The organism is Pseudomonas frigoris (assembly GCF_047758635.1).
GTDB lineage: Bacteria > Pseudomonadota > Gammaproteobacteria > Pseudomonadales > Pseudomonadaceae > Aquipseudomonas > Aquipseudomonas frigoris.
The window spans coordinates 6,360,001-6,416,926 of sequence record NZ_CP180479.1 but is presented as its reverse complement, the minus strand read 5'-3'; the positions used below and the strand labels follow the sequence as shown (position 1 = coordinate 6,416,926).

General features: G+C 59.0%; 52 protein-coding genes (1 of these 52 cut by a window edge). 24 read left to right on the top strand and 28 right to left on the bottom strand.

The features are described from left to right. The 4 genes from ACMXYH_RS29660 to rpsU all read right to left on the bottom strand — a co-directional run. Positions 1-1,390: the beginning of an EAL domain-containing protein gene (locus ACMXYH_RS29660; protein WP_415765742.1), read on the bottom strand. It extends 2,357 nt beyond the left edge of the window; the window shows 1,390 of its 3,747 coding nt (coding positions 1-1,390); the start codon lies at positions 1,388-1,390; its stop codon lies off the left edge, out of view. 121 nt (positions 1,391-1,511) lie between these two features. Further along, entirely contained in the window at positions 1,512-3,362 is a 1,851-nt protein-coding gene (gene rpoD, locus ACMXYH_RS29655) for an RNA polymerase sigma factor RpoD (RefSeq protein ID WP_129440687.1), read from the bottom strand. 67 nt (positions 3,363-3,429) lie between these two features. Then, positions 3,430-5,397, bottom strand: a complete 1,968-nt coding sequence (dnaG, locus tag ACMXYH_RS29650) for a DNA primase (protein ID WP_415765741.1) — start codon at positions 5,395-5,397, stop codon at positions 3,430-3,432. 482 nt (positions 5,398-5,879) lie between these two features. Beyond that, positions 5,880-6,095 carry a 30S ribosomal protein S21 gene (gene rpsU, locus ACMXYH_RS29645; RefSeq protein WP_002551877.1) on the bottom strand — a complete coding sequence of 72 codons (216 nt, stop codon included), beginning with the start codon at positions 6,093-6,095 and terminating at the stop codon, positions 5,880-5,882. Positions 6,096-6,294: 199 nt separating this feature from the next. On the opposite strand from rpsU, the gene tsaD reads away from it, so the two are divergent. After that, a complete protein-coding gene (gene tsaD / locus ACMXYH_RS29640; RefSeq protein ID WP_046045367.1) occupies positions 6,295-7,320 on the top strand; it encodes a tRNA (adenosine(37)-N6)-threonylcarbamoyltransferase complex transferase subunit TsaD in 1,026 nt (341 codons plus the stop codon). 35 nt (positions 7,321-7,355) lie between these two features. Here tsaD and plsY read toward each other — a convergent pair whose 3' ends face one another. Beyond that, a complete protein-coding gene (gene plsY / locus ACMXYH_RS29635; RefSeq protein ID WP_129440691.1) occupies positions 7,356-7,925 on the bottom strand; it encodes a glycerol-3-phosphate 1-O-acyltransferase PlsY in 570 nt (189 codons plus the stop codon). A gap of 74 nt (positions 7,926-7,999) precedes the next feature. Here plsY and folB point away from each other — a divergent pair, with 74 nt between their 5' ends. Together folB and folK are read left to right on the top strand one after the other, a co-directional pair. After that, the gene (folB, locus tag ACMXYH_RS29630; RefSeq protein ID WP_008008297.1) at positions 8,000-8,356 is read left to right on the top strand and encodes a dihydroneopterin aldolase; all 357 of its coding nucleotides are present in this window, start codon (positions 8,000-8,002) and stop codon (positions 8,354-8,356) included. Beyond that, on the top strand, positions 8,347-8,865 hold the full coding sequence (gene folK / locus ACMXYH_RS29625; RefSeq protein ID WP_415765740.1) for a 2-amino-4-hydroxy-6-hydroxymethyldihydropteridine diphosphokinase: 519 nt from the start codon (positions 8,347-8,349) through the stop codon (positions 8,863-8,865). Before folB ends, folK begins: the two co-directional genes overlap by 10 nt. Before the next feature lie 87 nt (positions 8,866-8,952). Here the strand turns inward: folK and ACMXYH_RS29620 are convergent, their stop codons facing one another. From ACMXYH_RS29620 to ACMXYH_RS29570, 11 genes are all read right to left on the bottom strand, one after another. Beyond that, a complete protein-coding gene (locus ACMXYH_RS29620; protein ID WP_415765739.1) occupies positions 8,953-10,176 on the bottom strand; it encodes a multifunctional CCA addition/repair protein in 1,224 nt (407 codons plus the stop codon). 63 nt (positions 10,177-10,239) lie between these two features. Then, entirely contained in the window at positions 10,240-11,802 is a 1,563-nt protein-coding gene (locus ACMXYH_RS29615; protein ID WP_129440697.1) for a SpoVR family protein, read from the bottom strand. Beyond that, a complete protein-coding gene (locus tag ACMXYH_RS29610) occupies positions 11,799-13,070 on the bottom strand; it encodes a YeaH/YhbH family protein (RefSeq protein WP_033056219.1) in 1,272 nt (423 codons plus the stop codon). The genes ACMXYH_RS29615 and ACMXYH_RS29610 overlap by 4 nt, the downstream gene beginning before the upstream one ends. 203 nt (positions 13,071-13,273) lie before the next feature. Beyond that, the gene (locus ACMXYH_RS29605) at positions 13,274-15,196 is read right to left on the bottom strand and encodes a PrkA family serine protein kinase (RefSeq protein ID WP_033056218.1); all 1,923 of its coding nucleotides are present in this window, start codon (positions 15,194-15,196) and stop codon (positions 13,274-13,276) included. A gap of 295 nt (positions 15,197-15,491) precedes the next feature. Further along, the gene (gene glpE, locus ACMXYH_RS29600; RefSeq protein ID WP_008147200.1) at positions 15,492-15,821 is read right to left on the bottom strand and encodes a thiosulfate sulfurtransferase GlpE; all 330 of its coding nucleotides are present in this window, start codon (positions 15,819-15,821) and stop codon (positions 15,492-15,494) included. A 33-nt stretch (positions 15,822-15,854) separates the two neighbouring features. Then, positions 15,855-16,736, bottom strand: a complete 882-nt coding sequence (locus ACMXYH_RS29595; protein ID WP_129440699.1) for a symmetrical bis(5'-nucleosyl)-tetraphosphatase — start codon at positions 16,734-16,736, stop codon at positions 15,855-15,857. Next, positions 16,736-17,116, bottom strand: coding sequence for a Co2+/Mg2+ efflux protein ApaG (gene apaG, locus ACMXYH_RS29590; protein WP_008147202.1), 381 nt, complete (start codon positions 17,114-17,116; stop codon positions 16,736-16,738). The genes ACMXYH_RS29595 and apaG overlap by 1 nt, the downstream gene beginning before the upstream one ends. A 121-nt stretch (positions 17,117-17,237) precedes the next feature. Next, positions 17,238-18,056: a 16S rRNA (adenine(1518)-N(6)/adenine(1519)-N(6))-dimethyltransferase RsmA gene (gene rsmA / locus ACMXYH_RS29585; protein WP_033056215.1), complete on the bottom strand. Its 819-nt coding sequence runs from the start codon at positions 18,054-18,056 to the stop codon at positions 17,238-17,240. Further along, a complete protein-coding gene (gene pdxA, locus ACMXYH_RS29580; RefSeq protein WP_415765738.1) occupies positions 18,053-19,042 on the bottom strand; it encodes a 4-hydroxythreonine-4-phosphate dehydrogenase PdxA in 990 nt (329 codons plus the stop codon). The genes rsmA and pdxA overlap by 4 nt, the downstream gene beginning before the upstream one ends. Further along, the gene (surA, locus tag ACMXYH_RS29575; RefSeq protein WP_415765737.1) at positions 19,039-20,355 is read right to left on the bottom strand and encodes a peptidylprolyl isomerase SurA; all 1,317 of its coding nucleotides are present in this window, start codon (positions 20,353-20,355) and stop codon (positions 19,039-19,041) included. Before surA ends, pdxA begins: the two co-directional genes overlap by 4 nt. Beyond that, entirely contained in the window at positions 20,336-23,161 is a 2,826-nt protein-coding gene (locus ACMXYH_RS29570; protein WP_415765736.1) for an LPS-assembly protein LptD, read from the bottom strand. Before ACMXYH_RS29570 ends, surA begins: the two co-directional genes overlap by 20 nt. A gap of 130 nt (positions 23,162-23,291) precedes the next feature. Between ACMXYH_RS29570 and ACMXYH_RS29565 the strand changes: the two genes are divergently transcribed. From ACMXYH_RS29565 to ACMXYH_RS29555, 3 genes are read left to right on the top strand one after another with little or no spacing between them, the layout of a single operon-like run. Then, entirely contained in the window at positions 23,292-24,311 is a 1,020-nt protein-coding gene (locus ACMXYH_RS29565) for an aminoglycoside phosphotransferase family protein (RefSeq protein WP_415765734.1), read from the top strand. After that, complete coding sequence (murU, locus tag ACMXYH_RS29560; RefSeq protein WP_046045378.1) at positions 24,308-24,979, top strand: N-acetylmuramate alpha-1-phosphate uridylyltransferase MurU; 672 nt, start codon at positions 24,308-24,310, stop codon at positions 24,977-24,979. The genes ACMXYH_RS29565 and murU overlap by 4 nt, the downstream gene beginning before the upstream one ends. A gap of 1 nt (position 24,980) precedes the next feature. Beyond that, positions 24,981-25,748, top strand: a complete 768-nt coding sequence (locus tag ACMXYH_RS29555; protein WP_134420438.1) for a TerB family tellurite resistance protein — start codon at positions 24,981-24,983, stop codon at positions 25,746-25,748. A gap of 97 nt (positions 25,749-25,845) precedes the next feature. Here the strand turns inward: ACMXYH_RS29555 and ACMXYH_RS29550 are convergent, their stop codons facing one another. Then, the gene (locus ACMXYH_RS29550) at positions 25,846-26,835 is read right to left on the bottom strand and encodes an alpha/beta hydrolase family protein (RefSeq protein ID WP_415765733.1); all 990 of its coding nucleotides are present in this window, start codon (positions 26,833-26,835) and stop codon (positions 25,846-25,848) included. A gap of 73 nt (positions 26,836-26,908) precedes the next feature. Here ACMXYH_RS29550 and ACMXYH_RS29545 point away from each other — a divergent pair, with 73 nt between their 5' ends. The 10 genes from ACMXYH_RS29545 (at position 26,909) to trpE (ending at position 39,626) form a co-directional block, all read left to right on the top strand. After that, a complete protein-coding gene (locus tag ACMXYH_RS29545) occupies positions 26,909-29,305 on the top strand; it encodes a PAS domain-containing sensor histidine kinase (RefSeq protein ID WP_415765732.1) in 2,397 nt (798 codons plus the stop codon). A gap of 92 nt (positions 29,306-29,397) precedes the next feature. Then, positions 29,398-30,051 carry a response regulator gene (locus ACMXYH_RS29540; protein ID WP_178082239.1) on the top strand — a complete coding sequence of 218 codons (654 nt, stop codon included), beginning with the start codon at positions 29,398-29,400 and terminating at the stop codon, positions 30,049-30,051. 344 nt (positions 30,052-30,395) lie between these two features. After that, complete coding sequence (locus ACMXYH_RS29535) at positions 30,396-31,520, top strand: ABC transporter ATP-binding protein (RefSeq protein ID WP_129440716.1); 1,125 nt, start codon at positions 30,396-30,398, stop codon at positions 31,518-31,520. Between the two features lie 50 nt (positions 31,521-31,570). Continuing rightward, complete coding sequence (locus ACMXYH_RS29530; RefSeq protein WP_056741315.1) at positions 31,571-32,614, top strand: ABC transporter substrate-binding protein; 1,044 nt, start codon at positions 31,571-31,573, stop codon at positions 32,612-32,614. 169 nt (positions 32,615-32,783) lie between these two features. Then, positions 32,784-34,031 carry an ABC transporter permease gene (locus ACMXYH_RS29525; protein ID WP_129440718.1) on the top strand — a complete coding sequence of 416 codons (1,248 nt, stop codon included), beginning with the start codon at positions 32,784-32,786 and terminating at the stop codon, positions 34,029-34,031. A gap of 12 nt (positions 34,032-34,043) precedes the next feature. Next, the gene (locus ACMXYH_RS29520) at positions 34,044-34,868 is read left to right on the top strand and encodes an ABC transporter permease (RefSeq protein ID WP_415765731.1); all 825 of its coding nucleotides are present in this window, start codon (positions 34,044-34,046) and stop codon (positions 34,866-34,868) included. 219 nt (positions 34,869-35,087) lie between these two features. Next, positions 35,088-36,236 carry an iron-containing alcohol dehydrogenase gene (locus ACMXYH_RS29515; RefSeq protein WP_415765730.1) on the top strand — a complete coding sequence of 383 codons (1,149 nt, stop codon included), beginning with the start codon at positions 35,088-35,090 and terminating at the stop codon, positions 36,234-36,236. Between the two features lie 347 nt (positions 36,237-36,583). Beyond that, on the top strand, positions 36,584-37,258 hold the full coding sequence (rpe, locus tag ACMXYH_RS29510) for a ribulose-phosphate 3-epimerase (protein WP_008027088.1): 675 nt from the start codon (positions 36,584-36,586) through the stop codon (positions 37,256-37,258). Then, a complete protein-coding gene (locus ACMXYH_RS29505) occupies positions 37,255-38,073 on the top strand; it encodes a phosphoglycolate phosphatase (RefSeq protein ID WP_415765729.1) in 819 nt (272 codons plus the stop codon). Before rpe ends, ACMXYH_RS29505 begins: the two co-directional genes overlap by 4 nt. A gap of 71 nt (positions 38,074-38,144) precedes the next feature. Further along, on the top strand, positions 38,145-39,626 hold the full coding sequence (trpE, locus tag ACMXYH_RS29500; RefSeq protein ID WP_415765728.1) for an anthranilate synthase component I: 1,482 nt from the start codon (positions 38,145-38,147) through the stop codon (positions 39,624-39,626). Between the two features lie 118 nt (positions 39,627-39,744). Here trpE and estP read toward each other — a convergent pair whose 3' ends face one another. Together estP and ACMXYH_RS29490 are read right to left on the bottom strand one after the other, a co-directional pair. Continuing rightward, a complete protein-coding gene (estP, locus tag ACMXYH_RS29495) occupies positions 39,745-41,652 on the bottom strand; it encodes an esterase EstP (protein WP_415765727.1) in 1,908 nt (635 codons plus the stop codon). Next, positions 41,649-41,945 carry a hypothetical protein gene (locus ACMXYH_RS29490; RefSeq protein WP_165353211.1) on the bottom strand — a complete coding sequence of 99 codons (297 nt, stop codon included), beginning with the start codon at positions 41,943-41,945 and terminating at the stop codon, positions 41,649-41,651. The genes estP and ACMXYH_RS29490 overlap by 4 nt, the downstream gene beginning before the upstream one ends. 113 nt (positions 41,946-42,058) lie before the next feature. Here ACMXYH_RS29490 and ACMXYH_RS29485 point away from each other — a divergent pair, with 113 nt between their 5' ends. From ACMXYH_RS29485 to ACMXYH_RS29470, 4 genes are all read left to right on the top strand, one after another. Further along, entirely contained in the window at positions 42,059-42,652 is a 594-nt protein-coding gene (locus ACMXYH_RS29485) for an aminodeoxychorismate/anthranilate synthase component II (RefSeq protein WP_033056198.1), read from the top strand. Positions 42,653-42,661: 9 nt separating this feature from the next. Beyond that, on the top strand, positions 42,662-43,711 hold the full coding sequence (trpD, locus tag ACMXYH_RS29480) for an anthranilate phosphoribosyltransferase (protein ID WP_415765726.1): 1,050 nt from the start codon (positions 42,662-42,664) through the stop codon (positions 43,709-43,711). Continuing rightward, positions 43,708-44,544, top strand: a complete 837-nt coding sequence (gene trpC, locus ACMXYH_RS29475) for an indole-3-glycerol phosphate synthase TrpC (protein WP_134104586.1) — start codon at positions 43,708-43,710, stop codon at positions 44,542-44,544. The genes trpD and trpC overlap by 4 nt, the downstream gene beginning before the upstream one ends. Before the next feature lie 156 nt (positions 44,545-44,700). Then, positions 44,701-45,402, top strand: coding sequence for a lipoate--protein ligase family protein (locus ACMXYH_RS29470; protein WP_415765724.1), 702 nt, complete (start codon positions 44,701-44,703; stop codon positions 45,400-45,402). Here the strand turns inward: ACMXYH_RS29470 and crp are convergent. Further along, positions 45,399-46,043, bottom strand: a complete 645-nt coding sequence (gene crp / locus ACMXYH_RS29465) for a cAMP-activated global transcriptional regulator CRP (protein WP_008147233.1) — start codon at positions 46,041-46,043, stop codon at positions 45,399-45,401. The genes ACMXYH_RS29470 and crp overlap by 4 nt on opposite strands. Before the next feature lie 231 nt (positions 46,044-46,274). Between crp and ACMXYH_RS29460 the strand changes: the two genes are divergently transcribed. Both ACMXYH_RS29460 and speD read left to right on the top strand, forming a co-directional pair. Next, positions 46,275-46,697, top strand: a complete 423-nt coding sequence (locus ACMXYH_RS29460; RefSeq protein ID WP_030130026.1) for an OsmC family protein — start codon at positions 46,275-46,277, stop codon at positions 46,695-46,697. Positions 46,698-46,884: 187 nt separating this feature from the next. Next, positions 46,885-47,679: an adenosylmethionine decarboxylase gene (gene speD, locus ACMXYH_RS29455; RefSeq protein WP_129440736.1), complete on the top strand. Its 795-nt coding sequence runs from the start codon at positions 46,885-46,887 to the stop codon at positions 47,677-47,679. 145 nt (positions 47,680-47,824) lie between these two features. Here the strand turns inward: speD and coq7 are convergent, their stop codons facing one another. The 6 genes from coq7 to hemJ form a co-directional block, all read right to left on the bottom strand. Further along, the gene (gene coq7 / locus ACMXYH_RS29450; RefSeq protein ID WP_129440738.1) at positions 47,825-48,472 is read right to left on the bottom strand and encodes a 2-polyprenyl-3-methyl-6-methoxy-1,4-benzoquinone monooxygenase; all 648 of its coding nucleotides are present in this window, start codon (positions 48,470-48,472) and stop codon (positions 47,825-47,827) included. Positions 48,473-48,649: 177 nt separating this feature from the next. Further along, entirely contained in the window at positions 48,650-48,988 is a 339-nt protein-coding gene (locus ACMXYH_RS29445; protein WP_129440740.1) for a histidine triad nucleotide-binding protein, read from the bottom strand. Positions 48,989-49,070: 82 nt separating this feature from the next. Then, positions 49,071-49,859, bottom strand: coding sequence for an SDR family NAD(P)-dependent oxidoreductase (locus ACMXYH_RS29440; RefSeq protein WP_129440742.1), 789 nt, complete (start codon positions 49,857-49,859; stop codon positions 49,071-49,073). Positions 49,860-49,921: 62 nt separating this feature from the next. Further along, positions 49,922-50,887, bottom strand: a complete 966-nt coding sequence (locus tag ACMXYH_RS29435; protein ID WP_415765723.1) for a DUF805 domain-containing protein — start codon at positions 50,885-50,887, stop codon at positions 49,922-49,924. An 86-nt stretch (positions 50,888-50,973) separates the two neighbouring features. Further along, on the bottom strand, positions 50,974-51,942 hold the full coding sequence (locus tag ACMXYH_RS29430) for an NAD(P)H-dependent flavin oxidoreductase (protein WP_129440746.1): 969 nt from the start codon (positions 51,940-51,942) through the stop codon (positions 50,974-50,976). A 33-nt stretch (positions 51,943-51,975) separates the two neighbouring features. Further along, a complete protein-coding gene (hemJ, locus tag ACMXYH_RS29425; RefSeq protein ID WP_046052338.1) occupies positions 51,976-52,404 on the bottom strand; it encodes a protoporphyrinogen oxidase HemJ in 429 nt (142 codons plus the stop codon). 296 nt (positions 52,405-52,700) lie between these two features. On the opposite strand from hemJ, the gene argC reads away from it, so the two are divergent. Together argC and erpA are read left to right on the top strand one after the other, a co-directional pair. Next, positions 52,701-53,735, top strand: coding sequence for an N-acetyl-gamma-glutamyl-phosphate reductase (argC, locus tag ACMXYH_RS29420; protein ID WP_415758939.1), 1,035 nt, complete (start codon positions 52,701-52,703; stop codon positions 53,733-53,735). 168 nt (positions 53,736-53,903) lie between these two features. Beyond that, complete coding sequence (gene erpA / locus ACMXYH_RS29415) at positions 53,904-54,254, top strand: iron-sulfur cluster insertion protein ErpA (protein WP_007947969.1); 351 nt, start codon at positions 53,904-53,906, stop codon at positions 54,252-54,254. A gap of 80 nt (positions 54,255-54,334) precedes the next feature. Here the strand turns inward: erpA and ACMXYH_RS29410 are convergent, their stop codons facing one another. Together ACMXYH_RS29410 and ACMXYH_RS29405 are read right to left on the bottom strand one after the other, a co-directional pair. After that, positions 54,335-55,426, bottom strand: a complete 1,092-nt coding sequence (locus ACMXYH_RS29410; RefSeq protein ID WP_415765722.1) for an anhydro-N-acetylmuramic acid kinase — start codon at positions 55,424-55,426, stop codon at positions 54,335-54,337. Between the two features lie 3 nt (positions 55,427-55,429). Beyond that, complete coding sequence (locus ACMXYH_RS29405; protein WP_415765721.1) at positions 55,430-56,854, bottom strand: peptidoglycan DD-metalloendopeptidase family protein; 1,425 nt, start codon at positions 56,852-56,854, stop codon at positions 55,430-55,432. Positions 56,855-56,926: the final 72 nt, after the last annotated feature.

Below are 56,926 nucleotides of genomic sequence, written 5' to 3'. Positions count from 1 at the left end.
CCTCCAGCAGGCAGCCGTCGGAGAGTCGTGCGATGACCAGAATGTCCGGGCATTGCTGGAACACCGAGGCGAACTTCTGTTCCGATAGGCGCAACGCCTCTTCGGTGCGCTTGGCTTCGCTGATGTCGATCATCAGCCCGCGCATCAGCGGTTCATGGCCGTGCTCGATCAGGCTGACGATATCGCGCACCCAAATGCAGCGGCCATCGGCGGTGATGACCCGGTAATCGAGGCTGTGATCGCGCCCGGCCAATACTTCGTGATCGCAGAAGGTCTGGGCGCGGGTCAGGTCGGCCGGGTGGATAATGTTGCGCCAGAAGCCCGGAATCAGCCAATGAGACAAGGGGTAGCCGAGCAGATCCTCGGCATGGGGCGACACATAGCTATAGGTGAAATCGCTGATCCGCGCTTCCCAGGCGATGGCCGAAAGGCTCTCCACCAGCCCGCGGTAATGGTATTCGCTGCTGCGCAGTTCTTGCTCCAGGTCGACCCGGCGGGAAATTTCTGAACTCAGCCGGCGGTTGATCCGGATAACCATCGCCAGCACGATGATCAGCAGCAGCAACCCCGGCAGACCGTACATCAGCAGATCGTTCCAGAATGTTCGATGATCGAGGACGTTGCCGACCCAGTGCTCCTGAATCTCATTGATTTCGTCCGGGGTCATGTCCGCCAGGACTTTATCCAGAATGCCGACCAGTATCTTGTTGTCCCGGGGCACGCCCATCGCCAATTGATAGCGATAGGGGGTTTCACCGCTGACGTAGAGCCCGTCGAGCTTGAGCTGACGCAGGCTCCAGACGCTGGAGGCGAGATCACCGACCACCGCATCCACTTCATCGGTAGCCAGCGCCTGCAGCGCTGAGCTGACGTTAGGCATCGCCACCAGATTGAGGTCGGGATTGTGGGTGCGCAACAGCTCATGGGGGGCGTAGTTTTCCACCACGGCGACTTTCAGCCCGTACAGGTCTTCGAGTTTGCGTGGCTGGGGACCTCCGGCATGGGCAAGGATGACAATCGGAAAGTCCAGATAGGGGCGGGTGAATGACAGGTAAGTCTGGCGCTCCGGGGTCGACATGATGCCGGGCAACAGGTCCAGCTTGGCTTGTTTGGCCTGCTCCAGGACGACGGTCCAGCTGACGGGCTCGATGGGCGTGAGCTTGATGGCCAGGCGTTGACGGATCCGGTCGATATAGTCCGCCGCAAGGCCCTGATAGCGGCCCTGATCGTCGCGAAACTCGAAGGGTGGCCATGACGCATCGACTCCCAGGCGCAAGTTCGGGTGAGTCGCCAGCCAGCTACGTTCTTCGTCGCTCAGAGTCAGCGCGCCAGCCGTTGCGGTCCAGGTCAATAGCGACAGCAAAAAAAGCACGGTCGGCAGTCTGGGCATAACGGTCTCGTTATGGCTCGGGGAATGTTTCGAGTGTAGACGGGCAATTCGGAGGGAGGGAGGCGCGGGGGATTTAATCTGCAAAATGCAAAACCCCCGGCCTGGGCCGGGGGTTTTGTTGTTACTCGTCGAGGAAGGAGCGCAAATGCTCGCTTCTCGTCGGGTGGCGTAGCTTGCGCAGCGCCTTGGCTTCGATCTGACGAATCCGTTCACGGGTCACGTCGAACTGCTTACCAACCTCCTCGAGGGTGTGGTCGGTATTCATGTCGATACCGAAGCGCATGCGCAGAACCTTGGCTTCACGGGCAGTGAGGCCGGAGAGAACTTCGCGAGTCGCTTCTTTAAGGCTCTCAACGGTAGCGACATCGATTGGCGACTGCATAGTCGAGTCTTCGATGAAGTCACCCAGGTGAGAGTCTTCGTCATCACCGATCGGGGTTTCCATGGAGATCGGCTCTTTAGCGATCTTCAATACCTTGCGGATCTTGTCCTCAGGCATTTCCATGCGTTCGCCCAGCTCTTCCGGGGTCGGTTCGCGACCCATTTCCTGCAACATCTGGCGGGAAATGCGGTTGAGCTTGTTGATCGTCTCGATCATGTGCACCGGAATACGGATGGTGCGGGCCTGGTCCGCGATCGAGCGAGTGATCGCTTGACGGATCCACCAGGTGGCATAAGTCGAGAACTTGTAGCCGCGGCGGTATTCGAATTTGTCTACCGCTTTCATCAAACCGATGTTGCCTTCCTGGATCAGATCGAGGAATTGCAGGCCACGGTTGGTGTACTTCTTGGCGATGGAGATCACCAGACGCAAGTTCGCTTCTACCATCTCTTTCTTCGCGCGGCGGGCCTTGGCCTCACCGATCGACATACGACGGTTGATGTCCTTGATCTCGGCGATCGTCAAACCGGTTTCGGTTTGCAGCGCGGTCAGCTTCTGCTGGCAACGAATGATGTCCGGTTGCAGGCGACCAATGGCTTCAGCGTATTTGCCTTTGCCTTTGGCGAGGCCGTCGGACCAGCTTTCGTCAACTTCGTTGCCCGGGAACTGGCGCAGGAAGTCGGCACGCGGCATGCGGGCATCACGAACGCAAAGTTGCATGATCGCGCGCTCTTGCTGACGCAGGCGATCCAGGGCACTGCGAACACGCTCGACCAGGCCTTCGAATTGCTTCGGAACCAGTTTGATCGGCATGAACAGCTCAGCCAGAAGCACCAGCTCGGCAATTGCCAGCTTGTTGCCACGACCGTGCTTTTTCAGCGCCTTGCGGGTGATTTCCATCTGATCGGAGACAGCGCCAAAGCGCTGAGCTGCGATGACCGGATCCGGACCGCTTTCGGCTTCTTCTTCGTCGTCGGTGCTGGCTTCAGCGTCGTCGTCGTCGGTGTCGTCGTCCGCTTTCACGGCTTTCGGGTCGACAGGCGGCGGCACTTCTGCAGCAGGCGGCGCAATGCCGTCGTCCGGGTCGATATAACCGCTCAGGACGTCGGACAGGCGGCCACCTTCGGTGGTGACGCGAGTGTATTCGGACAGAATGTGGTCAACCGTGCCAGGGAAGTGCGCAATTGCGCCCATCACTTCGCGGATGCCCTCTTCAATACGCTTGGCGATTTCAATTTCGCCTTCACGTGTGAGGAGCTCTACCGTACCCATTTCACGCATGTACATGCGCACTGGGTCGGTGGTGCGACCAATGTCGGTCTCGACCGCTGCCAACGCTGCTGCTGCCTCTTCGGCCGCGGCTTCGTCGGTATCGGCGTCGGCCAGCATAAGGGAATCCTTATCTGGCGCAACCTCGAATACGTTGATCCCCATGTCATTGATCATGCGGATGATGTCTTCCACCTGTTCCGGATCTGAAATATCCTCCGGCAGGTGGTCGTTGACCTCCGCGTAAGTCAGGTAACCCTGCTCACGACCAAGTGTGATCAACTCTTTGATACGAGACTGCTGTTGCGCTTTTCCGGACATAACACCCTATCCACTGAAGGTCTTGGCGGGCAAAAAACAAGCCGAGGATTATACCTGAGCTATGACCTCACGCGCCAGTTGAGGTCGGGCTTGTTGCGGAAACATTGCGACTTAATAGGTCGCGCAGTTGATTTTTCTCTTCGGCACTCAGTTCACTTTGACGTGCTTTCCTGAGAAGTTGTTCCAGGTTTCGCTCGCGTTGGCGGGCTGACAAGCTCGTAATGGTGTCGAAAAACTGTTGTTCAAGGTTATCTCCGTCAATCAGCCATTCCTTTTCCGCCAGCGCCTTGAGCAAACGTCCTTGCTCCGTACCGTGCCAGCGTGCAATCAACTGAAATGAGTTTAGCTTGGGATTCTTCTGTACGGCTTCGAGAAGGGCCACCAGTAATTGCGTGTTGGTGTGATCCTCGGCAGCAAAGTGCCCGGCATCCTCGACTTTCTCGGCCAATTGCGGGTGATGCAATAGTGTGCGCAAGGCGGCCAGGGTCGGCGGCTCTACAGCGGCCGGCACCCGTGGCGCGCGGGGTTGATCGTGATCGCCACCGCGTTTGCCGTTTTTGTCCCACGGTTTTTTGTCCCATTTTTTTCCGCCGGCGCCGGGTTTCTTCGGTGTCCATTCCTGCTGCGGCGCATACATCTCTTGTGCCTGCGGCTGATGGTAGTCGCTGTAATCCGGCATGGCGTCGTAATCGATGCCCGGGTCGTACGCCGGCGGCGCTTCCTGGGGGGCGCTTTGTACCAGTTGGCTCACGGCTTCGCCGCTAAGCCCGGTAATTTCGGTCAGGCGCTGACGCATCAGGATGCGCAGGTTCGCCCCCGGGACTTTGTCGATCAGCGGCGCGGCGAGGGTGGCCATGTGGGCCTTGCCTTCGAGCGAGCGTGGGTCCGATTCCTCGGTCAGCTGTTGAAAAAAATAGTCCGCTAATGGTTGGGCGTGCTGGTTGATCCGTGCGCGGAAGGCGTCAGTGCCTTCGGAGCGGACCAGCGTGTCCGGGTCTTCGCCTTCGGGGAGGAACAGAAAGCGTGCGCGCCGCCCGTCCTGCAGGCTCGGCAGCGCTGCCTCCAATGCCCGCCAGGCGGCATTTCGACCTGCCTGGTCGCCGTCGAAACAGAAGAGAACGTTGGGCACGACGCGAAACAGGCGCTTCAAGTGCTCTTCGCTGGTGGCGGTGCCCAGGGTCGCGACAGCATTGCGCAGGCCTTGCTGGGCGAGGGCGATAACATCCATGTAGCCTTCGACGACGATGATTTCGTCGAGGTTGCGGTTGTTCTTGCGTGCTTCATAAAGGCCGTAGAGTTCCTGGCCCTTATGGAATACCGGGGTTTCCGGTGAATTCAGGTATTTCGGCTTGTCGTCGCCCAATACCCGGCCACCGAAGGCGATGATTCGCCCGCGGCTGTCGCGAATCGGGAACATCACGCGATCGCGGAAGCGGTCATAGCGTTTGCCGGTTTCGGCGTTTTCGATCAGCAGGCCGGCATCGATCATGGCTTTCTGTTGCAGGGTGTCGCTGCTCAAGTGCTTGAACAGATTGTCCCAGCCAGGCGGGGCAAAGCCGAGGCCGAAGTCACGGGCGATTTCGCCGGTCAGTCCGCGACCTTTCAAGTAATCCACCGCTGCTTTTCGCGATGGATGGCTTTTCAGTGCCTGGCGGTAAAAGTCGGCGGCGGCGGTGAGTAGCGGGTAGAGCGGCGAATCGGTCGGCTGTCGCGGTTTGTGCGGCCGTCCGCTTTCTTCGCGGGGGATTTCCATGCCGGCGGCTTTGGCCAGTTCTTCGACCGCCTGGACGAAATCCAGGTTGTCGTGGTCCATCATGAAGCCGAGGGCGTTGCCGCCAGCGCCGCAGCCGAAGCAGTAATAGAACTGTTTGTCGGGGCTGACGCTGAAGGACGGGGTTTTCTCTTTGTGGAACGGGCAGCAGGCAGTGTAGTTCTTGCCGGTCTTTTTCATTTGCAGGCGCGAGCTGACCACATCGACGATGTCGGTGCGGTTCAGAAGGTCGTCAATGAAGCTCTGGGGAATTAGCCCGGCCATGGCGTTCTCGTCATCTGCGCTGCAATGAATCCGAAACGAAGAGCGGCTGAGCGCGGGTCGTTGTTTGAGGCGCGCAAAATGTGCGGCTCGACCAGTGTCGTCTGCGTAATCGCTGTCGGGAAGTGTATCTGCCGAAAATCCACTGACGTTAGTACCAATCAGTATTCGACTATTTGAAAGTGTTGCGCTGAAATCCGCTGCGGCCTGTCGATGGCCTCGGATAGCTCATAAGCTGGCACGCAAGAAGGTGCCTTGGGCTGATCGTCGTGAGAGGAATCAGTGGGTGTGCTCGTCAGTAGCCTTGGAAGGCTCGTCAGAAAAGACGTGCACCGCTGGCAAAAGAGCCAGGTCTGACGCTGTGAAGCAGATTTGTCTCGGTCGCGTGTGCGGCTTTGACGGTGAAGCATCAAGCGTTGTCCGCAAATGCCATTAGCCCGGCTGAGGGCCGGGCTTGGCAGAAGCTTGCTACGAACGTCTGTGTATTAGTACAGACGAACCGCGCGGCGCTGTTCGCGCTGAACTTTCTTGGCGTGACGCTTAACAGCGGCTGCTGCTTTGCGCTTACGCTCAGAAGTAGGCTTCTCGTAGAATTCGCGGCTACGAACTTCAGCCAGTACACCGGCTTTTTCGCAGGAGCGCTTGAAACGACGCAGAGCTACGTCGAAGGGTTCGTTCTCTTTTACTTTGACGGCTGGCATCCAGAGCTACCTTCATTCATTACCGGGGTCAACATCCTCGTGGCAAAAGAGCACTTGAAGACGTCGGTTTTTAAGGGTTGCGGATGTTAACTCCTCATCGACCGGAATGCAAAGCCTCTGATCGAAAACCGCTAGTCGGGGCATCCCATGGCGACTATTATGCGCGCCTTCGAATTCAGCCTAAACAAGGCGCAAACCCATGCTAGTACTGGGATTAGAAACCTCCTGCGACGAAACCGGTGTCGCATTATATGACAGTGAACGCGGCCTGCTGGCCGACGCGCTGTTCAGCCAGATCGACCTGCACCGCGCCTATGGCGGGGTCGTGCCGGAGCTGGCCTCGCGTGACCACGTCAAACGCATGCTGCCCTTGATTCGTCAGGTGTTGGCCGAAGCTGACTGTGTGCCGACCGAGATCGACGCCATCGCTTATACCGCGGGTCCTGGCCTGGTCGGTGCCTTGCTGGTGGGCGCCTCTTGCGCTCAGGCGCTGGCCTTCGCCTGGGGTATTCCGGCGCTGGGTGTGCACCACATGGAAGGTCACCTGCTGGCGCCGATGCTGGAGTCGCAGCCACCGGAATTCCCGTTCGTCGCTTTGTTGGTGTCTGGCGGTCATACGCAGCTGGTTCAGGTCGACGGGATCGGTCAATACACGCTCTTGGGCGAGACCCTCGACGATGCCGCCGGTGAAGCTTTTGACAAGACCGCGAAGATGATGGGGCTCAATTATCCGGGTGGTCCGGAAATCGCTCGGCTGGCAGAGCAAGGGGTTGCAGGACGTTTCACTTTCCCGCGCCCGATGTGCGACCGTCCAGGACTGGCTTTCAGTTTCAGTGGCTTGAAAACCTTCGCCCTGAACACCTGGCAGCAGAGCGTCAGCGCCGGGGACGACAGCGAGCAAGCCCGTTGCGACATCTCGCTGGCGTTCCAGCAGGCCGTGGTGGAGACTTTGACCATCAAGTGCAAGCGTGCCCTGAAACAGGCCGGTATGAAGCGTCTGGTGATCGCTGGCGGCGTCAGCGCCAACAAGGCACTGCGTACCTCACTGGAGAAGATGCTCGGCGACATGAAGGGCGATGTTTTTTATGCTCGTCCGGAGTTCTGCACCGACAACGGCGCGATGATTGCCTTTGCCGGCTGCCAGCGTTTGCAGGCCGGTCAGCATGAAAGCCTGGCAATCAGCGTGCAGGCGCGTTGGCCGATGGAGCAATTGTCGGCGCTGTGATGATGTGCGGGATGAGCCGCGCTCATGCCCGGTATTTAAAAATGCCGTTCGCGCCCGGCAAACAGGTCGCGTAGATTGCCCCGATGACGCCAGACGATCAGTCCCGTGAGTGCGCTCATGGGCAGCAGTGCCGCCGGTTCTTGCCAGGCCAGCAGCGGCAGGGTCAGCGGTGTGGCGATCAAGGCTGCCAGTGAGCTGGTGCGAGTCAGGTAGAACGTCAGCAGCCAGGCACAGACCGCCAGCAGTGCGGCGGGCGGGTAGAGGCCCAGCAGCATGCCGGCAGCGGTGGCGACACCCTTGCCGCCGCGGAAGCGAAAGTACAACGGGAACAGGTGGCCGATGACGGCACAGACGCCGATCCAGGCCTGTTCTTGAAGCGAAAGGCCCGCAACGCCGGCGATCAGTACGGGTAGCAGGCCTTTGAAGAGGTCCCCGATCAAGGTCAGGACGGCGAGTTTTTTGCCGGCCAGGCGCAACATGTTGGTGGCGCCGGCATTGCCCGAGCCACTCATTCGCGGATCGGGGTTACCGGTCAGGCGGCTGAGCAAAATGGCGAAGGACAGAGAGCCGAGCAGGTAGGCGAGGGTCGCCAGTAACCAAAACATGCTAACTATTCCGGGCGAGGACGCCCTGATTCTAACGGCGCATTGCGCCCTTGTCGTGCAGCGGAGAAAAGTGCTTGGACAGAGTGTTTATCGAGGGCCTGGAAGTCGACACCGTGATTGGTGCCTACGACTGGGAGCGAGGCATCCGACAGTGCTTGCGTCTTGATCTGAGCTTCGCCTGGGATAATCGCCCGGCCGCCGCCGGTGATGACCTGACGCTGGCGCTCGATTACGCCAGTGTGTCGTCGCGAATCCAGGCCTTTGCCGAGCAGGCGCAGTTCCAACTGGTCGAGACGTTCGCCGAGCGTCTGGCTGAAGTGCTGATGAGCGAATTCAACATCACCTGGATGCGCCTCAAGCTGACCAAGCCAGGCGCCATCCCGGCTGCCACGGGCGGTGTGGGCGTGGAGATCGAGCGCGGATGTCGCTGACTCAGGTGTTTCTCGGGCTCGGTAGCAATATCGAGCGCGAATCCCATTTGCAGGCTGGCCTGGAAGCCCTGGCAGGTTTCCTGGTGGATATACGCTGCTCGGCGGTGTTCGAAAGCCAGCCGGTGGGGATCAAGAGTGGGCCATTCTTCAATTTTGTGGTGTCGGCTTTTACCGATTTGCCGCTGATTGAGCTGGATCGCCGGTTGAAATTCATCGAGGCGGACAACGGCCGTTATGCGCCGGATCGCAAGGGTTTGCCGCTGGATATCGACGTGCTGCTGTTCGGCGATCTGGTGGGCAACTTCGATGGCTTGATCCTGCCGCGGGCAGAAATTCTGAAAAATGCCTTCGTGCTGTGGCCGTTGTCGCTGATTGCACCGGATCGCGTGCATCCGGGTGTAGGCAAGAGCTTTGCAATGTTGTGGGGCGAGGCACAGATTGATCAGGTGTTGGCGCCGGTGGCGTTTGAATGGCGCGGTGAGCAGCTGACGCCCTCAGATTTGCTGTAAAGCAAAAGATCGCAGCCTTCGGCAGCTCCTACAGGATTGATGTGCGCCCCGTAGGAGCTGCCGAAGGCTGCGATCTTTTGCTCTTGCTTAGGCTTTTTCTTTGTAAGTCTTCAGCACCTTTAGTCGCTCTCGCTTGATCGCCTCACCCAGCTCAGGCCCCTTGAATCCCTTCTCCAGCAAGGGCTGAACCGCTACGGTCCGAGCAGCATTTGCCGCCCCCCGCAAATAATCAGCCTGTGGATAACTTCGCTGCTCCAGCCCTTTACGTCCACGCGCGTCCATCTCGCACGCCGCGATAAACTCCTCGAACCGCTGCGGCCGACGGTAAATGTCAAAACTCTGCAGCAACTCCAGCAACGTCGACGGCTTCAGCTCCAGGGCGCGATGGCCGTGGGTGTGATATTCGCCCACCAGCAGAGCCAGTTCCTGACAGTCCTTCGGTGCCTTGAAGCGTTCGTTGACCGCTTTGATCAGCTTCAAGCCCTTGTGCTCATGAGCAATGTGTCGCGGCCACTCCTCCTCGGGCGTCAGTCCCTTGCCGAGGTCGTGCAGCAGGCAGGCCCAGCGCACGGTGAGTGATTGTTTGTGCTGCGCCGCTTGCTCCAGCACGCTCAAGGTGTGCACGCCCGTGTCGATTTCCGGGTGGTGGGCTTCCGGTTGCGGTACGCCGAACAGGGCATCGACTTCCGGCATCAATACCTTGAGAGCGCCACACTCGCGCAGCACTTCGATGAACACCTGTGGCTGATCTTCCATCAGGGCGCGGGAAATTTCCTTCCAGCTGCGTTCGGCGGTCAAGGCTTCCAGTTCACCTGATTCACTGAGTTGGCGCATCAGTTCCAGTGTCTCTGGCGCAACGGTGAAGCCGAGCCCCGCATAACGAGCAGCGAAGCGGGCAACACGCAAAACCCGGAGCGGATCTTCGGCGAACGCGGGGGAAACGTGACGAAGCAAGCGCGCCTCGAGATCGCGCTGGCCGTGGTAAGGATCGGTCAGGTTCTGCTGATCGTCTTCGGCCATGGCATTGATGGTCAGGTCACGACGGATCAGGTCTTCTTCGAGGGTGACTTCGGTGCTGGCGTGAAAGGTAAAGCCGCCGTAACCGCGTCCGCTTTTGCGCTCGGTCCGGGCGAGGGCGTATTCCTCACCGCTTTTGGGGTGAAGAAACACCGGGAAGTCCGCGCCCACCGGGCGAAAGCCCTTGGCGAGCATTTCTTCCGTGGTGGCACCAACCACAACCCAGTCGATATCGGTGACAGGCTTGCCCAGCAGGCGATCACGTACCGCGCCGCCGACTTTATAAATCTGCATAAAAAACCTCCGTTAGCCCGACAGAATAACCTTTGCGTCGAACCTCCGGAGGCAGAAACAGGATCAAAGATGGATGACAGCCAGGTCCAGTCGGCCGTAATCCCCCTCGGCGTGTTCACCTCTGGGTGGGACATGATGGACTTTCATCACCTGGTCGCCTTGCAGGGTTTCCAGGTGAATGTCGAAGCCCCAGAGGCGGTGCAGGTGTTTGAGCACTTCCTCGGTGGACTCGCCCAGCGGTTTGCGGTCGTGTTGCTGGTGACGCAAGGTCAGCGAGCGGTCACCACGCCGGTCGATGCTGTAAATCTGCACGTTGGGTTCACGATTGCCGAGGTTGTATTGCGCCGCCAGGGTTTCACGGATGATGCGGTAGCCACCTTCGTCATGAATGGCCGGGACCAGCAGATCGTCCTTCTGGTCGTCATCAAGAATGCTGAACAACTTCAGGTCACGGATCACCTGGGGTGACAGGTACTGCAGGATGAAGCTTTCATCCTTGAAGCTGCTCATGGCGAACTTGATGCTCGACAGCCAGTCGGTGCCGGCAATCTCAGGGAACCAGCGGTAGTCCTCTTCGGTAGGGTGTTCACACATGCGGCGAATGTCCCGGTACATGGCAAAACCCAGGGTGTAGGGGTTGATGCCGTTGTAGTAGGGGCTGTCGAAGCCGGGTTGATAGACCACGCTGGTGTGGGACGTCAGAAACTCCATCATGAAGCCGTCGGTTACCAGGCCTTCGTCATACAGGTCGTTCATCAGGGTGTAATGCCAGAACGTGGCCCACCCTTCGTTCATCACCTGCGTCTGACGCTGTGGATAAAAATACTGAGCGATCTTACGCACGATCCGCACGATTTCCCGTTGCCATGGCTCCAGCAGCGGTGCGTGTTTTTCGATGAAGTAGAGAATATTTTCCTGAGGTTCGGCGGGGAAGCGCGCGTTGTCCTTGTCGCTGTACTTGTCTGCACCTTTTGGAATGGTCCGCCACAGATCGTTGATCTGTTTCTGCAAATGCTCTTCCCGATCCTTTTGCCGGCGACGTTCTTCTTCGGCGGAAATCGGATATGGGCGTTTGTAGCGATCGACCCCGTAGTTCATCAGGGCGTGGCAGGAATCCAGCAGGTCTTCGACCGCGTCGATACCGTGGCGCTCTTCGCACTGCATGATGTATTGCTTGGCGAAGACCAGGTAATCGATGATCGAACTGGCGTCAGTCCAGGTGCGGAACAGGTAGTTGCCTTTGAAAAAGCTGTTATGTCCGTAGCAGGCATGGGCGACGACCAAAGCCTGCATGCAGATGGTGTTTTCTTCCATCAAATAGGCAATGCAGGGGTCCGAGTTGATCACGATCTCGTAGGCCAACCCCATCTGCCCACGGCTGTAGGATTTTTCGGTGCTGAGGAAGTGTTTGCCATAGGACCAATGGTGATAACCCAGCGGCATGCCGACGGAGGCGTAGGCGTCCATCATCTGCTCGGCGGTGATCACTTCGATCTGGTTAGGGTAAGTATCGAGCGCGTAGCGAGCCGCCAGACGACTGATTTCTTTGTCGTAGGCCTGAATCAGCTCGAACGTCCATTCGGAGCCGGTGGAAATGGGTTGGCGCTTCTGCTCTTTGGCGGTCATGTCACTAACCTGCGCTGGAAGAGTTCACGGAAGACCGGATAGATATCCCCGGCCGAGACCAGTTGTTGCTGGGCAAAAGTATCAGAGAAGGCTTCGGCGATGCGTTCATACTCGAACCACAGGGCCTGATGTTCGCGCGGGGTGATCTCAACGTAAGTGTAGTACTGCACGAACGGCATGATCTGGTTGATCAATATGTCGCGGCAGATTGGCGAGTCGTCGTTCCAGTTATCGCCGTCGGAGGCCTGGGCGGCATAGATATTCCACTCATTGCTCGGATAGCGTTCGGCCATGATCTCCTGCATCAGTTTCAAGGCGCTGGAAACGATGGTGCCGCCAGTTTCCCGGGAGTAGAAAAACTCTTCTTCGTCCACTTCCCGGGCACTGGTGTGGTGGCGGATGAACACGACGTCGATCTTGTCGTAGTTACGCTTGAGAAACAGGTACAGCAGGATAAAGAAACGCTTGGCAATGTCCTTGGTCGCCTGGGTCATGGAACCGGACACGTCCATCAGGCAGAACATCACCGCCTTGGAACTGGGGTTGGGTTGCTTGATGAGCAGGTTGTACTTGAGGTCGAAGGTGTCGAGAAACGGTACGCGATGAATGCGCGCACTGAGTTTTTCGATTTCTGCTTCGACTTCCTGAATATCGCCGAAGTTGTCTGGCTCATCCCGCTTGAGTCGCAGCAGTTCTTCTTTGGCTTCGCGTAATTTTGCCCGGCTGCTGCCAGACAGGGCGATTCGCCGTGCATGGGCCGAGCGCAAGGTGCGGATGATGTTGATCCGCGACGGATTGCCCTCGTTGCTGATCCCGGCGCGAACGGTCTTGAAGGTGTCGGTGCCGGTCAGGTTGCGCTTGACCAGGTTCGGCAGCTCAAGGTCCTCGAACATGAATTCGAGGAATTCCTCCTGGGTGATCTGGAAGACGAATTCGTCCATCCCTTCGCCCGAGTTGCCGGCCTTGCCGGGGCCTCTGCCACCGCCACCTCCGGGCGGGCGGGCAATGTGCTCGCCGCTGGTGAATTCCTTGTTGCCCGGGTGCACGACGGTCTGCTTGCCACCGCGACCGTGGTGAAGCACCGGCTCGTCAATGTCGCGACCGGGGATGCTGATCTGTTCACCGTGCTCCATATCGGTAATGGAGCGCCGGCTGACCGCCTCTTCGACAGCCTTTTTGATGTGATCACGGTAACGCCGCAGAAACCGCTGACGGTTCACCGTGCTCTTGTTCTTGCCATTGAGACGTCGGTCGATCACATAGCTCATGACTGCTCCTTAGAAGCTGTCCTGAAAGGGGCGAGCGGTTATGCAGCATCCGACGGTGCCAAGGGATGTTCACGCTCCCCCAAGCGCTTTTGGACGCTGCCTGAACCTCGCTACCGACTTTCGAACACCTTCCAGAGGTCTGTGTAACAGAAAATGCGTACACAGGCCTCTGGCTGACGACAACCGGTCTGACCGGCAGCGGGTTATTGTGATTTTCTGACCCGCAGATACCACTCGGACAGCAGTCGTACCTGTTTGTCGGTGTAGCCCCGCTCGACCATCCGTGTGACGAAGTCGTTGTGCTTCTGCTGGTCCTCTTTGCTGGCCTTGGCATTGAAACTGATGACTGGCAGGAGGTCCTCGGTGTTGGAGAACATTTTCTTCTCGATGACCACCCGCAGTTTTTCGTAGCTGAGCCAGGTCGGGTTCTTGCCGTTGTTATTGGCCCGGGCGCGCAGTACGAAGTTGACGATTTCATTGCGGAAATCCTTCGGATTACTGATGCCGGCCGGTTTTTCGATTTTCTCCAGTTCTTCGTTCAGCGCTACGCGGTTGAGGATCTCGCCGGTTTCCGGGTCGCGGTATTCCTGGTCCTGGATCCAGAAGTCGGCGTACAGCACATAACGATCGAAGATGTTCTGGCCGTACTCGCTGTAAGACTCGAGGTAGGCGGTCTGGATTTCCTTGCCGATGAACTCGATATAACGCGGTGCCAGGTACTCCTTGAGGAAGCGCAGATAGCGTTCGCGGGTTTCCGCCTGGAATTGTTCCTGTTCGATCTGTTGTTCCAGCACGTAAAGCAAGTGCACCGGGTTGGCAGCGATTTCGTGCGGATCAAAGTTGAACACCTTCGACAGGATCTTGAACGCGAAGCGGGTCGACAGGCCGTTCATGCCTTCGTCGACACCCGCGTTGTCGCGGTATTCCTGGATCGACTTGGCCTTCGGATCGGTGTCCTTGAGGTTTTCGCCGTCATACACGCGCATTTTGGAGTAGATGTTGGAGTTTTCCGGCTCTTTCAGTCGCGAGAGTACGGTGAACTGGGCAAGCATCTTCAGGGTGTCAGGCGCGCAGTGAGCCTTGGCCAGGGAGCTGTTGAACAAGAGCTTGTCGTAGATCTTCACTTCGTCGCTGACCCGCAGGCAGTACGGCACTTTGACGATGTAGATCCGGTCGATGAAGGCTTCGTTGTTCTTGTTGTTGCGGAAGGTGTGCCATTCCGATTCGTTGGAGTGGGCCAGCAGGATCCCGGTAAACGGAATCGCCCCCAGACCTTCGGTACTGTTGTAGTTGCCTTCCTGAGTGGCCGTCAGCAGTGGGTGCAGCACCTTGATCGGTGCCTTGAACATTTCGACGAATTCCATCAGGCCCTGGTTGGCCCGGCACAGTGCGCCCGAGTAGCTGTAGGCGTCGGCGTCGTTCTGCGGGAATTCTTCGAGTTTGCGAATATCGACCTTGCCCACCAGCGCCGAGATGTCCTGGTTGTTTTCATCTCCCGGCTCGGTCTTGGCCACGGCGATCTGGTTGAGGATCGACGGATAGAGCTTCACCACGCGGAACTGGCTGATGTCGCCGCCGAATTCGGCGAGGCGTTTGGTAGCCCATGGCGACATGATGGTGTTGAGGTAGCGCCGTGGAATGCCGAAGTCTTCCTCGAGGATCGCGCCATCTTCGGTGGCGTTGAACAGACCCAGAGGTGATTCGAATACCGGCGAGCCCTTGATCGCGTAGAAGGGCACTTTTTCGATCAGCTGTTTCAGCTTCTCGGCCAGGGATGATTTACCGCCACCCACAGGGCCGAGCAAATAGAGAATCTGTTTCTTCTCTTCCAGGCCCTGAGCGGCATGGCGGAAATACGACACGATCTGGTCAATGCATTCTTCCATCCCGTGGAAGTCTTCAAAGGCCGGATAGCGGCGGATCACCTTGTTGGAAAAGATTCGCGACAGCCTCGAGTTGGCCGAGGTGTCGAGGAGCTCCGGTTCACCGATGGCCAGTAACAGACGCTCGGCGGCGGAGGCGTAGGCGCTGCGGTCGCTTTTGCACAGCTCCAGATACTCTTGCAGCGAGAGTTCTTCCTGGCGTGTGGACTCGAAGCGTTGTTGGAAGTGGCTAAAGATACTCATGACGTCACCTCGCTCGATACGTGGAGCCGACGCCGGATCATTCAGTCGATGCTGGCAGCGACCGAATATGCAGTCGCTGTTTACCCCCCAGAACTCTTTCGAAGCTGACTACCCCGAAAGCTACTCCCGATGACCCGCGCGCCGGTGTACCGGCTCTCCCCTGTTTTGGATGGCCTGCGCTTAAGGATAGTTGGGAATTCGGGAGGTAAAGGCGAGATACGTAATTAGTTGTGGCAGACCGTTCGTCTGCCACCGCGCGAGCCCGCGGGGAGCGGGGCTTGCGCGTTACAAAAAATTATTCGGAAGTGCCTTGCGCCGTTTCCGAAGGGTAAGTCGTACGCCACAGCTCAAAACCGCCATCCATGCTGTAGACGTCGGAGAAGCCCTGACTAATGAGGTACGCAGCGGCACTCTGGCTGGAATTGCCGTGGTAGCAGACGACCACAGTCGGTGCGTCGAGGTCGGCAGCGCGGATGAAATCCGAGATGGAGTGGTTATCCAGATGCTTCGAGCCGGCGATGTGCAGCGCGGCAAAGGTCGCTGGGTCGCGAACATCGACCACCACCGCGCCTTGTTCGCGCAGGGCCTGGGCTTGTTCTGGGGGGATACGTTTGAATTCGCTCATGGCGGGCTCCTGTGGCTCGGCTGAAAGCGCAGTCTAGCGCGGGGCGCTTGCTGACGATGGTTCGGGGATAAGTGCGGCGACTGGCGGCAGGACAAGGCCATGCTCGTCGCATTTGCAAGACAGGCGTTCACCGCTGTCGACATTCATGAGGGTCAGGGCGCCACCCCAGACACAGCCGGTGTCGAGGGCCGAGATGCCCGGCTCTTTGCATTGGCCTTCCAGAGCGGCCCAGTGGCCGAAGATGATCTTCAGGCCCTTGGTCTTGCGCTCTTTGTGCTGAAACCAGGGTTTGTAGCCCGGTGGCGCATTGTCGAGGCCTTCCTTGCTTTTGAGGTCAAGCTTGCCCTCGGCGGTACAAAACCGCATGCGGGTGAAATAGTTGGTGATCACCCGCAGGCGTGTCACGCCTTTGAGGTCGTTGTCCCATTTCGCCGGATCGTTGCCGTACATGCCATCGAGGTAGGGCGGCAACAGGTTGTCATCGCGCAATGCCGTCTCGACTTCGGCGGCATACTTCAAGGCCTTGCGCAGTGACCACTGGGGCGGAATACCAGCATGTACCAGGGCGACATCGCGCTGTTCGTCGTAGTGCATGAGCTTTTGCTGACGCAGCCACTCCAGCAGTTCCGCGCAATCGGGCGCTGCGAGAATCTCGAGCAGGGTGTCGGACTTCTTCAAGCGTTCGATGTTTTTCCCGGCAGCCAGCAAGTGCAGGTCATGGTTGCCGAGCACGCACACCAGCGATTCGCGGATGCTATAGAGGAAGCGCAAGGTGTCCAGAGACTGCGGACCACGGTTGACCAGATCGCCGACCAGCCACAGACGATCCCGTGTCGGGTCGAAGGCGACTTGCTTGAGCAGACATTGCAATGCTTGAAGGCAGCCTTGCAGATCGCCGACGGCGTACGTTGCCATCAGTGCAGGGCTCCGGGCACCGCCAGACGGAATGGGGCGATGATGGCGTCGAAGTGTTTGCCGTCGTCGGCAACCATTTCATAAGTGCCCTGCATCGTGCCGACCTTGGAGGTCATGACGGTGCCGCTGCTGTAGGTATGGCTTTCGCCCACCTCGATCAACGGTTGTTGGCCAACAACGCCGGCTCCGCGAACCTCTTCGACATGCCCGTCACCGTCGGTGATCACCCAGTGCCGCGACAACAGTTTGGCCGGTAGCTCGCCATTGTTGTGCACGGTGATGGTGTAGGCGAAGGCAAAGCGGTTTTGCTCGGGTTGCGATTGTTCTGCCAGATAGCGGGTGACGACGCTGACGTCGACCTGGTAACGAGGATCGGACATGCAAGAGGCCTTAAACGAAGCGGAACGCGGGGCGTAGCTGATAGAACTCAGTCTAGGCCAAGTATCGGGTAGTAAACCAGACATGAAGGCTGGTGTCCTACCCGATAACGCTCATTGCCTGTCAGTCGGCGGCGGGCGTCTGTAGGACTTGTTCGCTGAGCTTGTCGGCCAGGCGCACGAAGGCGGCCAGATCGAGCTGTTCGGGGCGCAGGCTGCCATCAACGCCGGCGGCTTCGATTTCAGCGTTGCTCAGCAGCAGCTTGAGGGTGTTGCGCAGGGTCTTGCGGCGCTGGTTAAAGGCTTCGCGCACGACACGCTCCAACAGCTTGTGATCCTTGGCCGGGTGCGGCAGCACCGCGTGAGGCACCAGGCGCACGATAGCGGAATCGACTTTGGGCGGCGGATTGAACGCACCCGGGCCAACGTTGAACAGATGTTCAACCCGGCAGTGATACTGAACCATGATCGACAAGCGACCCCAGTCACCACCACCAGGGCCTGCTGCCAGGCGCTCGACCACTTCCTTTTGCAGCATGAAATGCATGTCGCGAATCAGACTGGCGTTATGCAGCAGGTGAAAAATCAACGGCGTAGAGATGTTGTACGGCAGGTTGCCGACCACCCGCAGGCTGTTCGGCGCAGCGTTCAGGCTGGTGAAGTCGAACTTCAGCGCGTCGCCCTGATGCAGGTTGAAATTGCTCTTGCTGGCAAATTGCTGGTTGAGGATCGGGATCAGATCCTTGTCCAATTCCACCACGTCCAACTGGGCGCCGCTGTTAAGCAGGCCTTGAGTCAGCGCACCCTGGCCAGGGCCGATTTCCAGCAGACGGTCTTCGGGCTTGGCGTGGATGGCGCGCAGGATGCGGTCGATAACGCCGGCATCGTGCAGGAAGTTCTGGCCGAAACGCTTGCGCGCCCGGTGTTGGTAATGCTCGGTCATAAACGGGTCTCGGCCATCTGGTAGGCGGTTTCCAGGGCGACTTGCAGGCTGCCGGTATCGATTTTGCCGCTGCCGGCCAGGTCCAGGGCAGTGCCGTGGTCGACCGATGTGCGGATGATCGGCAAGCCGAGGGTCACGTTGACTGCCGCGCCGAAGCCTTTGTACTTCAGCACAGGCAGGCCCTGGTCGTGGTACATCGCCAGCACTGCATCGCAGTGCTCCAGATACTTGGGGGTAAACAGGGTGTCGGCGGGCAGGGGGCCACGAAGGTCCATTCCTTCGCCGCGCAGGCGCTCTAATGTAGGTTCGATGATGTCGATTTCTTCATGGCCCAGGTGTCCGCCTTCGCCGGCATGGGGGTTGAGCCCACATACGAGGATGCGTGGCCGGGCAATGCCGAATTTTTCTTGTAGATCCGCGTGCAGAATTCGCGTGACCCGTTCCAGACGCTCCGGCGTGATCGCATCGGCAATCTCGCGAAGAGGCAGGTGAGTGGTAACCAGCGCCACACGCAAACCGCGAGTGGCGAGCATCATCACCACTTGGGCGGTATGGGTCAGGTCGGCGAGAAATTCTGTGTGCCCGGAAAAGGCGATCCCGGATTCATTGATCACGCCCTTGTGCACAGGGGCCGTGATCATGCCGGCAAAATGCCCGTCCAGGCAGCCTTGGCCAGCTCGGATCAGGGTTTCCAGAACGAAAGCCGCGTTGGCCTTGTCCAGTTGCCCGGCAGTGACCTGGGCGTTGAGCGGTGTATCCCAGACATACAGGCTGTTGGCTGGCGCGGGTACATCCGGCCAGTTGTCCGGGGTGACCGGCAGCAAATCGACAACCACACCCAGCTGCACGGCCCGCTCAAGGAGCAGGTCGCGGCTGGTAATGGCAATCAGGGGATGTGGCTGGGCTTGCGAGGCGAGCAGCAGGCACAGGTCAGGACCTATGCCGGCCGGTTCGCCGGGTGTCAGCGCGAAACGTTTGGGTTTCACTGCGTTGCCTGGTCTGCACCAGGGAGTTTGATCTCTACGTACGCTTCGTCACGGATCTGACGCAGCCAGGTTTGCAGCTCTTCGTCATATTTGCGGTTACGCAATACGGTCATTGCTTGCTGCTCGCGGGCCTGGGTGGTGCTGTCAGTGGCACGACGGCCAAGGACTTCCAGCACGTGCCAGCCATATTGGGTCTGGAACGGCTTGGACAGCTGACCTTGCGGGGTCTTGGCCATCACTTCGCGGAATTCAGGCACCAATGCATTCGGGTCGATCCAGTTCAGGTCGCCACCGTTGAGGGCGGAACCCGGATCTTCCGAGAAGCTTTTCGCCAGTTCGCCGAAATCTTCGCCCGCTTCGATACGGGTGTAGAGCGACTCAGCCAGCGCCTTGGTTTTTGCTTCGTCGCGGATCGGGCTCGGCTTGACCAGGATATGACGCACGTGCACTTCATCGCGTGTCTGGGTCTCACCGCCACGCTTGTCGAGGATCTTCAGGATGATGAAGCCGCCCGGTGTGCGCATTGGCTGGGTAATGTCGCCGACAGCCATGGTGCTCAGCATGCGATCGAACGGAGGTGGCAGTTGACCGGCTTTACGCCAGCCCATGTCGCCACCTTCCAGTGCGGTTTCGCTGGCGGATTTGGCGATTGCCAACTGACCGAAGTCAGCGCCTTGCTTGAGCTGCTGGTAAACCGCGTCTGCCTGCTTGGCTGCATTCTGAATCGCGTCGGAGTTGGCGCTTTCCGGCGTAGGAATCAGGATGTTGGCCAGGCGGAATTCTTCGGACAGCTGCATTTTGCCAAGGTCGGAAGCGAGGAAGTTCTTCACTTCCTGTTCGGAAACCTGGATACGCTCGGCCACACGACGCTGACGCACACGGCTGATGACCATCTCGCGGCGAATCTGGTCGCGGGCGTCTTCATAAGACAGACCGTCGCGAGTCAGGGCGGCGCGGAATTGATCCACGGACATGTTGTTGCGCTGGGCAATGGTGCCGACAGCCTGGTTCAGTTCTTCGTCGGTAATGCGGATACCGGAACGTTCGCCGATCTGCAGTTGCAGGTTTTCGACGATCAGACGTTCAAGTACCTGCTGATCCAGCACGTTGGCCGGCGGTACGGCAGAACCACGCTTGGCGATGGTTTGCTGAACTTCATGAACACGTTGGTCCAGTTGGCTCTGCATGACCACGTCGTTATCGACAATGGCCACCACTTTATCGATGGACTGTACCGCGGCGTTCGCCGCGGTACCCAGGAACAACGCGCCCAACACTAGCGGGCGCAGACAATCAGAAAGCTTGGTCTTCACGTTCACGATAACCTTGGATGCCTTTGTCGAGGAAGCTCTCTACTTTGGCGCCGGTGAGGCCGCCGAGACCTTTCAGAACGATTTGTAGGAAGACGCCGTGGTCGCCTTTTTCGTTTTGCGGGGCGTTCTGACTGAACTCGTCATACGAAACCCAGTAACGGTTGATCAGGCGCAGTTTCCAGCAGCAGTTGTCGTACTCGAAACCACCGAAAGCTTCCAGGGTACGGTTACGGTTGTAGTCATACTGCCAGCGGCTGATGGCGTTCCATTGCGGCACGATCGGCCAGATCACCGAGAAATCGTGCTGCTTGATCTTGTAGTAGTCCTTCACGTAGCCAGGTTGGCCTGGGGTGCCATAGTCACCACCGCCGACTTGCCATTTACCGGTGTTCTGGTCGTAACGGACCTGGTCATTGCGATAGCGATAGCCGGCGTTGATGACCTTGTTCGGGTTGTCTTCAGGCTGGTAGTGGAACATCGCGCTGCCCGAGCGAGGGCTGCGGCTGTCCGGGTCCCAGTTGTAATCGGCCGTGGTGCGCCAATCGCGGTTCCAGCGGTATTCGTATTCCAGTGCATAGGGCGAGACATTAGCCTGCGCATCGTCACGGGTTTTTGCATCGATACCCGGCAATTGAACTTCACGATCCTTGAAGTACACGGCCTGGCCGACGCTGATGCGTTGACGTTCGAAGCCATTGTCTTCGATCCAGCGGTTGGTTACGCCCAGAGACAGCTTGTTCTCGTCGCCGACACGGTCGGAGCCGGAGAAGCGGTTGTCACGGAACAGCGAGGCGTAGTTGAAGGTGTATTCGGCGGTGTCGAAGACTGGAATGTCGGTCTGGTCTTTCTCAGGTACATAGAGGTAGTACAGACGCGGTTCCAGGGTCTGGCGATAGTTCTTGCCGAACCAGTTCGTGTTGCGATCGAAGTAAAGGCCGCTATCGATGCTGGCGATTGGCACGCCACGGCTTTGGTTGCTGCCGAAGGTGCCGTTGAGTCGATCGCCTTCAGCGCCTTGGCTGGCGATGTCAGCTTTGCCCTTGTTATCGAGATCCAGGTCGTACTGGGTGTATTGATATTTGAGCGACGGTTTCAGGAAACCATAAGTCGCTTCCATCGGATAGCTGATAACCGGAGCTACGTTGAGACGATTGCCGTTGGCCCGGGCCAGGCCGAAAACGTTGGTATCAAGCCGTGGAGTACCGATGCTGCCATCCGCATTGAGCGGCCCGCCATCTTCATCTGTGAAATTGCCGGTTTTCAAATCCCGATCAAACCGCACGATTTCCGTGTTGTAAGCGAAATCCAGGCCGCCCGGATGCTCCGGCAGCGCACCATCAAAGGTGATTTGCGGCAAGCGGTCATACGGCGTGATGTTTGAAACGGTCGCCAACTGGTAAGCCTGAGCGTTGATGCGAGCGGTGTAGCTGTCGCCACGATAGGTTACAGAACCCTGCTGGTTCACGAAGTCAGCGCTTTTCACCCCAATCTGGTCGGTTTGCAGATCCTGGAAGTAATACGGATCGCTGAGCTTGGTGTAATCGACTTGTGTCAGAACGCGCGAGTCGAGACCGCCCTTGTGCTGCCAGTTATACATGTAGCGGTTTTTCTGGTAGTCGGTCTGCTTGCTGCGATCAGTGTCTTCGTCGTTGAGGTACGCGGCGCCAAACTGACCTTCGCTGGACGGGGTCAGGTAACGGAATTCGCCTTCCATCAACAGCCCGTGCTTGCTCATGTAGCGCGGGTACAACGTGGCATCGTAGTTCGGTGCCAGGTTGAAGTAATACGGTGTGACCAGCATGAAGCCGGTATCGGTGCCGGTGCCGATGGTCGGCGGCAGGAAGCCGGATTGGCGACGGTCGTCGATCGGGAAATAGATGTACGGCGTGTACAGGACCGGAATGTCCTTGACCCGCAGCGTCACGTTGGTCGCGGTACCGAAACCGGTGGCCGGGTTCAAGGTGATGTTGTTGCCCTTGAGCTGCCAGGCGTTGCTGTTCGGTTCGCACGTGGTGTACGTACCATCCTTGAGGCGGATGATCGCGTTCTCGGCACGCTTGGCGTACAGCGCATTGCCGCGGATACGGGATTTATGCATCACGTATTCGGCGTTGTCGACCTTGGCTTCACCAGTGTCGAGCTGCACGTCGGCGTGGTCGCCCACGATCAGTGCGCCATTGTCGCGAACACGGACGTTGCCGCTCAGTTCGCCACGGCTCTCGGCCTGGTAGAGGTTCGCTTCGTCGGCTTCGACCTGCATGCTGCCCTGACGCATGACCACGTCACCCGCCAGGGTCGCGACCTGCTCATCCTGCTTATAGCGAGAGGCTTTGGCGCCAAGAAAGGTCGGAGTGTCACTTTTATTCGTCTTGTCATTCATGCCAGGACGAATCGGTTCGATATAGGAACCAGAGCAGTAAGGACCGGTTTCGGCCAATTGCGCTGCAGTGAGCTTCTCGCGCGGAACCCAATCGAGGTGACTGTAGTCTTCGCTACGCGACTTCAGGCCGCGGCCCTTGGATTCGGTCACCAGCACAGGCTTGGCGCCGGTGTCTTGACTGGCACCGCTGTCAGCCGGAGTCTCGCCGCTCGTGCTTACCGCCGCACTGCCGTCATGGACGGGGCGAGGTGGCAGCGCAGCTGCTGGAGATTTTGGCGCACAGTTCCAGGCACCCGAAGCAGAGACTGAGCAGTCATACTGTTCCGCGGCGACCACGAACGAAGTGGCTAGAGGTTGCAGGGCCAGCAGACTGCCGGTAACCAACAACGGAAATTTTTTACGAAACGCGGGGGATTTCAATGCCATCTTATTAGTCCGGGCTTCCTGCGTGCCATCTGCCCGCGGTGTGGGCCGCACGCCTCTCGATGGTCTGAAAAAGATGCTGGATAATAAAGCATGACCCGCTTGACGGCTAGCGCCGTCGGAGACCCTTGCAATGCCTGACCAAGATGTACGTTTGCAACACCTGAAAGTTTGGCTCGATGAGCAACTGGCTGCCCTCTTTGCAGAGCAGGGTTGGGGTGCCGTACCCCCGGCCACGTTGACCGCGGCCAGTAGCGATGCGAGTTTTCGACGTTATTTCCGCTGGGAAGGCGAGGGCAGAAGCTTCGTCGTGATGGACGCGCCACCGCCCCAGGAAAACTGTAAACCCTTCGTGGATATCGCTTTTTTGCTGACGAAATCCGGAATAAATGTTCCGAAAATTTATGCCGAAGACCTCGAACGTGGTTTTCTTTTGCTTAATGACCTGGGCAACAAGACTTACCTGGACGTGATCGACAGCGAAAATGCCGACGATTTGTTCAAGGATGCCCTGCAAGCGCTGCTGGCTTTTCAGCAGTTGCCGATGGTTGCACCGCTGCCAAGTTATGACGTGGCGCTGCTGCGTCGCGAGCTGGAATTGTTCCCTGAGTGGTACGTGAAGCGCGAGTTGGGCATCGAGTTCGACTCGGCGCAGCAAATACTCTGGCAGAACGTGACTGAGCTATTGATCGACAGCGCACTGGCCCAGCCTAAAGTGTTGGTGCACCGCGATTACATGCCGCGCAACCTGATGCTCAGCGAGCCAAATCCCGGTGTGCTGGATTTCCAGGACGCCGTCTATGGTCCCGTGACCTACGACGTGACCTGCCTGTTCAAGGATGCGTTCCTCAGCTGGCCCGAGGAGCGTGTGCGCGGCTGGCTGGAAGCTTACTGGCAGCAAGCGGGCGATCTCGGGATCCCGGTTCAGCCCGACTTCGAAGATTTCCTGCGTGCCAGTGACCTGATGGGCGTGCAGCGGCACCTGAAAGTGATCGGCATCTTTGCCCGCATCTGCCACCGCGACGGCAAGCCGCGCTATCTCGGCGATGTGCCACGCTTCTTTGCTTATATAGACGCCGTGATCGCCCGCCGTCCTGAACTGGCCGAGCTGGATGTGTTGCTGTTGAGTCTGCGTGCTGGAGCGAATGCATGAAGGCAATGATTCTGGCTGCAGGCAAAGGCGAGCGCATGCGCCCGCTGACCTTGACCACGCCGAAACCGCTGGTTCGCGCGGGCGGTATACCGTTGATCGAGTATCACTTGAAAGCCTTGGCGGTGGCGGGGTTTACCGAGGTGGTGATCAACCATGCCTGGCTCGGCCAACTGATCGAAAACTACCTGGGTGATGGCTCGCAATACGGCGTACGTATTCAGTACTCGCCGGAAGGTGAGCCGCTGGAAACCGGAGGCGGGATTTTCCGCGCGCTGCCGTTGCTGGGTGACGAGGCCTTTATGGTGGTCAACGGTGACATCTGGACCGACTACGACTTCAGCGTATTGCACCAACCCATCACCGGGCTGGCGCATTTGGTGTTGGCGGACAACCCTGCCCATCACCCGACCGGCGATTTCAGTCTGATCGACGGACAAGTACGCGACGGTCAACCGGACACTGCAACCCTGACCTACAGCGGCATCGCGGTCCTGCACCCGCAGCTGTTCGACGGTTGCTCCGCCGGCGCCTTCAAGCTTGCACCGCTGCTGCGCAAAGCCATGGCCGATGGGCACGTCACCGGCGAGCACTTGAATGGACATTGGGTGGATGTCGGCACTCACGAGCGTCTGGCTGAAGTCGAAACTCTGTTAGAAGCGAGACGCTGACATGCTGTGGCCAGGGACTCTGATTGGAGCCGGGGCGGGCTTTTTCATCGCCAGCATTCCGGGGGCCATGCTTGGCGCCTTGTTGGGGCAGGCGCTGGACCGGCACTTGCACTTACAGAGCTGGGCGCATTTGCGAGAAAAGCTCGGTGGCCGCTCGGTGCTGCGCAATGATGAACTGCTGTTTGTGTTGTTGGGACGGCTGGCCAAGAGCGATGGACGGGTGGTGGAAGGCCACATCCAGCAGGCCCGTCAGGAAATGCGCTCGCTGGACATGACCGAGTCGGCCCAGCGCCGGGCAATTGCCGCGTTTAATCGCGGCAAGTCGGGAGATGAACGGTTGCGCGGTTACCTGCGCCGCTTGAGTCATCAACCCCATGCCGCCGAAGGCGTCTTGCGCGCCTGTTGGCGGATGATCTGGGCTGATGGCCGCGCCGGCAGTGCAGAACGAGCGCTGATCAGGCAGTGGGGTAAATGGCTGGGCTGGACGTCACAACAGGTGCAGGCTCTGGCGGCTGATTACGAGCAGCACAAGTTTGCACAGGCCAGCAGCGCGCTGACCTATCAAGATGCTCTGCGGCTTTTGGGCGTTTCGGCGACCACCGAGCCGGCGCAGATCAAGCACGCCTACCGACGCCTGCTGAGTCGCCATCACCCGGACAAGATTGCCGGCAGCGGTGCGACGGCGCTGCAGGTGCGCGAAGCCACTGACAAGACTCGCGAACTGCATAGCGCCTACACATTGATTCGCGAGCGGCGGGATTTTCGGTAGTGGCCCGGAAGATCAAAAGATCGCAGCCTGCGGCAGCTCCAGGTGTACGCATAACCCGGTGTAGGAGCTGCCGCAGGCTGCGATCTTTTGCTTTTGCTTAATTCGCGTTCTGTGGGTTCAACCAGCCCCGCACCCGACGGAACAGTTGCTCTTGCTCAGCCTTGGAATTACCCGGCAGAGCCTTGAGCGAGACCTGACTGAACCCCGAAGTCTTCAACCGTTTGCTGGCTTGCAAGCGTTCCAGCGCCAGGTTGCGATCCAGCGGCTTGTCCATATAGAAGATGTCTGCGGTGGGCAGCTTCAGGGTCGGTGTCAGTTCGACCAGCTCTGGTTTGGCTTTCACCGGCATCTGAGCGGCGACCATCACAAACTTCTCCACCTGCGAGGGCTGCTTCTCGCTCAGGTAGCGCGCGGCCCAGTAAGCGCCAGTCCCATGCCCCAGCACGACAATGCGGCGAGCGCTTTGCTGTTCGGCGTAGGCAATGGCGGCGTCGATGCGGGCGAAGATTCGTTCAGCGTCGGCTTTGGCCTGTTCCTCGGTGGTTTCGGTGATCGCTTTGTCCGCCACCTCCGCTTCACCGCCCGCCGCTTGTTCGATGGGCGCTGCGGTGGTGGAGTCTTTGCTGCCGGTGTCCGGGGCTTTTGGTGTGGGTGCCACTTCTGCGATACGCGGCGCAATGGCATCGCTTTGCAGGTCCGGCAAGGTGATACTCAGGCTGCTCCACTCGGCGTCCGGCAATTTGCGTCGCAATGGACCTATTGCTTGCGGCCAGTCAACAGTTTCGCCGGCGCCCGGGATGATAATCACCGCGCCTTTGGGTTCGGCGGTATTGGCCGGTTTCCACAAGGCCAGAAACGTGTCGCTGCCCGCTTGCAGTTGCTGCTGTTCCTGAGCAGGAATTTGTCGCTCAAGTGCAGACGCTTCTTCCTGACTACGCTCAAGCAGCGGCTGGCGCTCGACCGGTTTTTCTTCGGCGGGTGTTTCCGTAGTGGCAGGTACCGGGGTGGCAGCCTCGACAGAAAAGGCGCAAGGCAGGATCAGCGACAGGCACAATGCTGGCAGTGCCAGGCGGTAGACAGGGGGCATCGGATATTCCAGGCCAGAAGTTATTCCGGCAGCCTAATGGGTTGGTCAGTATTTGTCAGTGTGTGAGACTTCGATGATGCGTTTTTGCTGCCTGTGGGTTATCGGCTGTTTGTGGTTTCCCTTGATGGGCTGGGCGGCTCCCGCGCCACCAGTGCACGTCGCGCAATTGTCCGCAGGCCAGCAGCAATGGCTGGCGCAACATGGCGAATTGCGTGTGGGGCTGGTGTTGCAAGTGCCCTACGCCCAATACGATCGCCGCTTGCAGCGTTTGTCCGGGGTCAATATCGAGCTGATGAAGTGGCTGGCCAAGGCGCTCAAAGTCGAGCTGAGCTGGCGCAACTTTCCCGACCTGGCGCAGCTGGAAGACGCAGCGCGCGAGGGTGAAATCGACATCGCTCCGGGGCTGACCCAAACCCCCGGTGGCCTGCGGCTCTGGCAGTTTTCCGACCCGTATATGCGGGTGCCGCAACTGGTGGTCAGTGACCAGAAAAGCACCGGCGTGGTAGAGCTGGAAAAACTCGACAGCCAGACCCGCGTCGCCGTGCGCATGCCCGGCGCCACCGCCGATTACCTGCGCAGCAATTACCCGCACCTGAACCTTCAAGGCGTACCGATCGAGCGCCAAGCACTGCAACTGTTACTGAGTCAGCAGGCCAGTTACGCCGTGGTCGACGAAGCGCAGCTGGGGCGTTTGTCCGCCGAACCTGAGTTCGCCGGGCTGGTGGTGGTCGGTGATATCGGTCTGCCGCAACTGTTGCGGGTGGCCACACGCCGGGACTGGCCGGAGCTGGCCGGCATCGTCGAAAGCGCCTTGCGGGCGATCCCGGCCAAGGACCTGGAGCAGCTGCACAACCAATGGCTGCAACCCAAATACCCGCGCCTGACCGAGTCCCCTGGGTTCTGGCAAAACCTCAGTCTGTTGTTGGCGGTGCTGATGCTGAGCAGCATGGCCATCGTGTTCTGGCAGCGTCGGCAGCAGCACAGTCTTGAGCATCGTTTGCGGGCAGCGCGCGAGGACATTGCCCTGCGTGCCGCCAGCGAAGAAGCCTTGCGCCTCACGCAGTTTTCCATCGACCAGAGCACCGTCGGCATCCTTTGGGTCAACTGGGACAGCCATGTGCGCTACGCCAATCGCGCGGCCGAAACCATGCTGGGTTATCCGGCGGGCGGGATCATTGATCGGCCGCTGATCGACTTCGAACCCGGCTTGCACATGGACCGCTGGCTGAACCTGTGGAAACGCGCCCGGGCCAGCGAGGAAGGTCCGCAAAGTTTCGAAACCAACTGCGTACGGGCGGATGGCAGCAATCTGCCGGTGGATGTTTCGCTGAGCTTTTTGCGGTTTCGCGATGGCGAATACCTGGTGGTTTACCTCAACGACGTCACCGAGCGCCGTCGTGCATTGGCCGCGTTGCAGGAAAGCGAGGCGCGTCTGCAAGGGATCGCCGCCAACGTTCCAGGACTGGTCTTTCGTCTAGAGCGGGCGCCGGTGACGGGGCAGATCGACTTTGCCTACATCAGTGAAGGCAGCGAGAGCCTGGTGGGTTACTCACCGGTCACCCTGGCCCATCGCGACAAAGGCCTGCGCAGCCTGGTGCACCCGGACGACAAGGCCAGTTATCACCAAACCCAGGACCATGCGCTGGATACCGACAGTGACTGGTCGTGGCAGGGACGGATTCTCACCCGATCCGGCGAACAGCGCTGGGCCGAAATCAAAGCCATCACCCGCCGACTCGAAGACGGCGCCTATGTCTGGGACGGGATCGTCTGGGACATCAGCGAAAGCAAACGCATCGAACTGGAACTGGCCAGCTCTCGCGAGCAGCTGCGTGAGTTGTCCGCGCACCTGGAGAGCGTGCGGGAAGAGGAAAAGGCCCGCATCGCCCGGGAAGTTCACGACGAACTGGGTCAGATGCTCACCGTGCTGAAGCTGGAAACTTCCATGTGCGAACTGGCCTACGCGCAGCTCGACCCCGGTCTGAACGAACGTTTGAACAGCATGAAGCGCTTGATCGCTCAGCTGTTCCAACTGGTTCGCGATGTCGCCACGGCGCTGCGGCCGCCGATTCTCGACGCCGGGATTGCCTCGGCCATCGAGTGGCAGGCCCGCCGATTCGAGGCGCGCACGCAGATTCCGTGTCTGGTGCAGGTGCCGGAGAATCTGCCGGTGCTCAGTGATGCCAAGGCGATTGGCCTGTTCCGGATCCTTCAGGAAGCGCTGACCAATGTCATGCGCCATGCCCAGGCGCATACTGTCGAACTGACATTGGCGCTGGAAGGCGACGAGTTGTGTCTGACCGTCAGCGATGATGGCGTAGGATTTGTCCCCGCCACCGGTAGGTCAACATCCTTCGGGGTGGTCGGCATGCGCGAGCGAGTGTTGATCATGGGCGGGCAGTTGTCGCTTGAGAGTGAACCAGGTGAAGGCACGACCCTGAGCGTGCGAGTGCCGCTGGATGAAGCCTGAAGCATTTGTGGTGTCTGTGCTGACGTCTTCGCGAGCAAGCCCGCTCCCACAGGGGGAACGCATTCCAAATGTGGGAGCGGGCTTGCTCTCGAATGATCTTGAATCTGGAGAAGAACGTGATCCGTGTACTGGTAGCCGAAGACCACACCATCGTCCGCGAAGGCATCAAGCAATTGATCGGCCTGGCCAAGGATTTGCTGGTGGTAGGGGAGGCGAGCAATGGCGAGCAGTTGCTCGAGACCTTGCGCCATGTTCCCTGCGAAGTGGTCTTGCTGGACATCTCCATGCCCGGGGTTAACGGTCTGGAGGCGATTCCAAGGATTCGTGCGCTGAACAATCCGCCGGCGATTCTGGTGTTGTCGATGCACGACGAAGCGCAAATGGCCGCCCGTGCGTTGAAGGTCGGCGCCGCGGGTTATGCGACGAAGGATAGCGATCCGGCGCTGCTGCTGACGGCGATCCGCAAGGTCGCGGCGGGCGGGCGCTACATCGACCCGGACCTGGCCGACCGCATGGTCTTTGAAGTCGGCCTGACCGATTCGCGGCCGTTGCACTCGTTGCTGTCCGAGCGCGAATTCTCGGTATTCGAACGCCTGGCCCAGGGCGCCAACGTCAACGACATTGCCCAGCAACTGGCCTTGAGCAGCAAAACCATCAGCACCCACAAGGCGCGGCTGATGCAGAAACTCAACATCACCTCCCTGGCGGAACTGGTGAAGTACGCCATGGAGCACAAACTGCTCTGATGCTGCACGCGATCCCGTGTAGGAGCTGCCGAAGGCTGCGATCTTTTGATCGTGATCTACAGCGATAGTGAGGGCGCCAAAAGATCGCAGCCTTCGGCAGCTCCTACATGACCGCGTCCACGTATCCATTTGCGACATACCTTTAAAGCCGCTTTTGCCCGTTCTTGCGGCTTGCAGCTTCAAGCTCGCCACTGCCCCGATCAAATCCCGCCATCCTTGTAGGGCAACCCCTACCCCCAACCTTCCATCCCGCTGAGGCCATTCTCTCCTGCGCCCCGATTTGCGTGGTCGGCAGCGTCCACTAGGCTTAGTCCACAGCAGTCATCAACAACAAAGGTGTGGGTATGAGCCAGGTCGATTCAAGCGCAGGGGCCAATGACATTCTGGTCAGCTTTCGTGGAGTGCAAAAAAGCTACGACGGCGAGAACCTGATCGTCAAAGACCTCAACCTGGATATTCGCAAAGGCGAATTCCTCACTTTGCTCGGGCCCTCCGGCTCCGGCAAGACCACCAGCCTGATGATGCTCGCCGGTTTCGAAACGCCGACCGCTGGCGAAATCCAGCTGGCCGGGCGTTCCATCAACAACGTGCCGCCACATAAACGCGACATCGGTATGGTGTTCCAGAACTACGCGTTGTTCCCGCACATGACGGTCGCCGAGAACCTGGCATTCCCGCTGACCGTGCGCGGCCTGAACAAGAGCGATGTCAGCGACAAGGTCAAAAAAGTCCTGAGCATGGTTCAGCTCGACACCTTCGCCCAGCGTTATCCGGCACAACTGTCCGGCGGTCAGCAGCAGCGTGTGGCCCTGGCCCGCGCCTTGGTGTTCGAACCTCAACTGGTGCTGATGGACGAGCCCCTCGGTGCACTCGACAAACAACTGCGTGAACACATGCAGATGGAAATCAAGCACCTGCACCAGCGCCTCGGCGTGACCGTAGTCTACGTGACCCACGACCAGGGCGAAGCCCTGACCATGTCCGACCGCGTTGCCGTGTTCCACCAGGGCGAGATTCAGCAGATCGCGCCGCCGCGCACTTTGTACGAAGAGCCGAAAAACACCTTCGTCGCCAACTTCATTGGCGAGAACAATCGCCTCAATGGCCGCTTGCACAGCCAGACCGGCGACCGCTGCATCGTCGAACTCGGTCGTGGTGAAAAGGTTGAAGCGCTGGCGGTCAACGTCGGCAAGACCGGCGAACCCGTCACGCTGTCGATTCGCCCGGAACGCGTCAGCCTCAACGGCTCCAGCGAGTCCTGCGTCAACCGCTTCTCCGGGCGGGTGGCGGAATTCATCTATCTGGGCGACCACGTCCGGGTTCGCCTGGAAGTCTGCGGCAAGACCGATTTTTTTGTGAAACAACCGATTGCCGAGCTCGATCCCGCGCTGGCCGTCGGCGACGTGGTACCGCTTGGCTGGCAGGTCGAACACGTTCGCGCGCTCGACCCACTTCTAGAGGCGCATTGATCGCCCCCCTGCTTCAACAACACCAACCCTGCACGTGGAGAGAACAATAAATGTTGAGATCCCTGAAATTCACCGCTTTGGTCATGGGCATGATCGGCGCGGCACACGCAATGGCGGCGGGCCCGGACCTGACCGTGGTGTCCTTTGGCGGGGCGAACAAGGCGGCGCAGGTCAAAGCCTTCTACGCACCGTGGGAAGCGGCAGGTAACGGCAAGATCGTGGCGGGCGAGTACAACGGCGAGATGGCCAAGGTCAAAGCCATGGTCGACACCAAAAGCGTGTCCTGGGACCTGGTAGAAGTTGAATCGCCAGAACTGTCCCGTGGTTGCGACGAAGACATGTTCGAGCAGCTTGATCCGAAGTTGTTCGGCAAGTCCGAAGACTACGTCAAAGGCGCCATTCAGCCATGCGGCGTGGGCTTCTTCGTGTGGTCGACCGTGCTGGCCTACAACGCCGACAAACTGGCTTCCGCACCGACCAGTTGGGTGGATTTCTGGGACACCAAGAAATTCCCGGGCAAACGTGGCCTGCGTAAAGGCGCCAAGTACACCCTGGAATTCGCTCTGATGGCCGACGGCGTTGCGCCGAAAGACGTCTACAAAGTACTGGCCGGCAAGGATGGTCAGGACCGTGCGTTCAAGAAGCTTGATGAGCTGAAACCAAGCATCCAGTGGTGGGAAGCCGGCGCACAGCCGCCGCAGTATCTCGCTTCCGGTGACGTGGTTATGAGCTCGGCCTACAACGGCCGGATCGCTGCCGTGCAGAAAGAAAGCAACCTGAAAGTCGTGTGGAACGGCGGTATCTACGACTTTGACGCATGGGCCATTCCAAAAGGTTTGGATAAAGCACGTGCTGAAGCGGCGAAGAAATTCATCGCGTTCTCGGTGCAGCCGCAGCAGCAGAAGACCTACTCGGAAAACATCGCCTACGGCCCGGCCAACACCCAAGCCGTACCGTTGCTGGCCAAGGATGTCCTCAAAGACATGCCGACCACCCCGGAAAACATCGCCAACCAGGTGCAGATCGACGTCAGCTTCTGGGCTGACAACGGCGAGCAACTGGAACAGCGCTTCAATTCCTGGGCTGCGAAGTAAGCAATACCCTGTGGTTTGAACACCGCAATCCTTGTGGGAGCGAGCTTGCTCGCGATAGCAGTGGGTCAGTCAACATTGATGTTGAATGTAATGCCCCCATCGCGAGCAAGCTCGCTCCCACAGGTTGTTTGTATGCCTCTGCAACGATCAAAGATTTCCGGAGTACGCCATGGCCACCGCCATTCCCCTGAACGCGGGCACTGACCCCACCTTGAAGCAGCGGCTCAAGCACGCCGAGCGGATCAACCGCTGGAAAGCACAAGCCTTGATCGCGCCATTGGTGTTGTTTCTGTTGCTGGTGTTTCTGGTGCCCATCGTGGCGCTGCTCTACAAAAGCGTCGGTAACCCGGAAGTGGTCGGCGGCATGCCGCGCACCGTGGCGGCTATCGCCAGTTGGGATGGCCGAGGCCTGCCCGCTGAACCGGTTTACAAGGCGGCCAGCGAAGATCTCGCTGAAGCCCGCAAGAATCAGACCCTGGGCGATTTGTCCAAGCGCTTGAACATGGAGTTGGCCGGCTACCGCAGCCTGCTGACCAAAACCGCACGTGCCTTACCGTTCGCCACCGAACCGGCCTCCTATAAAGAAGCGCTGGAAGGTCTCGACGAGCGCTGGGGCGACCCGGCCTACTGGCAAGCCGTGCGCCGCAACACCAGCAGCATCACGCCTTATTACTTGCTGGCGGCAGTCGATCACCGTATCGACGACCTCGGCGAAATCGCCCCGGCCACGCCCGATCAGGCAATCTACCTCGACATCTTTGCCCGGACGTTCTGGATGGGGCTGGTGATCACCGTGATCTGCCTGCTGCTGGCGTATCCGTTGGCCTACCTGTTGGCGAACCTGCCGTCACGGCAAAGCAACTTGCTGATGATTCTGGTGCTGCTGCCGTTCTGGACCTCGATCCTGGTGCGGGTCGCCGCGTGGATCGTGTTGCTGCAATCGGGTGGCTTGATCAACAGCGGCCTCATGGCGATGGGCATCATCGATAAACCGCTGGAGCTGGTGTTCAACCGCACCGGGGTTTACATCTCCATGGTGCACATCCTGCTGCCGTTCATGATTCTGCCGATCTACAGCGTGATGAAAGGCATCTCGCCGACTTACATGCGGGCCGCGATTTCTCTCGGCTGCCACCCGTTCGCCAGTTTCTGGCGGGTGTACTTCCCGCAGACCTATGCCGGTGTCGGCGCCGGTTGCCTGTTGGTGTTCATCCTCGCCATCGGCTACTACATCACCCCGGCCTTGCTGGGCAGCCCGAACGATCAGATGGTCAGTTACTTCGTCGCCTTCTACACCAACACCAGCATCAACTGGGGCATGGCGACCGCACTCGGTGGGCTGCTGCTGTTGGCGACCGTGGTGCTTTATCTGATTTACAGCTGGCTGGTGGGCGCCAGTCGCCTGCGCCTGAGCTAAGGGGAGAACGAAATGCTGAGTCCTTATATGTCGCCCATTGAGCGGGTGTGGTTCTACAGTTTGCGCATTCTCTGCGGGCTGGTTCTGTTGTTCCTGATTCTGCCGGTGCTGGTGATTATTCCGCTGTCGTTCAACTCCGGGAGTTTTCTGGTGTACCCGTTGCAAGGCTTTTCGCTGCACTGGTACCAGGATTTCTTCGCTTCGGCCGAGTGGATGCGTTCGCTGAAGAACAGCATCATCGTTGCTCCGGCGGCGACGGTGTTGGCGATGATCTTCGGTACGCTGGCGGCCATCGGCCTGACGCGGGGCGACTTCCCCGGCAAGCCGCTGGTGATGGCGCTGGTGATTTCGCCGATGGTGGTACCGGTAGTGATCATTGGTGTGGCCAGTTACCTGACCTTTGCCCCGCTGGGATTTGGCAACAGCTATATCTCGCTGATCGTCGTGCACGCCGTATTGGGTGTGCCGTTTGTGATCATCACGGTGTCGGCGACGTTGCAGGGGTTCAATCAGAATCTGGTGCGTGCTGCTGCGAGCCTGGGTGCTTCGCCGCTGACGGCGTTCCGTCGAGTGACCTTGCCGCTGATTGCGCCTGGCGTGATTTCCGGTGCGCTGTTTGCCTTCGCCACTTCGTTCGATGAAGTGGTGGTGACGCTGTTCCTCGCCGGTCCTGAACAAGCGACCCTGCCACGGCAGATGTTCAGCGGCATCCGCGAAAACCTCAGCCCGACCATCGCGGCGGCTGCAACGCTGTTGATTGCCTTCTCGGTGATCCTGCTGCTGACCCTCGAGTGGCTGCGCGGCCGTAGCGAAAAACTGCGCACTTCACAGGTCTGACCCGATCCCTGTAGGAGCTGTCGAGTGAAACGAGGCTGCGATCTTTTGATCTTGATTTCCTTAAGATCACAAGATCGCAGCCTCGTTTCACTCGACAGCTCCTACAGGGGTTTTGTGTGGTATTCGAGATGTTTGGTCATTCATGGCCTGAATAGCAGACAAACCCCAATCCCCAGCTACTCTTGTGCCCAGCTCCCCTATCTATAAGAGGCTGCGCCCATGAGTCTTTCCTCTTTCAAAATCGCTCACAAACTGATCACCGGCGCCGGTGCCATCGAGCAACTGGCGGCTGAACTGACACGCCTGGACATCGACAACCCGCTGATCGTCACCGACGCCGCACTGGTCAAGTCCGGCACGGTCGAGCTGGCGCTGGCGCAGCTGGGCGATAGAGCCTACGAAATTTTCGACCGTGTGCTGCCAGACCCGGAAATCGCCATCGTCGAAGACTGCATGCGGGTCTACCGCGAAGGCGGGCACGACGGACTGATCGGCCTGGGCGGCGGCAGTGCCATCGACATCGCTAAAAGTGTCGCGGCCTACGCCGGTTATCACGGGGCGCTGGAGGATCTGTTCGGCATCGATCAAGTGCCGCGCAAAGGCCCGCCGCTGATCGCCATTCCGACCACCGCGGGCACCGGCTCGGAAGTTACTAACGTGGCGATCCTCTCCGACAAGGTCGCGCAGCTGAAGAAAGGCATCGTCAGCGACTATCTATTACCGGACGTGGCGCTGGTCAGCCCGCAAATGACCCTGACCTGTCCACGCAGTGTCACTGCCGCCAGTGGCGTCGATGCACTGGTGCACGCCATCGAATCCTATCTGTCATTGAACGCCTCACCGATTACCGACGCGCTGGCCATCGGCGCCATCAAGCTCATCGCCAAGGCGCTGCCCAAGGCTTACGCCAATCCGTCCAATCTCCAGGCCCGCGAAGACATGGCTACCGCCAGCCTGATGGCCGGCATGGCGTTTGGTAATGCCGGGGTCGGCGCGGTGCACGCGCTGGCGTATCCGCTGGGCGGCCGTTTCAACATTGCCCATGGCGTCAGCAACGCCTTGCTGCTGCCGTATGTCATGACCTGGAACAAAATGGCCTGCGTGGAGCGCATGCAAGATATCGCCGAGGCCATGGGGGTGAAGACCGCTCATCTGAGCGCCAATGACGCGGCGGACAAGGCCGTAGAGGCAATGACCGAGTTGTGCGCTGCGGTGGAAATCCCGCCGGGCCTGCGCAGCTTCGGCGTTCCCGAAGACGCCATCCCGGCCATGGCCGTCGAAGCGGCGGGAATTGAGCGCCTGATGCGCAACAATCCGCGCAAATTGAGTGCCGTCGATATCGAGAAGATCTACCGAGCGGCTTACTAGGGCCTGCCATCCATTATTTTCTGTGCCGCGCCGGGTCTGCTGTTGCGCAGGGCAAGGCGCGAGGAGCGTGGTTTGGTCATTCCAAATAAGCACCGAGCAACGCAGCCCTGCGCAACAGCAGGCCCGGCCCTTCGGGTTGTGTCTGAAAGCGGGCCAGGCTGCGTTGCAGTCCTTGGCAAGGGAACAACCATTACCGGCGGACTGCGCCTTGCCTGGCCCGCTTTCAGACGACAACGCGACACAGAAAATAATGGATGGCAGGCCCAATCATCGCGGCCACGGTGCGCGGGTCAAAGCATGAGGTATACAATGCGCGCCATCGTGATTCTGCTCAAAAAAGGTGCGTCATGCAGCCCTTCGTAATTGCTCCGTCGATTCTCTCCGCCGACTTCGCCCGCCTGGGTGAAGAAGTGGACAACGTCCTGGCCGCTGGCGCCGACTTCGTGCACTTCGACGTCATGGACAACCACTACGTGCCGAACCTGACCATCGGCCCGATGGTGTGTGCCGCACTGCGCAAGTACGGCGTGACCGCGCCGATCGACGCGCATCTGATGGTCAGCCCGGTGGACCGCATCGTCGGTGACTTCATCGAAGCCGGCGCGACCTACATCACTTTTCACCCGGAAGCCTCGCAGCACGTCGACCGCTCCCTGCAACTGATCCGCGAAGGTGGCTGCAAGTCGGGCCTGGTGTTCAACCCGGCGACCCCGCTGGACGTGCTCAAGTACGTGATGGACAAGGTCGACATGATCCTGCTGATGAGCGTCAACCCGGGCTTCGGCGGGCAGAAGTTCATCCCCGGCACCCTCGACAAGCTGCGTGAAGCGCGGGCACTGATCGATGCTTCCGGCCGTGACATCCGCCTGGAAATCGACGGCGGCGTGAACGTGAATAACATTCGTGAAATCGCCGCTGCTGGCGCTGACACCTTCGTCGCCGGCTCGGCGATCTTCAATGCGCCGAACTACCAAGAGGTGATTGAAAAGATGCGCTCCGAACTGGCGCTGGCCCGCCCATGAGTGGCTTTGAGCAGCTGTTCCCGGGGTCTCTGCCGCGGCTGGTGATGTTCGATCTGGATGGCACTCTGGTCGATTCGGTCCCCGACCTCGCAGCGGCTGTGGATAACATGCTGCTCAAACTCGGGCGTCAACCTGCCGGCATCGAATCGGTGCGTGATTGGGTGGGCAACGGCGTGCACACGCTGGTACGCCGGGCCTTGGCCAACCACATCGACGCCGAGGGTGTCGATGAGGTCGAGGCCGAGCATGCCCTGGAGCTGTTCAACGGCTTTTACGAGGACGGTCACGAGCTGACGGTGGTTTACCCCGGCGTGCGCGACACCCTGAAATGGCTGCACAAGCAGGGTGTCGAGATGGCGCTGATCACCAACAAGCCGGAGCGCTTCGTCGCACCGCTGCTGGATCAGATGAAAATCGGTCGTTACTTCCGCTTGATCATCGGCGGCGACACCCTGCCTCAGAAAAAGCCAGACCCGGCAGCGCTGTTTTTCGTGATGAAAATGACCAACATCCCGGCGTCGCAATCCTTGTTCGTCGGCGATTCGCGTAGCGACGTGCTGGCGGCGAAAGCGGCGGGGGTCAAATGCGTGGCGCTCAGTTATGGCTATAACCACGGCCGGCCGATTGCCGAAGAGTCGCCGGCGCTGGTGATCGACGATCTGCGCAAGTTAATTCCCGGTTGCCTGGATCCGGCCGCTGAGATAACGTTGCCCGACGCTGTTCAACCCCCTTCTGGAAACCCCATCGTGGTGGTCACTCGCAAACTCTGGATGAAAGTCATCAAGGCCCTGGCCCGCTGGCGTTGGCGCGCCTGACTTGTTCCTGGCCGGCATACCGGCGCGTTTGCATACCTGACTGTTAGACCCTCAAGCCAAGAGGCTACCCCATGATCCGCGAAGAATTCCTGCGTTTGGCCGCTGCCGGCTACAACCGCATCCCGCTTGCCTGCGAAACCCTGGCCGACTTCGACACGCCGTTGTCGATCTACCTGAAGCTGGCCGACGAGCCCAACTCCTACCTGCTGGAATCGGTGCAGGGCGGCGAGAAGTGGGGCCGTTACTCGATCATCGGACTGCCGTGCCGCACCGTGCTGCGGGTTCATGACCATCACATCAGCGTGACCCATGACGGCGTCGAGATCGAAAGTCATGAGGCTGAAGATCCGCTGGCCTTCGTCGAAGCCTTCAAAGCTCGCTACAACGTGCCGACCATCCCTGGCCTGCCGCGCTTCAATGGCGGTCTGGTGGGTTACTTCGGTTACGACTGCGTGCGCTATGTGGAGAAGCGTCTGGGCAAGTGCCCGAACCCGGATCCGTTGGGCGTGCCGGACATTCTGCTGATGGTTTCTGACGCGGTAGTGGTATTCGACAACCTCGCCGGCAAGATGCATGCGATTGTCCTGGCCGATCCCGCGCAAGACGATGCTTTCGAACAAGGTCAGGCGCGTCTGGAAGAGCTGCTGGAAAAACTCCGTCAGCCGATTACCCCGCGCCGTGGCCTGGATTTCAGCAAGCAACAGTCTGCTGATCCGGTATTTCGTTCGAGCTTCACCCAGGACGATTACGAAAAAGCCGTCGACACCATCAAGGAATACATCCTGGCCGGTGACTGCATGCAAGTCGTGCCGTCCCAGCGCATGTCGATCGACTTCAAGGCTGCGCCGATCGATCTGTACCGGGCGCTGCGTTGCTTCAACCCGACGCCTTACATGTACTTCTTCAACTTCGGCGACTTCCACGTCGTCGGCAGTTCGCCGGAAGTGCTGGTGCGGGTCGAAGACAACCTGATCACCGTGCGCCCGATCGCCGGCACTCGCCCACGCGGGGCCAACGAAGAGGCGGACTTGGAGCTGGAAAAAGACCTGCTGTCCGACGACAAGGAAATTGCCGAGCACTTGATGCTGATCGACCTGGGCCGTAACGACACCGGTCGGGTCTCGGAAATCGGTTCGGTGAAACTCACCGAAAAAATGGTGATCGAGCGTTATTCCAACGTGATGCACATCGTGTCCAACGTCACCGGTCAATTGAAGGCCGGGCTGACAGCGATGGACGCACTGCGGGCGATTCTGCCGGCGGGCACCTTGTCTGGCGCACCGAAGATTCGCGCGATGGAAATCATCGACGAACTGGAACCGGTCAAGCGTGGTGTCTACGGCGGCGCCGTTGGATACTTCGCCTGGAACGGCAACATGGACACCGCGATCGCGATCCGCACCGCGGTGATCAAGAACGGCGAACTGCACGTGCAGGCCGGTGGAGGCATCGTTGCCGACTCGGTGCCGGCGCTGGAATGGGAAGAAACCCTGAATAAGCGCCGCGCGATGTTCCGTGCGGTGGCCCTTGCCGAACAAACACCGGCAAGCTGAGTTCACGCAAAACCTGTGGGAGCGGGCTTGCTCGCGAAAGCGGAGTGTCATTCACCTCAAATGTTGAATGGAATGCCGCCTTCGCGAGCAAGCCCGCTCCCACAGGTCTAGTCGGTTATCAGAAATCCAGACTGACCCCCACATTGATGCCTTGCTGGGTAAAGTCATCATCCTTGCGGAACGTGTATCCGCCACGCAGCGCCAGATCGGCCGTCAACTTGTGGCTGACCCCCAGGCTCACGCGATTCAAGTGGCTTTGCGGTGTATAGCCGTCCAGTTTGAAGTCCAGGGACGGCAGGCTGTTGAGCGCGATGTTTACTTTCTGAGTGTCATCCTCGTATTCACGCTCATACGCGTATTCGCCGAACACTTGAGTCTGCGCGGTGATCTGATACTTACCCTGCAGACCGGCGCCCAAACGTTTTGAATCGCGAGTCTGATCATCAAAGGTCAGCGCCGTGGAACGAGTGCTGTTTTCCGAATAGCCGTCGACTTCCACTTTTGCGTAATCGGCGCTGATGAAGGGCGACAAGTGCCACTCGCTGCCCGGTTGCGCAATGTCGTAGCCAACCCGTGTGCTGAAGGCCCACAGATAGCCATCGGTATCGCCTTTTTCCGCTCCTTCGCTGGCACCCAGATCGAATTTGCGTTTGAGGTTGTCGTAATCCAGCTTGCCGCCGGTCAACGCGGCATCGGCCCACCAGCGATTCTGCTGGAACTGGGCGAAGGCGGTGGCCAGGTAGCTGTTGAGTTTGTAGTCCGAGTCGTTATTGCCTGCTTCCAGGTTCTGACGATAGAAACCCGCCGCCACACCGACGCGCCAGGCGTCATTGAGACGATAGCTGCCGCCGATGTTCAGGTTGTAACCGCTGCCATCAGCGCTGGCGCCGCTGCTTTGGCTATCGACATCCAGATGCTGGCCGCCACCGGCGACAATCGCGCGCCATTGGCCGACCGCCTGCCAGTTCTCCCAGTCCGATTGCCATTGGCTGCGCAGTTCATCCTGGTGCGCACGCAAGGTAGCGTGGGCCATTTCCGGCAACAACGTCAGCTCCCACGGCGCAGCCAGTAGGGAGTAGGCGTAGTCGGAAATCAGTTTCTGCCCGGCTTCGGTCGGATGAACCCCATCGTTATAAATCAGCTTGCTGGGGTCCGGGGTGGCACTGTTGATGCCATACGTAGGGTTTTCGGTGCAGCTGTTACCGCTGAAGCAAGTCGCCGTCAGGTTCTGGCCTGTAGCAAAACCGAATCGAGCCGGATCGGCGAAGGTTTCCTGCAACAGCAGCGGAATGTTCAACGGGATGATTTCGGCATCGATCCCCGCGAGACGGGTGACCAGTTGCCGGTTGAAGGCAGAGCTCAGTAGTGAGGTGGGTGTCTGCTGGGGCGTGCCATTGATGGCGGGCGTCAAACCCAGGTCGGGCAACAGCCAGACCATAATGTACCGGGCGCCGGCGGTTTGCAGAACCTGGACGCTGTTGGCCAGTCGATCCGCAGCGGCATTCGCCTGAGCGCCACTTTGTACACGTCCCTGAAGAAAATCGTTACCACCCCCGGAAATGTAATACAGCGCATTCGGATCGGCGCTGAAGTTGTTTGTCGGCAGATAGCCCGAGCGTGTGCGTTCACCCGTGGCGGATACGCTGGTGATCGAGGTGAGGATCTGGTCGGTGCGATATCCGCCAACGGCCCAGTTATTACCGTCCGGCAGGCCCTGGTTCGCACGCGCCGCCGAGGTTGAAGCGGCCGTCTGGTCCGGTGAAAACCCGAGCCTTCCACCCAGCAGTTGGGTCGAGTTGGCGGAGTAAGCTTCGCCGCTGCCGTCCTGGTAAACCGGCCCGGTCCGGTTGGTGAAGCGCAGGGTAGAGCCGGGAGGGCCGCCCGTGTCGGTAAACTGCCCGGCATCGTTGAGGCTATCGCCGAAGACGATGAAATTCGAATAAGGGTTGGGCGCTGCGATCGCCTGGGTGCAGGCCGTGGCGAGCAAGCACCCGGCAAGCGGTACAGCCAACGTCTGTCTGATCATGAGCAAGTCCGTTTGTTATTGTTGTAGTGAGCAAAACGACAGTGCCAAAAACTATAGAGCCTGTTGCCGTTCGGCGCGAACCCGTCAATTGTTTCAAGAGCTTCCATCGCCCCATATTGCACGCTCTGCCCAGCTAAGTTACTGTGCCGAGACGTATAAATGAGACCTTCCCCGTGTTGATCGTCAGCAAACTTCTGGATCAAGTCATCAAGGCACACGCCCGTTGGCGTTGGCGCGCCTGAATCCTTCTGCCGGCCCGGCCGGATCTTTACCGCTTTGCCTTCTTTACCCATAAGACAAACCGCTTTGCAGCGCGACTCCAGCGACTGACAAAGCGCAGGACGCTGCGGGTAAATCATTCGAAGGCTGTATTCAAAGTCAGTAAATTCAAGAGGTTCATAACGCCATGTTGCTGATGATCGATAACTACGACTCTTTTACTTACAACGTTGTGCAATACCTTGGTGAGCTCGGCTCCCAGGTCAAAGTCGTGCGCAACGATGAGCTCACCATTGCCGAAATCGAAGCCCTCAACCCGGAGCGGATCGTCGTTTCGCCCGGCCCTTGCACGCCGAATGAAGCCGGCGTGTCGATTGATGTGATCAAACATTTTGGCGGTAAATTGCCGATTCTGGGCGTCTGCCTGGGTCATCAGTCCATCGGCCAGGCCTTTGGCGGCGATGTGGTGCGCGCCCGTCAGGTCATGCACGGCAAAACCAGCCCGGTGTTCCACGAGGACAAGGGCGTTTTCGAAGGCCTGAACCATCCGCTGACGGTCACCCGCTATCATTCACTGATCGTCAAACGTGAAACCCTGCCCGATTGCCTGGAGCTGACCGCCTGGACTCAGCTTGAAGACGGCTCGGTCGACGAGATCATGGGCCTGCGCCACAAGACACTGAACATCGAGGGCGTCCAGTTTCACCCTGAGTCGATCCTCACCGAACAGGGCCACGAGCTGTTCGCTAATTTCCTCAAACAAACCGGCGGCACGCGCTAAGGACTTTTCATGAATATCAAGACAGCCCTGAGCCGTATCGTCGAACAGCTCGACCTCAGCACCGATGAGATGCGCGATGTCATGCGCGAAATCATGACCGGTCAATGCACGGATGCGCAGATCGGCGCGTTCATGATGGCCATGCGCATGAAGAGTGAAAGCATCGACGAAATCGTCGGCGCCGTGTCGGTCATGCGCGAGCTGGCGGACAAGGTCGAGCTCAAGACTCTCGACGGCGTCGTCGATGTGGTCGGCACCGGTGGCGATGGCGCGAACATTTTTAACGTCTCGACCGCTTCCTCGTTCGTGGTGGCGGCGGCCGGTTGCACGGTGGCCAAGCACGGTAACCGTGCGGTCTCGGGCAAAAGCGGCAGCGCCGATCTGCTGGAGGCGGCGGGTATCTACCTGAACCTGACGCCGGTTCAGGTAGCACGCTGCATCGACAACGTCGGCATCGGTTTCATGTTCGCCCAGACCCATCACAGCGCCATGAAGCACGCCGCCGGCCCGCGCCGGGAGCTGGGCTTGCGCACGCTGTTCAACATGCTTGGCCCGCTTACGAATCCGGCCGGCGTGAAGCACCAGGTGGTGGGCGTGTTCAATCAGGCGTTGTGCCGGCCGCTGGCTGAAGTCTTGCAGCGTATGGGCAGCAAGCACGTGCTGGTGGTTCACTCGAAGGATGGCCTGGACGAGTTCAGTCTGGCGGCGCCAACCTTCGTGGCGGAATTGAAGGATGACCAGATCACCGAGTATTGGGTCGAGCCAGAAGACCTGGGCATGAAAAGCCAGAGCCTGCACGGTCTGGCAGTGGATAGCCCGGCGGCCTCGCTGGAGCTGATTCGCGATGCCCTGGGCAAGCGCAAGACCGAGAACGGTCAGAAAGCCGCGGAAATGATTATTCTCAATGCCGGTGCCGCGCTGTACGCCGCCGACCATGCCAGCAGTTTGAAAGAAGGCGTTGCCCTGGCGCACGATGCGCTGCACACAGGCCTCGCTCGGGAAAAACTGGAGGAGTTGGGTGCATTTACCGCGGTATTCAAAGTGGAGAATGAGGGATGAGTGTACCGACGGTTCTGGAAAACATTCTGGCCCGTAAAGTCCAGGAAGTCGCCGAGCGTAGCGCTCGCGTAAGCCTGGCGGAGCTGGAAAGTCTGGCCAAGGCGGCCGATGCACCCCGTGGTTTTGCCAAGGCATTGTTGGCTCAGGCCAAGCTCAAGCAGCCAGCGGTCATTGCAGAAATCAAGAAAGCTTCACCGAGCAAAGGCGTTATCCGCGAGAACTTCGTTCCCGCCGACATCGCCAAGAGTTACGAGAAGGGCGGCGCGACCTGTCTGTCAGTGCTCACCGATATCGATTACTTCCAGGGCGCCGATGCGTATCTGCAACAGGCGCGGGCGGCGTGCAAACTGCCGGTGATCCGCAAGGACTTCATGATCGATCCGTACCAGATCGTCGAAGCCCGAGCGTTGGGCGCCGACTGCGTGCTATTGATCGTCTCCGCACTGGATGACGTGAAAATGGCCGAGCTGGCTGCCGTGGCCAAAAGTGTCGGCCTCGATGTGCTGGTGGAAGTTCACGATGGCGACGAGCTGGAGCGAGCCTTGAAAACCCTCGACACTCCGTTGGTCGGCGTAAACAACCGCAACCTGCACACCTTCGAAGTCAATCTGGAAACCACGCTCGATCTGTTGCCGCGTATCCCGCGTGATCGCTTGGTGATCACCGAAAGTGGCATTCTCAACCGGGCCGATGTCGAGCTGATGGAAATCAGCGATGTGTACGCGTTCCTGGTTGGCGAAGCGTTTATGCGCGCCGAAAGCCCGGGCACCGAACTGCAGCGTCTGTTCTTTCCTGAGCGTGGTATCGCGGTGAGCGGTTCTACACTCGACTGAGTACAAATAGACAAACCGCGGCGCTCCCTTCGCGAGCAAGCCCGCTCCCACATTAGTCCGCGTCCATTCAGACAACGCCGATCCAATGTGGGAGCGGGCTTGCTCGCGAAGACGGTATGAGATGCACAGCAGATTGAACGTCCTATGGATTACCTGATGACCTCACCTATCGCTCTGCCCGTCGAAGCCGGCCTGTTCGCCGAACAGGACCTGTTGGCCCATGTGTGCACCGGCGATTCGGAGTTTGGCCTGCTGTTCTGGCAACCTAACGACCGCGCATTGGTCATGCCGCGACGGTTGAATCGTCTGCCTGGGTTCGAGGCCGCGTGCGAAGTGGCGGCAGCGGCAGGATGGCCGGTGTTGTTGCGTGAGACCGGCGGTGAACCGGTGCCGCAATCGGCTTCAACGATCAACATCGCGCTGGTCTACGCGCCACCGCGTAGCGAGGGCGACCAGAACCGCATTGAAACCGGTTATCGCCGGCTTTGCGATCCGATTTGTCAGTTACTCGATGAACTGGGCGGCGTTTCGTCTTTGGGTGAAATAGAGGGGGCGTTCTGCGATGGACGTTTCAACGTCAACCTTGATGGTCGCAAGATGGTCGGCACGGCTCAACGCTGGCGCCAGAGCAAGGGCGGTACGCGTCCGGTAGGGTTGGTACACGGTGCTTTGTTGCTCGATAACGAGCGTGAGTCGATGGTTGCGGCGGTTAACCGTTTCAATGAAGCCTGTGGCCTGGAGCAGCGAGTTCGCGCCGAGAGCCACATTGCTCTTCATGAAAAATATGCAGCACCTGATGCGTTGGGGCGACTCGACACGTTGTACCGCCAGTTGCTGGCAGACATGTTCAGGGTTTAGCGCGTACCGAAGACCACCATGGTCTTGCCTTTGACGTCCACCAGGTTGCGTTCTTCCAGGTCCTTGAGTACGCGACCGACCATCTCACGTGAACAACCGACAATCCGCCCGATCTCCTGACGGGTCACCTTGATCTGCATGCCATCGGGATGGGTCATTGCATCTGGCTGCTTGCACAGCTCCAAGAGGCAGCGTGCGACGCGGCCGGTAACGTCGAAGAATGCAAGGTCACCTACTTTGCGGGTGGTGTTGCGCAGGCGCTGTGCGATTTGTCCGCTGAGCACGTAAAGAATGTCTGGATCCTGTTGGGACAGCTCGCGGAATTTCGCGTAGCTGATCTCGGCGACTTCGCACTCGATCTTGGCGCGCACCCAGGCGCTGCGTTCCTGTTCCAGGCCGGCCTGTTCGAACAGGCCCAACTCGCCGAAAAAGTCTCCGGAGTTCAGGTAGGCGATGATCATTTCGCGGCCGTCGTCATCCTCGATCAGGATGGTGACGGAACCCTTGATGATGAAGAACAGCGTGTCCGAGCGATCACCGGCACAAATGATGTTGCTTTTGGCCGCATAACGACGGCGCTGGCAGTGCATCAACAGCTTGTCGAGGTTCTTGATTTTGGGTGTTGGGGTAATAGCAACCATGGTTGTATCCCGAAAAGACTTCACGGTGTGTTTGGTTTTCTTATGAGTCGCTGAGGTTGCTACAAAGCTGGCTATGCGCCAGTGAATTGGCGCCAGCTTAACAGACACTTCCTGCAATATTCGAGAATTTACCTACAGCGCAGCGGCTTGCGTCGTAGGAAGGCGAGACGCCGTCAATCAAGGCCTCTGTGCTAAGCTGGCGACCCTTTTTTATACAGTGGAGTCTTGGCGATGAAGGCACGCATCCAATGGGCTGGCGAAGCCATGTTCCTCGGCGAATCCGGCAGCGGTCATGTCGTGGTCATGGACGGTCCGCCCGATGCCGGCGGTCGCAACCTGGGCGTCCGGCCGATGGAAATGCTCCTGCTGGGTGTTGGCGGTTGCAGCAATTTCGACGTGGTCAGCATCCTCAAGAAGTCTCGTCAGGCCGTTGAAAGCTGCGAAGCCTTCCTCGAAGCCGAGCGCGCCACCGAAGATCCGAAGGTTTTCACCAAGATCCACATGCACTTCGTGGTCAAGGGCCGCGGCTTGAAAGAAGCCCAGGTCAAACGCGCCATCGAGCTTTCTGCCGAGAAGTATTGCTCGGCGTCGATCATGCTGGGCGCGGCTGGCGTGGTCATTACCCATGACTACGAGATCATCGAACTCGGTTGAATCGACATTCAACTATCATAAAGGCAGTGCAGACTCTGGCGATCTGAAGCTCGCGTCTGCACCCGAACAGACAACCAAAATCGCCATCGCGAAGAGGTGTTAACCGTCCTACGCAGGTGTGTCGTTCGCATCTGACGGGCATGCTTGATCATGCGGCCGGGCCGCAATACATAGAGAGTGTCTAACGGTGAAAAGCAAACTCAAGCTCCACGGGTTCAATAACCTGACAAAGACCTTGAGCTTCAACATCTATGACATCTGCTACGCGGAAACCCCGCAAGACCAACAGGCTTACGTCGAGTATATCAATAAAGAGTACAACGCGAAGCGCCTGACGCAGATCCTCACAGAAGTTGTCGATATCATTGGCGCCAACATCCTGAACATTGCCAGTCAGGACTATGAACCCCAGGGCGCCAGTGTCACGATTCTGATCTCCGAAGAGCCGGTGACCCCGACCGACAGTCAGATCGAAGAGTCCCCGGGCCCGCTGCCTGAAATTATCCTGGCCCACCTCGACAAGAGCCACATCACGGTGCACACCTACCCGGAAATCCATCCGGACGATGGCATCGCGACATTCCGTGTGGACATTGATGTGTCGACCTGTGGCGTCATTTCACCGCTCAAGGCGCTCAACTTCCTGATTCACCAGTTCGATTCGGACATCGTGACCGTGGATTATCGTGTGCGCGGCTTCACCCGTGACGTAGAAGGCAAAAAGCACTTCATCGACCACGAGATCAACTCGATTCAGAACTACCTTTCCGAAGACACCCGCGACGCGTACCAGATGACCGACGTGAACGTGTACCAGGAAAACCTGTTCCACACCAAAATGCTGCTGAAGAACTTCGAACTGGATAACTACCTGTTCGGCGACGCTACCAGCAACCTGTCTTCTGAGCAGCGTGCCCAGGTGACCGAGCGTGTTAAACACGAAATGCTGGAAATCTTCTACGCGCGCAACATGCCGAGCTAAGATTTTCGAGCACAAAAAAGGCGACTCCCTCACGGCAGTCGCCTTTTTTATTGCGAGTATCCCTTGTAGGAGCAAGGCTTGCCCGCGATTGCGTCCTTGAGATCGCCATCGCGGGTAAGCCTTGCTCCTACGAAAGCCCCTGAGGTCAGATCCGGTAAGTACTCTTGGTCATGACCTTGGCCATCAGGCTCATGCCGAACTTCACCGGTGCCGGGAAGCGCAAACCTCCAGCCTCCAGCGCGCTTTCGGCGTGGTGTTCTTCATCAATGCGCATCTGCTCGAGGATCGCCCGGGACTTTTCGTCCTCGGCCGGCAGTTGCTCAAGGTGTTCGTTGAGGTGTTTGCAGACCTGATGCTCGGTGGCAGCAACGAAACCCAGGCTGACTTTATCGCTGATCAACCCGGCCACCGCGCCAATCCCGAACGACATGCCGTAGAACAGCGGATTAAGAATGCTGGTATGGCTGCCCAACTGTTTTATGCGTTGTTCGCACCAGACCAGGTGGTCGATTTCTTCTTCGGCGGCATGCTCCATGGCGGCGCGCACTTGCGGCAGCTTGGCGGTCAGGGCCTGACCCTGATACAGCGCCTGGGCACAGACTTCGCCGGTATGGTTGATGCGCATCAGGCCGGCGACGTGCCGGGTGTCTTCGTCGCTCATTTGCGCATCCGGCTGAACGATAGCGGGCGAAGGGCGGTACGGCTGACCACTGAAGGGCAACAAGGTACGCATCGCGGCATCGGCTTGCAGCAGAAGGCGGTCAATCGGCGAGTAGTGACGTTGGGTAGTCATGCTGACCTCCGGGAAGAATCTCGGCGGCCAGTTTAACCCAATCGGCCGGGGAAGGTTTGCGCTGGGTCATTTCCGGTGGGGGCATCACCAAACCTGTAGGAGCACGGCTTGCCGGCGATGGCGATCTCAATGACGCCATCGCCGGCAAGCCGTACTCCTACAAGGGCGGGTTATGAATCAGCCCGGCGGCCAATGCATCTGGCGCTGACCCAATACATGCATATGAATGTGATAGACGGTCTGCCCACCCAGTGGATTGCAATTCATGACCACGCGGAAGCCCTCTTCGCAACCCAGCTCCAGGGCCAGACGCTGGGCGGTGAACAGAAGATGCCCCGCCAATGCCTTGTCGTCCTCGGTCAGGTCGTTAAGCGTGCGCACCGCTTTTTTCGGGATCACCAGAAAATGCACCGGTGCCTGTGGGGCGATGTCGTGGAAGGCCAGTACCTGGTCGTCCTCGTAAATGATCTTGGCCGGGATTTCCCGGTTGATGATCTTGGTGAACAGAGTATCCACAGCTGTTTTCTCCGTTGTTTGGGCTGGCCTGAGTGTAACCATGGGTTATGCCCGAGCCCAGCCTTTTACCTTGAGGGGGCGATCAGCGCGGGCAGTAAGCCTTGTTGACCATACCGGCGATTGTCCGGGTCAGCCAGCGCGAGCCGAGCCGCGGCAGGAAGGCGCGCCAGCGGTTGCATCGACCCGGAATAATGATGGCGCGATTTTTCTCCAGTGCCCGCACGGTATAGAGCGCGACTTCCTCGGGGCTCATCAGCATTTTGCTGTCGATCAGCTTGCCAGCGTCCAATTGCGCGGTGCGGAAAAACGCCGTACGGGTAGGGCCGGGGCAGAGCACCGAGACCTTGACCGCGCATTTTTTCAGTTCGACGCGCAACCCTTCGGAAAAGTGCAGCACATAAGCCTTGCTGGCGTAGTAAGTACTCATCCACGGGCCCGGATGGAACGCCGCCACCGAGGCGACATTCAAAATTTGCCCGCCGCCCTGCAGCGCCATGCTGTTGCCGATCGCGTGACATAGGCGAGTGAGCGCGAGGATGTTCACTTCGATCAGGTCCTGCTCGGTCATCCAGTCCTGAGCCAGAAAAGGGCCGCAGGTGCCGATGCCGGCGCAGTTGACCAGCAAATCGATCTGCCGGTCACCTTCCTCCAGCTCCAGCAGAAAACCGGACAGCCGTAGCGGCTCGCCGAGGTCACAGGCTCGGAACAGCACTTCCACGCCAAAACGTTGAGTCAGTTCAATCGCAATACTTTCCAGCTGATCACGCTGACGGGCCACCAGAATCAGGCTGCGGCCGCGCCGGGCCAGCGCTTCGGCCATCGCCAGGCCGATGCCGCTGGAAGCGCCAGTGATCAGAGCGTAACGGGTCATGCATTTCTCCTTCGCAACAGCTCCGCGCCGGCGACGCAGGTGTCACGGACGGGGAGCGCTGTTCATTCTTTCGCAGAGTCTACAGGGGGCTGGGCTTCTTCGGCTGCATCGTCGGCTGAATTTGGCGCTGGCTCTGCTTCCGCGGCGGTTTGATCTTCGATCTCTTCGGTGGTCACGGAGTCACTTTCATAGCTGCTCTGGGTGGCGCTTTCGTATTCGCTCTGAATGGTAGTAAGGCCACCGGTCAGTCCGCCGATGAACAGGATCGCGATAAACACCAGCCATAGTGAAGACAGGACCTTGACCGCGGTGCTGTTGGGCGGTGGTGGCGCACCGTATCGATTGGCGGTGTTATTACCCGGCGCAATCACCATCACGAACGGAAAGATGCTGCCCACGAACGGTACGAGGGTCAGCAGCCAGAGCCAGCCAGACCAGCCAACATCATGCAGGCGCTGGACACTGAACTGAATGCTGACGAACGCGAGCGCCACGAAGAGAATAAAGGCCAGCAAGCCACCGAGAATCAGGCCAGCGGTCGAGTCCGTACTGATGAGGGCCAAGGCGAAAACAGCAAGCAAAGAGCCAACGCTAAGGGTCACCAGCGTCAGCGACATCGTCCAGGCCAGATAACGCAAGCGACCGATCCGACCCTCGAAGCTGAACGGCTTGAGTGTGGAAAACGCAGGCAAGGCTTCGCCAACGGTAGCCTGGGGTGGTGCGTAAGGGGATTCGGGATCTGCCGCGACGGCAGGGGCGTGTTCATGAACGTCAGACAGGTTCAGCTCGATCGAGGGTTCGGATTCGATCCGGGCATCGATACCGGTTTTGGTCAGTGCCCGGAGATAAGTCTGCGCATCGACCTGTGACAGGTCGCGTTTGAGTGCGACCGGCTTGCCACTGAACAGCCGCTCGATGGCAGCCACATCGCTTTTGAACAACTCGGCGAGATTGAGTTTGGCGGTAGTGACGTCAACACCCGGCAGCAGAGCGCCGTCGAACACGATCTTGAAACGGTTTTCGCTCATTGCGAGGCATCCTTGTCGCGAGTGTTTCAGGGGGTATTGCGTGTGGAGTGTAAGGCCAGCCGGAATGGGCTGGCCAAGTTTTACTGTCAGCGTGGCCAGCGCTTGGGCAGCGCTGCCGCCAGTTCCAGCGCTTTGCGGTACTCGGCATCAAGGCGAGCGACCAATTGATCGACACTCGGCAGGTCATCGATCTCGCCGACACCCTGGCCCGCGGACCAGACGGTTTTCCAAGCTTTGGCTTCATCGTTAATGGGCTTGAGTTTGGAGCCGAAGTCTACCTGGCCCTTGCCTTGCAGCGCTGCCATGTCGAAACCCGCAGCCTCAAGGCTCTGACGCATAAAGCTCGCCGGTACTCCCGACACCGCTGGAGTATGGACGATGTCCGCGGCTCTGGAAGTCAGCAGCATCTCTTTATAGGCGTCAGGCGCATGACTTTCGGTGGTGCCGATAAATCGCGTTCCGAAGTAGGCCAGATCCGCACCGAGCAGTTGTGCCGCGAGAATCTCGTGGCCGTGGTTCAGGCAACCGGCCAGCAGCAGGGTCTTGTCGAAGAATTGGCGGATCTCGGCAATCAGCGAGAACGGGCTCCAGGTTCCGGCGTGTCCACCGGCGCCCGCTGCCACGGCGATCAAACCGTCGACCCCGGCCTCGGCGGCTTTCTCTGCGTGGCGACGAGTCGTCACGTCATGGAACACCAGACCGCCATAGCTGTGCACTGCATCGACCAGTTCTTTCACAGCTCCGAGGCTGGTGATCACAATCGGCACTTTGTGCTCGATGCAGATCGCCAGGTCCGCTTGCAGTCGCGGGTTGCTGTTGTGGACGATCAGGTTCACCGCATAAGGCGCCGGATTCTCCAGTGTCGCCAACCCTGCTTCGATCTCTTCCAGCCAGGCCTTGAAGCCGCTGCTCTCGCGCTGGTTCAGCGCAGGAAAGCTGCCCACCACGCCATTACGGCAGCAGGCGAGCACCAGTTGTGGGTTGGAGATCAGGAACATTGGCGCTGCCACCACAGGCAGACGCAGGCGTTGTTCGAGCAGAGCGGGCAGCGACATTGGAAGTACCCCGGTGAGTTGTGCTTGTTGGAGTTAGAACGGCCGAACGACGACCAGAATTACAATGGCCAGCAATATCAGAACCGGCACTTCATTGAACCAGCGATAAAAGACATGACTGCGGGTGTTCTCGCCACGGGCAAAGCGTTTCACCTGGGCGCCACACATGTGGTGGTAGCCGATCAGGATCACCACAAGGGTCAACTTGGCGTGAATCCACGCACCTTGACTGAATATGCTTGGGTTCAGGCCGATCAGTGCGATGCCGAAAATCAAGGTGGCGATCATCGCCGGCCCCATGATGCCGCGGTACAGCTTGCGCTCCATGATGCTGAAGCGTTCCTTGCTGACGGTGTCCTCGCTTTGGGCATGATAGACAAACAGGCGCGGCAGATAGAACAGGCCGGCAAACCAGCAGACCATGCTGATGATGTGAAGCGCTTTGAGCCACAGATAAAGCATTTTTAGTTATTCCCAGGTTCACGGTAGCCCGAATAGTAGAGAAAGTGTCCCGTCTGGGACATAACTGTTCAATTTTGACAGCGGCTTTTGCGTCCATACTGCGTCGCCGCTCCTCGCCATAGCGCGCTATGACTCGTCGCGGCGCCTTGTCTGGCCACAAAAGCCACTCGCCAAAAGTTGAACGTTATGCCCCAGACGGGACACGTGAGCCGCCACACGTCACCTTGACGGTTGTCGCAGAGCCGCGCGGCCCCTATTATCGACGGCTTTCCAGTGGGTTCGTTGAGGGCAGGTTTATGGTCAAGGTCGGTATCGTCGGCGGCACGGGTTACACCGGTGTCGAACTGCTGCGTCTGTTGGCGCAGCACCCGCAAGCTGAAGTGGCAGTCATCACTTCCCGATCCGAGGCCGGTCTGGCCGTGGCTGATATGTATCCGAACCTGCGCGGTCATTACGACGGTCTGGCGTTCAGCGTTCCGGACATCAAGACGCTGGGCGCTTGCGACGTGGTGTTCTTCGCCACGCCTCATGGTGTGGCTCATGCACTGGCGGGTGAACTGTTGGCTGCCGGTACCAAGGTCATTGACCTGTCGGCGGACTTCCGTCTGCAAGACGCTGATGAGTGGGCCAAGTGGTACGGTCAGCCGCACGGCGCGCCGGAGCTGCTGGAAGAGGCGGTTTACGGTTTGCCGGAAGTCAATCGCGAGCAAATCAAGCAGGCTCGCCTGATCGCTGTGCCGGGTTGCTACCCGACTGCTACGCAATTGGGTTTCCTGCCATTGCTTGAAGCCGGCCTGGCCGACACCACCCGTTTGATCGCCGACTGCAAATCCGGTGTCAGTGGTGCCGGTCGTGGCGCGTCTGTAGGTTCGCTGTACTCCGAGACGTCGGAAAGCATGAAGGCTTACGCCGTAAAAGGTCACCGTCACCTGCCGGAAATCCGCCAGGGCCTGCGTCGCGCAGCGGGCAAGGACGTCGGTCTGACTTTCGTTCCGCACCTGACGCCAATGATTCGAGGCATCCACTCGACGCTCTACGCGACGGTCGTGGATCGCTCGGTGGATCTGCAGGCGCTGTTTGAAAAGCGTTATGCCAACGAACCGTTCGTCGATGTCATGCCCGCTGGCAGCCATCCGGAAACCCGCAGCGTGCGCGGTGCCAACGTTTGCCGCATTGCGGTGCATCGTCCACAGGATGGTGACCTGGTGGTGGTGTTGTCGGTGATCGACAACCTGGTCAAAGGCGCGTCGGGGCAGGCGGTGCAGAACATGAACATCCTGTTCGGGCTGGATGAGCGCCTGGGCTTGTCTCACGCTGGCATGTTGCCGTAAGGCTTTAGCCCGCTCAGCAAAAAGGCCCGTCTGACGGGCCTTTTTGCATTTCGAGCCGGCAATCGGGTTTATTGATATACCGTAACAATAGTTGACCGATTTTCTAGGAGAAGCGGATAATGCGCGTCATCACGCATTATGGCGGCGTAACGCCGGGAGATAGTTAGCATGAGCGTCGAATCCTTCACCCCCACGGCTTTGCAATTCACCCACGGTGCCGCGCACAAGGTGAAGAGCCTGGTCGATGAAGAGGGGAATGATCGCTTGAAGCTGCGCGTATTCGTTACGGGCGGCGGTTGTTCAGGTTTTCAGTACGGCTTCACCTTCGATGAGGAAGTGGCCGATGACGACACCATTGTCGAGCGCGAAGGGGTGAGTCTGGTCGTTGATCCGATGAGCTTCCAGTACCTGGCAGGTGCCGAGGTGGATTATCAGGAAGGTCTGGAAGGTTCGCGCTTCGTGATCAAGAATCCGAACGCCAGCACCACGTGTGGCTGCGGCTCTTCGTTCTCGATCTGATCGTAATCTACCGCATCACCAAGCGCCGCATGGCCTCAGGGCTCTGCGGCGTTTTGTTGTCTGGGATTCGGTATGGCTAGTCAGGCAGGGTAAATGGCGCCGAGTACGCGCAGGCCACGGGCGCCGGTGACGCTAGGGCGATTGGCAGCGATGCCTTCAAGGCAGCAATGGGCCAGCCAGGCGAAGGCCATGGCTTCGACCCAGTCGGGGTCTACACCGTAAGCCGCGGTGCTGCTGACCTTGGTGTTCGGCAGCAAGCTGGCCAAGCGGCTCATCAGCGTGACGTTGTGGGCGCCGCCGCCGCAGACCAACAGTTCCTGGGTATCTGATTGAGCGCTTTGCAGTGACTCGACGATGGTCAGGGCTGTCAGTTCGAGCAGGGTTGCCTGCACGTCTTCGGCGGCGAAGGTCGACAGTTTCGATAGATGCTGTGTCAGCCATGGCAGGTTGAACACTTCGCGGCCGGTGCTCTTTGGGCCTTTGGTCACGAAAAATGGATCACTCAGCAGTTCGTTCAGCAGATCCGGTTCGACCTTGCCGCTGGCAGCCCATTGGCCATCGCGATCAAAGTTGTCGCCGTGTTGCTGGTGAATCCACGCATCCAGCAAGACATTGCCCGGGCCACAGTCGAAACCCGCAACAGGCTTGCCAGGTTCAATCAGGCTGAGGTTGCTGAAACCGCCAACGTTCAATACCGCGCGATTGCCTGCGCGCTCTTCAAACAACGCTTCGTGAAAGGCTGGGACCAGTGGGGCGCCTTGTCCGCCAGCCGCAACATCGCGGCTGCGGAAGTCGCTGACCACGGTGATGCTGGTCAACTCGGTCAGAAGGGCAGGATTGCCGATCTGCACGGTGAAGCCGCGCGCCGGTTCGTGGCGAATGGTCTGGCCGTGGCTGCCAATCGCGCGAATGTCTTCGGGTTTCAAGTTTTGTTGGTCGAGGAGGGTATGAATGCCTTGTGCTGCCAATTTCACCCAGTTTTGCTGAGCGATGGCGGAGCGGGCAATCTCGTCCGGGCCGCTGGCGCACAAGCCAAGCAGCTCGGTGCGCAGGGAGTCAGGCATTGGGGTGTAGTGCGTGGCGATCAGTTTGATCGCCGGGGCCAGCTCGACCAGCGCAATGTCCAGGCCATCGAGGCTGGTCCCGGACATCACACCTATATAGAGCGTCATGGCTTAGCGCTTGCTCGAAGCTAGCTGCGTGGATTTTTCTTGATCCATGCGCGCCATCAGCGGTTGGCTCTGCGCGAGGAAGCGTGCGCGTTCCGCCTTGGAGATCGGATCTGCCATCGCTACCTTTTGGCCTAGTGGGTCGACGTGCACGCCATTGACCTGGAACTCGTAATGCAAATGCGGTCCGGTGGAAAGTCCGGTGGTGCCGATGTAGCCGATCACCTGGCCTTGTTTGACGCTACTGCCAGTCTGCACGCCTTTGGCAAAGCCCTGCATGTGGCCGTAAAGCGTACGGTAGGTGTTGCCGTGCTGGATGATCACGGTATTGCCGTAGCCGCCACGGCGACCGGCCAACAACACTTTGCCGTCACCGGCTGCCTTGATTGGAGTGCCACGCGGCGCTGCATAGTCGACGCCTTTGTGAGCGCGGATCTTGTTCAGGATCGGGTGCTTGCGGCCCATCGAGAATTTCGAGCTGATACGGGCGAAGTCTACCGGGGTACGGATAAACGCCTTGCGCATGCTGTTGCCGTCAGCAGTGTAGTAGCTGCTGTTGCCTTGTTTATTGGTGTAACGCACGGCGGTGTAGGTCTTGCCGCGGTTAGTGAAGCGAGCGGAAAGGATTGGGCCATTGCCGACGGCCTTGCCGTTGACGACTTTTTGTTCGTAGATGACATCGAACTCATCACCCTGGCGAATATCCTGGGCGAAGTCGACGTCATAGCCAAACACGCTGGCCATGTCCATGGTCAGGCTGTGGGACAAACCGGCGCGTGTAGCGGACTGCGACAGCGAACTGTTGATCACACCATGAACGTAGGCAGAGCGCACGGTCGGCTTGGCGGTAATGCGGTTGAATGCATAACCCTTGTCATTCTTGGTCAGGGTGATGCTTTCGACATCGCTGACCTTGCTGTGCAGATTGGTCAGCTGGCCATCGGGGCTCAGTTCGAATTCAAGTTTCTGGCCGTGTTTGAGTTGGCTGAACTGCTTGGCCTGCTTGTCACTGGCCAGCACCTCATGCACTGAAGCTGCTGGAAGGCCGACTTTCTCGAACAGTGTGGAGAGTGTATCGCCTTTGGAAACGATCACTTCCCTGTGGTTTGGAGACTTTTTTTCTTCGATCACAGGCGCCGGCGCGGGCGCGGCCTGAGCGGTTTCCTGGGGTTCTTCGGCGCTGTTTTCGATCTGAGCGAAAGGGGAAGCTGCTGGCTCATTTGTGGCCTGGACGGCCTCGGCAGCGTCTTGATCTTGTGTCAGTTGTTCCGCAGGGCTTTCCAGTTCAAGACTCAGGGTCGTCTTTTTGGCTTCAACATCACTGGAAGGAAATACCAGAAGCGCCAGGCTCAGAAGGGCGGCGATGCCACTTGCTGCGAGCAGGTGGGTCTTCGGGTAAAGCGGCGGCGCTTTAGACGATTCTTTGGTCATAGGTAATTTTTGACTTTGAAAAAGATGAATTGGAAAAGATGAATGACATGATGAAGATGAAATAACTGTATA

Bases quoted from the DNA above. Each gene is read 5' to 3' on its own strand.
- rpoD (WP_129440687.1), bottom strand. From the start codon at position 3,362: ATGTCCGGAAAAGCGCAACAGCAGTCTCGTATCAAAGAGTTGATCACA.
- dnaG (WP_415765741.1), bottom strand. From the start codon at position 5,397: ATGGCCGGGCTAATTCCCCAGAGCTTCATTGACGACCTTCTGAACCGC.
- rpsU (WP_002551877.1), bottom strand. From the start codon at position 6,095: ATGCCAGCCGTCAAAGTAAAAGAGAACGAACCCTTCGACGTAGCTCTG.
- tsaD (WP_046045367.1), top strand. From the start codon at position 6,295: ATGCTAGTACTGGGATTAGAAACCTCCTGCGACGAAACCGGTGTCGCA.
- plsY (WP_129440691.1), bottom strand. From the start codon at position 7,925: ATGTTTTGGTTACTGGCGACCCTCGCCTACCTGCTCGGCTCTCTGTCC.
- folK (WP_415765740.1), top strand. From the start codon at position 8,347: ATGTCGCTGACTCAGGTGTTTCTCGGGCTCGGTAGCAATATCGAGCGC.
- ACMXYH_RS29620 (WP_415765739.1), bottom strand. From the start codon at position 10,176: ATGCAGATTTATAAAGTCGGCGGCGCGGTACGTGATCGCCTGCTGGGC.
- ACMXYH_RS29615 (WP_129440697.1), bottom strand. From the start codon at position 11,802: ATGACCGCCAAAGAGCAGAAGCGCCAACCCATTTCCACCGGCTCCGAA.
- ACMXYH_RS29610 (WP_033056219.1), bottom strand. From the start codon at position 13,070: ATGAGCTATGTGATCGACCGACGTCTCAATGGCAAGAACAAGAGCACG.
- ACMXYH_RS29605 (WP_033056218.1), bottom strand. From the start codon at position 15,196: ATGAGTATCTTTAGCCACTTCCAACAACGCTTCGAGTCCACACGCCAG.
- glpE (WP_008147200.1), bottom strand. From the start codon at position 15,821: ATGAGCGAATTCAAACGTATCCCCCCAGAACAAGCCCAGGCCCTGCGC.
- ACMXYH_RS29595 (WP_129440699.1), bottom strand. From the start codon at position 16,736: ATGGCAACGTACGCCGTCGGCGATCTGCAAGGCTGCCTTCAAGCATTG.
- apaG (WP_008147202.1), bottom strand. From the start codon at position 17,116: ATGTCCGATCCTCGTTACCAGGTCGACGTCAGCGTCGTCACCCGCTAT.
- rsmA (WP_033056215.1), bottom strand. From the start codon at position 18,056: ATGACCGAGCATTACCAACACCGGGCGCGCAAGCGTTTCGGCCAGAAC.
- ACMXYH_RS29570 (WP_415765736.1), bottom strand. From the start codon at position 23,161: ATGGCATTGAAATCCCCCGCGTTTCGTAAAAAATTTCCGTTGTTGGTT.
- ACMXYH_RS29565 (WP_415765734.1), top strand. From the start codon at position 23,292: ATGCCTGACCAAGATGTACGTTTGCAACACCTGAAAGTTTGGCTCGAT.
- murU (WP_046045378.1), top strand. From the start codon at position 24,308: ATGAAGGCAATGATTCTGGCTGCAGGCAAAGGCGAGCGCATGCGCCCG.
- ACMXYH_RS29555 (WP_134420438.1), top strand. From the start codon at position 24,981: ATGCTGTGGCCAGGGACTCTGATTGGAGCCGGGGCGGGCTTTTTCATC.
- ACMXYH_RS29550 (WP_415765733.1), bottom strand. From the start codon at position 26,835: ATGCCCCCTGTCTACCGCCTGGCACTGCCAGCATTGTGCCTGTCGCTG.
- ACMXYH_RS29545 (WP_415765732.1), top strand. From the start codon at position 26,909: ATGATGCGTTTTTGCTGCCTGTGGGTTATCGGCTGTTTGTGGTTTCCC.
- ACMXYH_RS29540 (WP_178082239.1), top strand. From the start codon at position 29,398: ATGATCTTGAATCTGGAGAAGAACGTGATCCGTGTACTGGTAGCCGAA.
- ACMXYH_RS29535 (WP_129440716.1), top strand. From the start codon at position 30,396: ATGAGCCAGGTCGATTCAAGCGCAGGGGCCAATGACATTCTGGTCAGC.
- ACMXYH_RS29530 (WP_056741315.1), top strand. From the start codon at position 31,571: ATGTTGAGATCCCTGAAATTCACCGCTTTGGTCATGGGCATGATCGGC.
- ACMXYH_RS29525 (WP_129440718.1), top strand. From the start codon at position 32,784: ATGGCCACCGCCATTCCCCTGAACGCGGGCACTGACCCCACCTTGAAG.
- ACMXYH_RS29520 (WP_415765731.1), top strand. From the start codon at position 34,044: ATGCTGAGTCCTTATATGTCGCCCATTGAGCGGGTGTGGTTCTACAGT.
- ACMXYH_RS29515 (WP_415765730.1), top strand. From the start codon at position 35,088: ATGAGTCTTTCCTCTTTCAAAATCGCTCACAAACTGATCACCGGCGCC.
- rpe (WP_008027088.1), top strand. From the start codon at position 36,584: ATGCAGCCCTTCGTAATTGCTCCGTCGATTCTCTCCGCCGACTTCGCC.
- ACMXYH_RS29505 (WP_415765729.1), top strand. From the start codon at position 37,255: ATGAGTGGCTTTGAGCAGCTGTTCCCGGGGTCTCTGCCGCGGCTGGTG.
- trpE (WP_415765728.1), top strand. From the start codon at position 38,145: ATGATCCGCGAAGAATTCCTGCGTTTGGCCGCTGCCGGCTACAACCGC.
- estP (WP_415765727.1), bottom strand. From the start codon at position 41,652: ATGATCAGACAGACGTTGGCTGTACCGCTTGCCGGGTGCTTGCTCGCC.
- ACMXYH_RS29490 (WP_165353211.1), bottom strand. From the start codon at position 41,945: ATGGGTAAAGAAGGCAAAGCGGTAAAGATCCGGCCGGGCCGGCAGAAG.
- ACMXYH_RS29485 (WP_033056198.1), top strand. From the start codon at position 42,059: ATGTTGCTGATGATCGATAACTACGACTCTTTTACTTACAACGTTGTG.
- trpD (WP_415765726.1), top strand. From the start codon at position 42,662: ATGAATATCAAGACAGCCCTGAGCCGTATCGTCGAACAGCTCGACCTC.
- trpC (WP_134104586.1), top strand. From the start codon at position 43,708: ATGAGTGTACCGACGGTTCTGGAAAACATTCTGGCCCGTAAAGTCCAG.
- ACMXYH_RS29470 (WP_415765724.1), top strand. From the start codon at position 44,701: ATGACCTCACCTATCGCTCTGCCCGTCGAAGCCGGCCTGTTCGCCGAA.
- crp (WP_008147233.1), bottom strand. From the start codon at position 46,043: ATGGTTGCTATTACCCCAACACCCAAAATCAAGAACCTCGACAAGCTG.
- ACMXYH_RS29460 (WP_030130026.1), top strand. From the start codon at position 46,275: ATGAAGGCACGCATCCAATGGGCTGGCGAAGCCATGTTCCTCGGCGAA.
- coq7 (WP_129440738.1), bottom strand. From the start codon at position 48,472: ATGACTACCCAACGTCACTACTCGCCGATTGACCGCCTTCTGCTGCAA.
- ACMXYH_RS29440 (WP_129440742.1), bottom strand. From the start codon at position 49,859: ATGACCCGTTACGCTCTGATCACTGGCGCTTCCAGCGGCATCGGCCTG.
- ACMXYH_RS29435 (WP_415765723.1), bottom strand. From the start codon at position 50,887: ATGAGCGAAAACCGTTTCAAGATCGTGTTCGACGGCGCTCTGCTGCCG.
- ACMXYH_RS29430 (WP_129440746.1), bottom strand. From the start codon at position 51,942: ATGTCGCTGCCCGCTCTGCTCGAACAACGCCTGCGTCTGCCTGTGGTG.
- hemJ (WP_046052338.1), bottom strand. From the start codon at position 52,404: ATGCTTTATCTGTGGCTCAAAGCGCTTCACATCATCAGCATGGTCTGC.
- argC (WP_415758939.1), top strand. From the start codon at position 52,701: ATGGTCAAGGTCGGTATCGTCGGCGGCACGGGTTACACCGGTGTCGAA.
- erpA (WP_007947969.1), top strand. From the start codon at position 53,904: ATGAGCGTCGAATCCTTCACCCCCACGGCTTTGCAATTCACCCACGGT.
- ACMXYH_RS29410 (WP_415765722.1), bottom strand. From the start codon at position 55,426: ATGACGCTCTATATAGGTGTGATGTCCGGGACCAGCCTCGATGGCCTG.
- ACMXYH_RS29405 (WP_415765721.1), bottom strand. From the start codon at position 56,854: ATGACCAAAGAATCGTCTAAAGCGCCGCCGCTTTACCCGAAGACCCAC.